The following is a 56,132-nucleotide window of genomic DNA, read 5'->3' on the forward strand; positions in this document are numbered from 1 at the left end:
GAGGATGTCGACAGCCCGCCGCGTCGGCTAGTGGATCAGGGGTTCGGGATCAACCAGCTGGTGTTGGGACCGAATGGCGATTGGCTGGCCTATGGGGCTGTGGATGGTGCCACCCGTGTTGTTGACAGTCAGAGCGGCGATCCGGTTGCGGATTTCACGCTGGAGCGGCGGCCCATTCTGGCAATGGCGCATCACGCGGAGACAGCGCGGCTCGCCGTAGGGGACGGGCAGGGCTATATCATGATGGTGGATACGGAGACCTGGCGCATCAGCGCCGATTTTCGCGCCACCCGTGCGGGGCCGGTCTGGGCATTGGATTTCGCGCCGGACGGGCGAACGATCTGGGCTGCGGGGCTGGATGATCTGGCCTATGGCTGGCCTGTTGCGCTGATGGGAGAGGCTGAAGCGCAGATCGCGGGCAACCGCGGGTTCCTGAAAGACCCGGCCACGATGCCCAACGGGGAGCGGCAATTTATGCGGAAATGTTCCATCTGCCACGCGCTTGACCCAGAAGACAGCCGTAAGGCGGGACCAAGTCTGCATGATGTCTTTGGCCGACGGGCGGGAACGCTGGCCGGGTATAGATATTCAGAGGTCCTTGATGGATCTGATATAACTTGGGGAGAGGCGACGATCGATGCCCTCTTCGATCTGGGGCCGGATCACTATATTCCGGGTTCCAAGATGCCGATGCAGCGGATTACGGACCCGCAGGACCGGCGCGATTTGATTGCGTTTCTGAAACGCGCAACCAAGGTGGAGAAGTGACCAAATGAAAGCCATGTTGACGGGATTTGCCGCCATCATCGTGATTGCTGCCGGTGCGAATTTCGCGCTGGATCAGGCAGGATTTGCCGCTGAAGAGGTGCATTCCGGCCCCTCTGTGCGACTGGACTGACCGTGCTGACAGCTGCGTCGCCGCCCCGCGATGAATATGGGGAAAACCTTGCGGGTGCGTCGATACTGGTGATCGACGACGAACCCGGTATGCGCAACTTCATGACGAAGATCCTGACCCCTCGTTGCAAGCGGGTGGAGCAGGCGGCCTCGGCCGCGGAGGCGTCGAATATTCTGGATCAGGCGCATTTCGATCTGATCATCCTCGACAATATCATGCCGGGCAAGACGGGTCTGGAATGGGTGCAGGAGCAGCATAAGGTCGGCCTGTTTGCGGACACGGTTCTGGTCACCGCCTATGCGGATCTGGAAACCGCCATTCAGGCCTTAAGGGTGGGCGTCGCGGATTTCGTTCTGAAGCCGTTCCGCGCCAATCAGATCCTGAACTCAGTCGCGCGCGCGCTGGATCGCAAGCATCTGCGGCAGGAGAATTATCTGCTGAAACATGCGCTCTCTGCCGAAGGCACGGCAACACGCGGGCGGCTGTTGGGGAAATCCCCGGCGATTCAGACCGCGCGCGACATGATCACCCGGCTGGCACCGCTGCCCACACCGGTTCTGTTCACGGGCGCCAGCGGTACGGGCAAGGAAATCGCCGCGCGGACGCTGCATTCGCTGTCGGACCGGGCGGAAAAACCCTTTGTTGCAGTCAACTGCGCTGCGATTGCGCCGGACCGGATCGCACATGAGCTGTTCGGCATGGTGGATGCGCAGGACCGCAGGCAGGACGGCTTGTTTCTCTATTCCGATGGGGGGACGCTGTTCCTGGATGAGGTCGCGCAGATGCCGGAGCAGGTGCAGGCGGCCCTCTTGCGGGTGCTAGAGGATCAGCGCATCCGCCCGGTCGGCGCCGAACGCGATATCCCGCTCAATCTGCGGTTCTTGTTCGCCACCAATGCCGATCTGGAACAGGCGGTGGCCGAGGGACGGTTCCGGGCGGATTTGTACCACAGGATCAATGTGGTGAATATCCAGATGCCGCCGCTGAGTGAGCGGGTTGAGGATATCGTGGAGCTGGCGGCACTCTTCATGGAGCAGTTTTCCACCACGCTGGCGATGCCCGCGCTTGAACTGGACGCTGAGACCCTGTTGAAATTCAGTCGCTATGACTGGCCGGGAAATGTGCGCGAGTTGCGCAATCTGATCGAACGCTCGGTCATTCTGGGTGCATTTCCAGAGGAATTTGCAGGCACGGGCGCGGTAACAGGGTCGGCCGCGATGGATACGCTGGATCTGGTGATGCAACGCCACATCATGCATGTTCTGGATGCTTGTGAGGGCAACCGGGCAGAGGCAGCCCGCAGGCTCGGCGTCTCGCGCAAGACCGTGGATCGCAAATGTGCCAGTTGGGGTCTTTGATCTGAGAGAGCTGCGGGCGATGCGCCTGCCGTTTTTGGTTGCCTGCGCCTAAGAGGTCGTCTCAACCGCGGGCAACCAGATTGAGAAAACCGCGCCGATGATTTTCCCGTCTTCAACAAGGTTCTCGGCTGAGATTACACCGCCTGCGCGTTGGATCAGGGTTTGGCTGATCGACAGGCCCAGGCCGGTGCCTTCGCCCAGTTTGGTGGTATAGAACGGGTTGAATACCGATGGCAGGTCTTTCGCCGCAATGCCTGACCCGGTATCTGCAACCTCCAGACAGGCACCGCTGACATCATTCCGATCCATTTCGCGCAAGGTCAGCACGAGCTGGCCTGAGCCCTCCATCGCCTGAACGGCGTTTAGGATCAGATTGATCACCACCTGCTGCAGCTCGCCGGGATCAATGCGAACCGCCGGTGTCTCGCTGAACTGTTTGATCACGGCGACGTCCTGTTTGGTCACGACGTGATCGACCAGCACCAAACAGTCCGACACCACCGGTGCCAGATCCAGGCTTTCCTCAAAGGTTCCGAACTCAGTCGGGCGGGCGAATTGCAGCAGCTTGCCGACGATGGCGCTGATCCGCAGGATTTGATCGTCGATTAGCGCCAGCTCCGTTTCCACGTCCTCGGTCGCAGTGCCGAGTGTCATCCGCATCACATCGACGTTGCCCTGAATGACCGCGATCGGATTGTTGATCTCATGGGCGACACCGGCGGTGATCTCACCAATTGAGGCAAGTTTCTCGCTCATCACCAATTGCTTATAAGTGGCTTCCAGTTTGTCATTGGCGGCGCGCAGTTCTGCGGTGCGTTGGTCAACGCGGTCGTTCAGCTCACCCGCCCAGTCGCGCAGTTTCTGGTCTCGGTCCTGGACCTGATCCAACAGACTATCAAGATGGGCTGCAACCTGGCCGATTTCATCACGCCGCCCCACATTCCCATTGCGCGCTGCCAAGTCGCCACGTTCCACACGAGCCATGGTCTGGCTCATCTGCTCCAACGGTGCAAAGATCCCCTTGGCCAGCCATAAAAACAAAGGTGCCGAGAGTAGCAGGACCGATAGGAAGGACAGGACAACGGTCCAATAGGCGGAGACTTTGGCTGCGGCAAACGGCGCCTCAAGAAAGCCCACATAGAGCATGCCGACTCGTTTTCCGAAACTGTCGGTCAGTGGCAGATAGCCTGAGATATACCAGTCATTCACCACGAAGGCGCGGTCGAGCCAGGTTTGCCCGTCCCCCAGAACAGCGTCTCGCACGGCTTGCGAGACGCGGGTTCCGAGGGCGCGGACATCCTCAAACAGGCGAACGTTGGTGGAAATGCGGGTGTCATCCAGAAACAGCGTCGCGGTGCCCTTGCGGCTGATCCGGTGACTGTCGCCGAGATAAACCAAGGCGTTGATCGTATCGATGAAGTCCAGATCCCGGTTCAGCAGCCTCCCCGCCACCAGCACGCCTTCGCTGCCCGGGTTGGACACCGGTGCAGCAGAGTGGATGACCATGCCGCGATCTTCGGCGGGGCGGGTGGTGGGGGCGGCAGCTTCGGTCTCAATCAGCGGAATGCGGGCGCGGTCGCGCAGATCGGCAGAGATCACATCGAGATCTGCGGCAGTGAAGATGTCGATTTCCGAGGCCAGATCCCCTTGGGCGGCGCGGTTTATGACCGGCCAGCGACGGGCATCCCGGTCAATGTTGCGCATCGGCAGATAGTAGAGGAAATCGAGCCTGAGCGCCTGTCTGCGTTGGTCCAGATACTTCAGTTGATCCTGTAGCGGCGCGCGCAGGACCTCGGCAAATTGGGTTGAACTGGCGATGGCCGCCAGATCATCGCCACTGTTTGCCTGCAGCTGTCGCAGGTATTGGTCAGCGATTTTCAGGTCGCTTTCTACGTTGACGATCAGGACGTTATCGTAGTCGGCGTTCCACCGGGCCATTGCCACGACCAGAAGCAGCGGCATCACCACGCTGAGCGGCAGGAGCGCGAGCAGAAGGAGGCGAAGCCGAACAGATTTCAAGGTGATGATTTCCTGTGGACAGCGGGCACATCAGAACCCGGGCAAGCCCAAATGTGCGGGATCGCCTGACTGTCGCATGATGCGGATTGGCGGGGCAAGCCCGGACAGGCTGATCCTGCCGAGCCGTCCCCAATCAGGCCGGGATTTCCTTGCCCGCCCAGTCAAACACCCGACCGCTGTCACCGGGGGACAGGCCGTCGATAACCTGAGCCAGATATGCTGCGGATTGGGACGGCTCGAACAACGCAGATTCAGGAACATTTTTGGAGAACGGACCCGAAAGCGGCGTTCGTACCGTGCCGGGATGCAGCCCGACGCAGATCATCTGATCATTGCTGCGGGCCGTCTCGATTGCGTAGTTGCGGATCAGCATGTTCAGCGCTGCTTTTGACGCGCGATAGGCATGCCAGCCGCCAAGGCCGTTGTCGCTGATTGAACCGACCCGCGCTGACAGCGCTGCAAAGACGGCACGCCCCTTGCGTGGCATGATCGGCAGCAGATGTTTGGCAACATTGGCGGGGGCAAAGGTATTTATTTCAAAGACTTTCCTGAAAGCCTCAGGATCCTGCTGGCGGTAGCTTTTTTCGGGTGTGAGGCCCGTCTCATCGGACAGGATACCGGTCGCGACAAGCACGAGATCCGGCGCGATATCCCGGCTACGCAGAGTGTTGGCCAGCTCGCTAAGCTGTGCGTCGTCAGTTATGTCCACTTGGTGCGTATCGACCTTGGGGCGCGATGGCAACGTGCTGCGGGCCACTGCGGTCAGACTGGCGGGGGACTGCGCCGCATAGTGATCCACCAATGCCGATCCGATACCGCCCGTGGCGCCAATAATCACGATATTTTGTGGCGCGCTCATTTACCCGCTCCCATCAGGCGCAGGAACAACTTGCGCGGCAGGTACTTTCCGACCGTGAATACCCAGGCAAATGGTGCCGGGAAACTGGTGCTGAAGCGTCCGCTTTTCATGGCTTTCATGCAGGCTTCCGCCGCCTCATCCGGGGTCTGGATCATGGGCATGTTGAAGTCATTTTTTTCGGTCAGCCGGGTCTTGATGAAACCGGGATTGATCACTTGGATCTTGATTGGTGTCTGGAATAGATCCGCCTGGAGGTTTTCCGCCATGTGCATAACGGCGGATTTGGATGCGCCATAGCCTGTGGCGCCTGGAAGACCCGTATGACCGGCGAGGGAGCCGATCAGGACGATATGCCCCTCATTGGCGGCCACCATCTGAGGCACGACACGGCCGACCACACGAATGGCCCCCATGAAGTTCACATCACAGATCAGCTCAACCTTGTCGGCGTCCCAGTCCTGCGCGGGCATCGGGTCGTAGGCGCCTGCGCAGTAGAGGATGCCATCCACCTTGCCGATTTGGGCAACAGCGGCGCTGATTGCATCACTGTCGGTCACATCCAGTGGGAGGGCGGTGGCGTTTCCCAATTCGCCCGCGAGATCCTGCAAGCGTTCTTCGCTGCGGGCCGAAAGCACCAGCCGCGCCCCGGCGGCGTCCAGTTTTTGGGCAATGGCGCGGCCCAACCCTTCGCTGGCGCCGACGATCCACCAAGTTTGTCCTGCAAACATCTTAGTTTCCTTTCGGACGTATGGTGGCCACCAGTTCGGCGACCTTGATGCCGAACTTGCGCATTTCAGAGCGGTTCATGATGGTGCCGTTCTCCATCAAATACATCCAATCGGTGACGTCCAGCACATGACCGCCCGCGCTTTCGGGGAGGCGGATGCGATAGGTCAGGCGCACGGTTGCACCTGTTTGCTGACCCTCGCCGGTGCCGATGATGTCGTCTGCGGTCGCCGTGAACGCGCCGTCCTCCCCCATGGTGAGAAACCACTTGCGTTGCTGCGTGCCGCTGCTGGCATAGGAAAAATCCTCGCTTAACGTACCGGTGTTGCCATCCCACGCCCCGTTCATCGTGGCAACAAAACGCGATACCACACGTCCCATTGGACCGTAGATCATACCTTCGGAGATCATTTCACCGCTTAGATGTGTGCGGATGTCGAAGTCGGGACCGGTGTCGGCGTAGTGCTGGGGGCGTTGGCTGCGAAACCCGAAACCGGGCCGGAGCAGTGCAAGCAGCAGCACCACGATGATCGCTACAAGCAGGAGTTTCATGGTGCGGTGACCTTTCTTGGAAGTCGCAGGAGCATCGCAATTGCGATGAGTTTGATACAGCAGGGAATGATGGCATAGGCCCATGTCAGGGTCTGGAGTGCGGCGGTACTGTTCTGGCCGCCGGGGGTAAAGCCGCTGAGTTGCAGCAGTGGCAAAAGCAGGACCGCAGCTGCCGCAAGCGCCAGTTTGGCGGCAAAGGACCAGAGCCCAAAGGCCTGCCCGCCCTGCAACCCGGCCCGTGCCAACATGCGCGAGAACAGCACGGGAAGGATAACCATATCCGCGCCAAGTGCGGCACCAGATCCGACGCAGATCAGGGCAAATCCGAGCGCGGCACCAGCAGGCAGAAACGCTGCGGAAACGAATGACAGGATCGCCAAAATCATGGCCGGAAACAGCACGTTGCGCGCCCCATAGCGGTCAGCGGCTCGAGTCCATAGCGGTACCGAAACTCCTGCGGAGAGGAAAAACAACACCAGAAAGGGGCTTAGCCATATCGGGCAGTGCCAGCTTGTCCTCGACAAAGAACAGAAACAGCGTTGAGGTCATGGCGACGGGCAGGCTGTTGACCAGAGCCAAGGCCAGAAGGCGAAAGCCACCAGCCTCACGCAGGGCGGTAATCGACAGGGGCTGCTCCGGGCGCGGGGTCGTGGTCCATAGACCGCGGGTCAGCCACCAGACCGCAATGCAAAGCCCTGCAAGCATCGCGCCAAAGGCAGGATAACCGCCCTGACCGGCCCCCAGTGCACCCAACAGGCTGGGGGCGAGGGCGGCCAGAATGATCCCGACCAATGTGCCACCCTCGCGAAATCCGGCAAGGCGGATCAGCGCCTCCGGACTGCCGCACGAGTGCGGTGCTTTGTCCATAAAACAGCACGGTGCCCAGACTGTAGGCTGTGAACAGCAACACCAATGCAATCACCAGCCAGGGCAACACGCCACCGGCAGTTGGGCGATACGTGTAGAGTAGGAGGAACCCCACAGCCATCCCAAAGGCCGCCAGTGCCGCAAAGGTCGCCCGCTCCTGTGGCCAGCGGTCGGTGATCCAGCCCAGCAGCGGGTCCTGCACGAAATCAAGCACCCGTATTCCGGCCAGCACTGCCGCCAAGGTGGCCAGGCTCACCCCAAGCTCCGCCGTCGCAAAACGTGGCAGATGAATGTAGAGCGGCAGGCCAGCAGCAGCCAGCATCATGGCAAACAGAGAAACACGGGTGGCTTGCATCAGTTGCCCCTGAGCCGACTGGACAGGCGTGCGGACCGGCTGTTGGGAGACAGCCAGATATTCAAAAACCGTTTGCGAGCCTCTGCATGGCGCACATCACAGGTCCGCCGACCATTGAGGTAAAGGGCCACCTGGTTCGGATTCTGTGTAGTGGCGACAAAACTGTCCCCGGCTGCCACATCGCGAAAGCAGGTTTCCAGCTTCGCAATCAGTCGCTCCTGATCTGCGCGTGGTCCCTCAAGCCGGGTCAGTTCAGCGGCAGTCGCCTTGGTCAGCTGCGCCCGCGTGAACCCGCGCCGATAGCTGAGCTTTAGCGCCATAGGTGTTTGCCAATCGAAGCGGTTTTGACCCTCTGCAAACAGGCTTGCATCATATAGCGGCAGGCCGAACCAGCGGAAGGTGACCTCACCCAGTTTGATCGGAGATTTAAGGCCGGTCTCCGCCGTTGCTGCGCTGCTGAAGCTGCTCAGGATCACAGCCAGCCCCAATGCAAAAGCTGCCATGACCGAGCGATGACGCATCCGGCGGATCTTGGTAACACGGGGCTGGCGCGGATCAGGCATGGGCCAGCTCCACCTGTACAACATCGGTTTGCCCGACCTCAAAGGACGCAGCACAGGTTTCCAGATAATACCGCCAGTTGCGCAGGAAGGCATCGCCATAACCCAGGGCCTGGATCTTTGCCGTCATCGCAGAAAGCCGGGCCGCCCACTCGCGGCAGGTGCGGGCGTAATCCTGACCAAAGGCAAAGTTATCCGTGACTTTCAGCCCGGCGGTGCGCGCCTGATGAGAAATGACGGCATCGGACAACAACATGCCACCGGGGAAGGTGTATTGGCGGATATAGTCCGAGGATTGTCGATAGATATCGAAATAGCTGTCCTGCACCGTGATCGCCTGCACCACGGCACGGCCATCATCCGCGAGGCGGTTTTTCAGGGTGGAGAAATAGCTGGGCCAGTATCGTTCGCCCACGGCCTCGACCATCTCAATGGAGACGATATTGTCGAATTTGCCTTCCGATTTACGATAGTCGCAGAGCCGGATGTCGGCCCGTCCATCCAGCCGTGCATCGGCATAGCCGAACTGGCTGGGCGAGATCGTCAGGCCGGTGACATGGCGGCCCTGTTCGGCGGCGCGATCGGCGAACCCGCCCCAACCGCAGCCGACCTCCAACACCCGGTCCCCCGCGTTCAGACGGCTGAGCACGCGGTCATATTTTCGAGTTTGGGCGCGAGCCAGATCATTGTCGCCGGGGGCAAACAGCGCCGATGAATAGGTCATGCTTTCGTCCAGCCACAGCTGGTAGAATTCATTGCCGACATCATAATGCGCCTTGATGTTGCGCGACGCGCCTTTGATTGAGTTGGCGCGCAACATCCGGTCCACAACACGGTATTTCAGCCCCGCCCAGAAGCTGGGGTAGGCATAGTCGGTGAGATGATCGAGGTTCAGCAACGCCACTTTGATCACATCTTCGATGCTGGGGCTGTCCCAAAGTCCTGAAACATAGGCCTCGCCGAGGCCGATATCCCCGCGGGCAGCCATAGCGGTGATTGCACTCCAGTCATGCAGCTGAATTTCCGCATGCGGGGCGCTAGCGCCGAAATCATGCACATCCCCTTCGGGCGTATGCAGGCGAAGGCTGCCGTTGCGGATGCGGGCGCAGCTGTCGAGAAAATCGTGTTTCACACGTTTGGTAAGAAAAATCATCAGCTGACCTCATGTTCCGGTGGGGTAGGGCGGGGGCGATAGCTCGCGCCCTTCAGTTTTAGTTTCAGCGCCTGCCAATAGATCAGCGCAACCGTGCGCAGGGTTCCGGCAGGTCGGCGCAGGCTGGCACCCAACACGGCGCTGTTGCTCAGCGGTTGGCGGGGGCCTGTCAGGGTCGCCACTACTCCCTGGTCACCATTTTTGTGATCGATGCGGATTGCGATCCGCCGTGGCCCGATGTCGAAATTGAACCAATAGTCTCCCGCGATCTGCTGAAAGGGAGAGACGTGGAATATCTTCTTTGCCTGCAATTTGTCCGACGGGGCAATCGCTGTGAATTTGGGTTTGTGACAGACATAGCTGTGCCGGTCGCCAAAGGTATTGCTGACCTCTGCTATCACGGCGTGCAGCGCGGTGCCCCGAAAGGCGAGCCAGAAACTGACGGGGTTGAATATGTGACCCAGATAGCTTGGTTGCGTCAGCAGCCGGATGGTGATCCCGTCCAGCTTCAAGCCGACGTCGGCAAAGACCCGTTCCGCCCAGGGCAGCCCCGTCCCCCGACGTGGCGGGCCACCGTGATTGCGATCATGCACCGAAAGCAAATTGAAGCGATTGCGCGAGAACAGCAGCGGGCCGTTTTTAGCACGCGGATCAATCAGCACATAGTCCACGCCGTAGCGGAAGCTGTTGGCGATAGCCCCATAGCGGGCATGGGTGGTCTGCCCGGCGATATGATCGGGCCACTGCGTCATCCCACCACCTTTGTGCGCGCGCCGATCCCCCGTGCGACGCGCACCGCGCTGGCAAAACCGTCTTCATGGAAGCCGTGGCGCAGGTAAGCACCTGCAAACCAAGTGTTGTTCCGACCTTGGATATCGCCGATCTGGCTCTGCGCGCGCAGGGCTGCCGTATCAAACACAGGGTGACGAAAGGTTTTCTGATCGTAGATCAGATCGCTTTGCACGTCTTTCACCGGGTTTAGGGAGACAAAAAGCGGGTCATTTTCGTCGATGTTCTGCAGCCGGTTCATCCAGTAGGTTACCCCAATGGCTGCCCGGTCATCGCGGGTGTCGGCCTTGTAGACCCAGGATGACCAGCAGGCGCGGCGGTGTGGCATCTGAGCGCTGTCATGATGCAGGATCATTTCATTGTCCTGATAACGCATGACCCCCAGCGTTGCCTGTTCAGCGCGCGTTGGCTGGCTCAGCAGGCGCAGGCTGTCGTCCGAGTGGCAGGCCATGACCACTTGATCAAAATTCTCGCTGGTGCCGTCAGGCAGATGGATAGACACGCCGTCTGCCGTGCGCTCGACACTGCGCACTGGGGTGCCCGGACGCAGCTGACAGCCCATCTGTTCCAGTCGACTGGTCAGACGGCGCACGTATTCGATGCTGCCACCTTTGACCGTCCACCACTGGTGTTGACCTGAGGCACTGAGCAGGGCGTGATTGCGAAAAAACCGCACCAGAGACTGGGCCGGAAAGCCACGGATCTCATCTGGCGGGGTGGACCAGATCGCGCCACAGATCGGCATCAGATAGTAGCGCTGGAACCAATCCCCCAATTTCAGATCATTGACCAACTCACCAATGGTGACGCTGTCGCTTTTGGCCACCTGTTCGGCATTGGCATTGAAGCGCAGGATATCCCTGACCATGCGGAAAAATGCGGGTCGCGCAATGTTGCGACGCTGCCCCAGCAGCGCTCCAAGATCTCGCAGCCCGTATTCCACGCGTCCATCACCGATGCTGGCGCCAAAGCTCATGTCGCTCTTGACGACGGGGACCTCCAAATCGCGAAACATCGACGTCAGATGTGGATAATTCACATAGTTGAAGACGATGAAGCCCGTATCAACCGGCTGATCCCCATTGCGCCCGGCCATCACCGTGCGGGCGTGACCCCCCAGCCGCGGGGCTGCCTCAAACAGGGTGACATTATGCGTCTTTGCCAGCAGCCAGGCTGTGGCCAGCCCGGAAATCCCGCCGCCTACGACGGCGATACGCTCGCGAGCGGATGATAATGCGTCAAAGGACATGCTGTCTCCATCTATGATTTCAAGTTGTTACGCGGCTTCTGCCCGAGCGGATCAAAAAAGGTGACAGCAGATTTTGATGAATTGGGGAAAATACGAAAAAAATTCGGCGCAGAGTGATCCAGCGCCGGAAAACCTGCGTAATGCATACATGTTGACCACGCTGAGCGATCCAACTCTTGCAGCCCCTGCGCCGCCCGTTACGGTAGACCGTGACACAAGTGCATTGCGCGAAAGGAAAAAAGTGGAACGGGAGAGCTTGTCTGATCAGACACTCTGGATGCTGGCCGTGCGCGATAACCGCTGCAAGGTGGCGTTTGGACGGCTGTTCGACTATTTTGCGCCGCGCCTTAAGGGGGTGATCTGCCGGTCCGGTATGCCGCCCAGTCAGGCCGAAGAGGTGGTGCAAGACGTCATGCTGACCGTGTGGCGCAAAGCGGCGATGTTTGATCCGGAGCGGGCACAGGTGTCGGCTTGGGTTTACCAGATCGCCCGCAACAGGCAGATCGACGTGATCCGCAAGGAGCGCCGACCAATCCCGGAAGAGCTGAAGCTTCCGGAAGAAACACAGGAAGATGCAGCGCAGATTCTGGCGCTGGATCAGGAAACATCAAAGCTGCGCGCCGCCCTTGCGCGGTTGAAACCTGCCCAGCGTGAGATGGTCGAAAAGGCCTATTTGGGCGAACTAACCCATGCGGACATTCGGGAACAAACCGGGCTGCCATTGGGAACAATCAAATCCCGCATCCGCCTCGGACTTGAGCGGTTGCGTCACGAGTTGAAGGAACAAGGACTATCATGACCGGCGTACGCCATCATATCCCTGACCCGTTGTTGGTGGCTTATGCCTCTGGCAACTTGCCCTATGCCTATTCGCTGGTCGTGGCGACCCATCTGTCGATGTGTGACAGTTGCCGCACCCGGCTGTCTGCGCATCAGGCTGTTGGAGGTTCCGTGTTGGAAGCCTGCGGCACCCGGGATCTTTCGAATGATCTGCGGGATCGCGTGTTCGCCGAGTTGGATGAGCCTTACGAGGAGGCGCCGCAGTTTACCCGTTCCGGTATTTTTCCGGCGCCGGTCATGCAGGCGCTCGGTGGCTTGCCGCCCAAGTGGAAGTCCCTTGGTATGGGGGTGCGTCAATCCATCCTGAGCCATGAAGACGGGGGCAGCGTTCGGCTGTTGTATATCCCGTCGGGGCAGGCGGTACCGGACCACGGCCACAATGGGCTGGAGCTAACATTGGTGCTGCAGGGCGCGTTTCGTGATGAGACAGGGCGCTTCGGCGTTGGCGATTTGGAAGTTGCCGACGATGATCTGGAACACACGCCGATCGCCGAGGAGGGTGAGACCTGCATTTGTCTGGCCGCAACCGACGCCGCGCTGCGGTTCCGGTCGCTGGTGCCGCGTCTGCTGCAACCAATCTTCCGCATCTGAACATAACAGCGGCTACATCGGGACAACGGTCGTTGTGCGACACCCCGGTTATGAGAAAGGGCTGCCCTAAGGCAGCCCTTTTTGCGTAGTCATCGACGGCAGGTCTGGCGTTCAGTCCTTCATCACCTTGCCCATGTGGCGGCCGGTGTCGACCATCCGGTTGGAGAACCCCCATTCATTGTCATACCAGCTGACAACCCGCACCAGCCCTTCGGCAGTGACAGCGGTCTGCGGCGCGGCAAAGCAGGAGGAATGCGGGTCGTGGTTGAAATCAATGGAGACCAACGGATCAGTCTCATAGGACAGGATACCAGCCAGAGCCCCTTCGGAGGCGGCCTTCATTGCGTCGTTGATCGCGTCGACTGTCGCAGCTTTCTCAGGAATGAAGCTGAGGTCCACCACGGATACATTTGGTGTCGGTACGCGGATTGCCGACCCCTCCAGACGACCTTTGAGATGCGGCAGCACTTCCGAGATCGCCCGTGCCGCACCGGTCGACGTGGGGATCATCGACAGGGCAGCCGCGCGGGCCCGGTAAAGATCCTTGTGGCTGGTGTCATGGGTCGGCTGATCACCGGTGTAGGCGTGGATGGTGGTCATATACCCGGTCTTGATGCCAAATGTGTCATCCAGAACCTTGGCGACGGGCGCCAGACAATTGGTGGTGCAGGAGGCGTTGGAGACGATCACGTCGTCCTTGGTCAGGTCATCATGGTTGACACCAAACACCACGGTACGGTCGACATCCTTGCCCGGTGCAGAAATCAGAACCCGCTTGGAGCCATTCTTCAAATGTTTGGCGGCGGTGTCACGGCTGGTAAACAGGCCAGTGCATTCATACGCAATATCGACGTCTTGCCAGGGCAGTTCTTCTGGATTGCGGATCGCGGTCAGGCGAATGCTGTGGTTGCCCACTTGCATGGTGTCGCCATCCACCTTCACGGGGGCGCGCAGCTCAGCCATGCACACTGTCGTATTTCAGCAGATGGGCCAGAGTTTCAGCCGGGGACAGATCATTGATGGCCACAACCGAGATATCGTCGGCGTTGCTCTCCAGCAGGGCACGCAAAACGCCGCGGCCAATGCGTCCAAATCCATTGATAGCAATTTTCAGGGTCATATGTGCAACTCCGGTGATGATGTGGGGCAGCCCTCAACGGGCGCACCCGGTGGTCTGACAGTTGCCGCATCGTTATCGCTAACAGTGACAAAAATCAAGCCCGTTCGCGGCGCAAGCTGCTGATGTCGAAATCGTCTCGGTGACGATGCGGCGACAGCCTGTTCTGCTCAGGCATGCAACACAGCCCCTGCGCGATCTCGACGCGCCGGGCGGTCGGCCAGCCGCAACCGCGTCTGGGCCAGGATCAGTCTGCTGCTGGCCGACCGTCAGCCTCTCACATGTACCTGCACTGCCAAGTATCAATGAATAGCGCATGTGGTGATTTGCCGTTAATGAATGCACGCTATAATTGTTTTACCGCTTGCAATCCGAGGGAGTTTTCATGCCACTTCGAACTATCGTGTTGCTGGTCATCGCACCGTTGTTTTTACTGGCGGGGTATTTTGCCTACAGCGAGATTTCCAAACAAAGAGAGCTGCATGTGCAGGCCGGGCGTACCGCCCAGACTGCCCGCGAAGACAGCGCAATCAGCGATGTGATCCATGAGCTGCAAAAGGAGCGGGGGTATTCGGTTGGCTATGTCTCATCTGACGGGCTGACCTTTCCAGAGGAGTTGATCAGGCAGCGTGGCCGAACAGATCAGGTCATTGCATCGGCATTATCCGATATAGATCTTATCGCGACAAACCACCGGGAGGAATTTGATCACGCGGTCAGACGGTTGCAGACCTTGGCGCAGATGCGGCGGCGCATCGACGGAGGGGACCGACACGGGAACGCCGCGATCCAGGAGGTGATCAGTTCTTATTCCGAGCTGATTGACACTCTGGTGGGGCTCGCGCGGGCGAGTACCGGATCTGACAGATCGACAGAATACCACGCGTTGCGGCAGGCGCGTTTTCTGATCAGTTCCGCGAAGGAGAAAGCAGGATTGGAGCGGGCCACCGGTGCGGCAGGTATCGTAAAGGTGTTTTCTCTCTCGCTGCAGGAGGAGCTGACCTCCCTGCGGCGCGGGCAGCTTACCATCCTGAACGAAGCCGAGCGCCGTGAAAGGCAGCGCAGCCTGGCTCCCTACACTGCAGAGAACGCGACAATATATGGCGCTGAACGAATTGCACGAGACCGTTGTCGCAACCGAAGCCACCATCGGCACGCCCCCCGTCACGCGCGCGCAGTGGATTACGGCGTCGACGGCCTGGATTGATCTTTTGCGGCAAGAAGAAAGTGTTATCACAGCCGAACTCGTTTTCCTCGCCAGTCAGCTTGAGCAGGAGACCGCATCGCAGCTAACAGAACTGATCTGGTTCTCCCTCTTCGCGGCGCTTTCGGCCGCAGCATTTGTGGTGGTGGCGCTGAAGTAGCGGTCGCTGATGATGGCGGCAGAAAACACCAGGATCCCGGCCCTAGCGCGAGCGTCAGCTTCTAAGTTCAGAAGACTAGTCAGAGGCGTGTATCAGCCCCCTGCGATGTACGCGGTTGGGTCAGGGGTAGGGCAAATGCAAGTATCAATCAGCCTTTCGTAGAGCGGCTCTCGAATGATGGCTCTGGGTGCGGACTCGTCTGAGGCACCGGCCGATCGCTCAGGTGCGCGCGGCCTCGAATGCACTCCAGGCGGTCTCGAAGGCCTCAAAATCAAACCCCTCTTCACGGGCGGGATCCAGCACCAGCTTTTCCGTCTCCAGTAGCTTGCGGATTGCGCCCTCAAGATGCGGCAGAACCGCAGGTGGAATAACCAACGCGCCGTGGCGATCGGCGTGAACCAGATCGCCGTCGCTGATCTGGAGGCCAAAAACCGTGACAGGTGTGCCGATTTCCTTCACGTGAACAAACCCATGCGATGGGCCGATAGATCCGGCAACGACCGGAAACCCCTCGGGCAGGTCACCCAGATCGCGCATCACCCCGTTGGTCAAGGCGCCGCTGAGACCGAAGCCTCTGTGAACGGTGGTGTTGATTTCACCCCAATAGGCGCCAATGCAGTTGGGAAAATCAACATCCTCAACCACTGTTACGGCGGGGCGGGGGCCGTTTGCCATGTGGCGATAGTAATCCATGCGCCGTGCCTTGATCACCTCGGGCGGCTCGGTGGGGGGCGCCAGCGCCGAGATCCTGGCGGTCCGCGCATAGCCGACCATGGCGCCTGTTTCGGGTGCTGAGGCCAGCATGGTGCCGCGGGTGAATGCGTTGAAGCCGCGTTTGCCTTCGGCGACCTCAATCGCGTTGCAAACAGTAGGGGTGTCGACGTGGCGCAGCAGGTCCAGAAGTGTCGGGGTCATAGGCTCTCCAGCCAGCGACGCAGGGCCGCTGTGGTTTGGTCAGGGGTTTCCAGCGTCGGCAGATGACCGGCACCATCGAGGATTTCCAGATGGCTCTGGGGGAGCAGCTCATGCATCAACTCATGACGGTGCGGCGGGCAGAGTGCATCATCGCGCCCGCAGAGCACCAGTGTAGGTCTGTCGAACTGGCGCAATGTTTCGCATTGATCGGGGCGATCGCGCAGCGCCTTGGACTGGCTGATGAACAGCTCCGGTCCCAGATCGAGCGCCATTGCCATACAGAGATCAAGGATCTGAGCCCGGTTGGGGCCTTCGGTCAGGTAATTGGGCTTCATCTCATCGCGCATCACCTGTTCCAGCCGTCCCGCGCGCGCCGCTGCCATCTGTGGCCCTCGGCGGGCTTGCACTTCGGGTGTTTCGGACAGCGGATTGGTGTCCATCAGGGCCGCGCCGAGAATGCGTTCGGGGGCCTGCCGGATCAGCTCCATCGCGAGAATGCCGCCCATGGACAGCCCGGCCACGGCAAATCGCAGGGGGGCAATCTGCAGTATCGACTGCGCAAGCGCGACCATGCTGTCGGCCTGGCCGATGGGGGCGGTCATCAACGGGACATGACCCGACAATGCTGCGACCTGTGGCTGAAACAGCCGCGCATCACACATCATGCCAGGGAGCAGCAGGAGCGGTGTCACGCCCGCCCCGCCGCGAGTCTTGCACCTTCGGACAGGGCTGAGAGTTTGGCATAGGCGATATCGGGATCAACCGCGCCAAACCCGGCAAATGTGCCAAAGCCACAGTCTGATCCGGCAATCACCCGGTCCTGACCCAGAATATCGGTAAATCGCTCAATACGCTGGGCGACGACCTCCGGGTGTTCGACAAAATTGGTGGTGGTATCAACCACGCCGGGCACCAGCACTTTGTCGTCGGGGATCTGCGCCTTGTGGTCACGGAACACCGTCCATTCGTGGGCGTGCCGGGGATTGGAGGTTTCAAACAGCACATACCGCGCCTTGGTCGCCATCAGCGGGGCAAAGACCTTCTCCATAGAGATATCGCAGCAATGTGGCCCCTCGTAGTTGCCCCAGCAGATATGCACGCGGACCTTCTCGGCGGGTACGTCGGACAGCGCGTGATTCAACGCTTCAACGTGCATCTGGGCGACTTTCACAAACTCATCATCGCTCAGATCCGTGAACAGCATGTGACGCGACAGCGCCAGATCCGGGCAATCCAGTTGCAGGTCAAGCCCGGCACCGACGATGGTTTCATATTCGGCCTTCATCGCATCGGCGAGCGCGGCCAGATAGGCTTCGCGCGTCGAATAGTAATCGTTCTGCAAAAACAGGGAGATGACACCGGGGGAGGCAGCATTCATGAACCCGCGATCTGCGCCATGCTCTGCTATCGCGGATTTCAGATTGACGATATCTTTTTCCAGCTCTCCCTGCCCCTTGGAGCGGACCTCTCCGGTGCACATGGGACGGGCATATTGCGGCGTGCCGCCATCGTCCGCGAGCCGTTTCAGAAACCCGGGAAACATCTTGAGATCGGCAGGCGCGTTGCGCGGGCTGTCACCGGAAAACCCGGTGTAGCGGTCCTTTACATAGGTGGCATAGGAAATTTTGGAGGTCTCGCCATCGCTGACAATATCAATCCCGGCCTCGACCTGTTTTTTGACCGTATCACTGACCGCAGCGCGCATGCAGGCATCGAACTCCGCCTGATCAAACGGCTGCTCCCGTTCGCGGGCAAAGATGAAATCGACCACCTCCTGTGATCGGGGAAGGGAGCCTACGTGGGTTGTCTTGACCATGTGCCTGGTGTCCTCAAATCAGATCGGTGACGCGGGGGCGCTGCCCTGAAATTGCCCCCGCGCTACGATTGTCATGCGCGGGGGCGGTTGTTTTAGCTGCCGGTCCAGGTGGCGCTAAGCCGGATCATCGGTGGCGGTGACCCGGTAGAGACTGGCCTCACCGGTCATGGAGGGTTCCAGGCTGTGGCTCTCACCTGCCTTGATCAATGCCGTGTCGCCGGGATTGAGGGTTGTTTCGCCCCCCTCCCAACGCAGCCGCCAGTGGCCGCGCACCGGCATCAACACAGTGTGCTGATCATGGCTGTGCATGTCAGCAGGCAAAGATCCGCGGGTCAGGAAATCGACGCAGAAACCGGGTTTGTCCTTAAGGAGCGCATCCGCACCAATCACCTTCGCCGGTTTGTCACGGGCCAGCGCCATCAGATCCCAGTATCGCGCGACATAGTCACGCACGACGGCTTCGACCGGGACCTCCGGGAATGCAGCCAGCTCGTCCTCACTCAGCAAGGGCATGGGGTTGATGCCGTCGGGCAGGGAAACCCCTTTCTTGCTGTCATAGAGCACGCCGTTTTCACCCAGGACCAGCCCGTGGTCGCGGGCGTCCTCGATCACCTGCGGTGCCCATGTGACACCGCCGCCGGCATCATCACCGCCGAGCACGGCCATGATCATTCCGTAGTCGGTGCCGATGTTCTCAAAACCACGGAAGATGCCCGTCGGAATGTTGAAGATATCACCTTCCTCGGCGACAAATTCACCGGCATCCCCATGGCGGCCCCAGAAAAAGCGCCAACGCCCCTTCAGCACGAAGAAAACTTCGGCAGTGGTGTGACTGTGCAGGGAGTTGCGGCATTTCGGCGGCTGGCCTGCAGCGCCAATGTTGAACCCGATCTGGTCGGTGATATGGACATGCTGGTCCGGGCTTTCGGAAACGCCGCCGCCGATGATGGTGAAGTTTTCCTTCTGGTCGGAACCGGGCGTATGCGCGTCGATGAAGGCGGTTTTGCAGGGGCGCAACTCGCCGTAGCGGACGATGCGGTCTTGAATAGTGCTCATGTGTTTTCTCCGGTTTGGGTATTGGGTTTGACAGGGTTCAAACCCGCACCCCGGGAGGGCGGTTGTTCAGGCGGCGCGCGCGCAGGGAAGCCCGGTGCGTATGATAGCGCCGCGCCGCCTGACTGGCATTCAGATATGAGGTCTGCGCGTTCACTCAGAGGTCGCCCGTCTGCAGCAGGATCTGTTTCCAGACCGATGTTTCGTCAAACAGCGTGTATTCCCGGCGCAGGCCCCAGGGACCGAATTCAGCATGGCTGGCCCCCAGTATGAACACTTCGGCGCCGGTTGGCTTGCCAAAGGCGCCCCAGCCGTCGTGTTTGCCATGCAGGGTCCAGCGCAATGCGGCGCGAGGGGGCATCATGGGATCGTCACGGCCAATCTGGTGCTCGATGGTGAACTTGGCGTTTGGGAAGGATGCACGCAGCCCCATCCAGAACCGATCCACAGGGCCAAAACTGTGGCCGGTGGCACCGCCGGGATATTCCGACTGAACCGCACGATCGTATTCGCTTTCGATCGTACGCATGTCGGCGTTCATGATCCGGGTTAGGATGTCCGCGTATTTCTGTCCCCATTCATTGTCGTTTCCCCGTCCCTTGTAGGGGCCAGGCTGATCGGTGGCTGGGGTATAGGGCTGTTGGCAAGCATCCGGCCCGCCCTCACGCGCGATCAGGTCGCGCGCATAATCTTTGGCGTCCCAGCCCATCTGCTGCACGATCGCGCTCTGGTCGCGGATCAACCATTCATCGTTGATCTGATTGTCGATGGCATGACAGTCGGCGATAATACGGTAGGTGAGCTTTTTGCCCGTTGCTTTGCCATAAACGCCGTCGCCCAGATGCGTCGCCGTGGACAACAGCCGGTGGGAGGACAACATGCCCTCCTCTGGGGTGCCGGACCAGATCACATCTTCACCCAGCAGGGTGCGGTCTGGGAATTCAGCCAGAGTGGCCATGGTAGCCGCAATGACCCCTTCGTTACCTGTGACCACCGACGCAGGCGAGCGCACAACGATGTCGGGCGCGTAGTAGTCGTGCAGGGTGGCAATACCCCGATCTTCCCAGATCTCTTTGGTGATACCGATAATGTAATCGGGGAAGTCTTTGAATTTGGGATCAAAACCCTTCATTTTTCCATCCTTCGGGAATGCGGGCAGAGCCGCGAACAATTAGTGGGCCATCAATGGCAATGCGGCGCGGCCTCTGCGGCGCACCGTTGATTTCGTCCAGCAGAATATCCACCGTAGCCGAGACCATGCGATTGGCGGGCTGACGAACTGTGGTCATGTCGTAGGCGGGCCAGGCGGCGGTAGGCACATCGTCATATCCCACCACAGAAACATCTCCCGGCACGCAAAGCCCCAGTTCGGAGCGCAGCACATCCATCACCGCAAAGGCCATGTGATCATTGCCCACAAACACAGCATCGGGGTGGTCGCCGGTGAACATTTGGCGGGTGGCTTCGGCGGCGGTTTCCATCTTGAAGTTACCTACGCCACGGGCATGCAGTGTCAGCCCGTCTTCGGCCAGACGCTCGCAGAACCCGGTTTCGCGGTCCCGCTGGGTCGAGGCGCCTTCCCAGCTCGGCGATATAGCCGATCTTGCGATGTCCGGCGGCCAGTAGAAACTCCGCGACCTTGCGCCCGCCTGCGTAGTTGTCCGAGGTGACGGCTGACATGCTCTGGTCATCTTGCGACCGGTTGAACAGCACCATCGGCACACCGGCGGCGCGGCAGCGATCTGACAGCTCCGACGACATCGCGACCGAGGCGGCGATAATGCCGTCAACTTGATAATCGAGGATTTCCTCAATCACATTGTCGATGCTGGGGGCCGTGTTGGGGGCCATGAACATCAACACGTGGTAGCCGCGTTCCTGAAGCGCGTTGGACAGTTTCTCCAGTGCCTCCGGATAGAAATGGTTCTCCAAATAGGCCACCACCAACCCGATGATACGCGACCGGCCCGAGACCATGGCGCGCGCCAAAGAGTTGGGCCTGTAGCCCAGGGATTCCGCTGCTGCGCGAACCTTGTCCACGGTTTTTTTCGACGCGGAGGCTCCGGGGGTGAAGACCCGGCTGACAGCGGATTGTGAGACACCCGCAAGCCGCGCCACATCGGCAGAGGTGACTTTCGCGGCGGTCATTCTGCGGTCCACCCGCCATCGATCATCATCGCGGTGCCGGTGATCAGGGCAGAGGCGTCAGAGGCCAGGTAAACCACGCCGCCCATGATATCCTCCACCTCACCGATACGACCCAGCTGGATCTTGCTCTCGATCCAGGCGCGGCGTTCGGGGCGGTCAAAGGTGGACTGCGTGAGCGGCGTCACAATAAAGGTTGGGCAGATGGTATTCACCCGGATACCCGATTTCCCCCATTCGATGGCCATGGATTTCGTGAAACCCTCAACCGCGTGTTTGGTTGCAGAATACACGGCCCGGTCCAGGCCGCCGACCTTGGCCATCTGGCTGCTGATGTTGATGAGGGATCCCGGCTTACCGGCGGCCATCAGCCCCTTGGCCACCGCCTGGGTCAGGAAATAGGCGCCCTTGATATTCAGGTCGATCACCGCGTCGAAATCATCCTCAGTGGTGTCGCTGGCAGGGCTATGGCGCGCCAGTCCGGCGGAGTTCACCAGAATGTCAAAGGCACCGTTTTGGGCGACACACTCATCAATGCTGACCTGAGTGGCGGCGATGTCAGCAACGTCAAGAACCATCGCCTCTGCCTGCATATCGGCGGCCTGCATCTCCGCAACCAGAGCCTCCAGCGGCTCAATCCGGCGGGCAGCAATGGTGACATGGGCCCCGGCCTCGGCCAGGGCCACGGCGCAGGCGCGGCCAATACCGGAGCTGGCCCCGGTCACCAGCGCGCGTTTGCCATCAAGACGGAAAGAAGGGGTGCGGGGCAGGGTCACAGGCGATCTCCGAGTTGTGGGATGGGGCCCGGATTGCGGGCTTTGTTGAACTCGCGCAGTCGGGCCATCACGTCAACGCCAAGCTGCGCATAGAGGTCAAGCAGGTCGACCAAAACCCAGTTTTCCCGGATCAACCCATTCTCCATCCGCCAGAAATCAAGACTGCGTAGATCAATCATCTGGCCGGTGGGGGGAAGCCCCAGCCAGCCATCCGCGGACAGGCTCTGGCGCATGTTTGGCCAGCCGGTAACAGCGGCATAATCGCCATCGCCAAAGAAATGAAAATCCAGCGTCTCATCCTTGGCACCACGATCCGGCATCGCGTTGAGAAAGGGGATCTGATGCCAGTTGCGAAAGCCTGAAACACCGCGCGCAGTCCCAATCCCGGCGGGGCCGTACCAGTTGAAACGCGGATGCCAGAAACGCTCCATCTCCATGACCTCCGGGCCACCCTGCGCCGGGTGGCGCGTCAGATGGGCCAGCATATCCACGATATGGTCGCAGGACGCTGTCGCCCGATCCCGGTCCCATGGTCCGGGGACAAACCCGTCCTGCGTCGCGGGGCCGGGGACAAAAAATTCCCGCCCGAGTGAGGGCGCCATGGGCCAAGCACCGGCCTGCATCATCAGCTCCGGGATGTCCCAGATCGCCTGCATCTCGACGATTTTTCCATCTGAGATGCGATAGAATTCATGGTACCGCATATGGGCGATGTGGCCGGTTGGAGGAATATCCAGCCAAGGTGCCACGAAGGTTCCGATATAATGCCCGCCAGCCCCCAGCCATTGCTCTCCTTTGGCGGTTTCGCTTAGCCATAACGATCCAGTCGCGCCGTTCCAGATCCGGCATGGCGCGCAACAAGGGGGCGTAAGCTGTCCGATAAAGCGCATCCGGGCCGGTCATATCACCAATGGGGTGGCAGAGATGGATCTCAGCTTCGGCAGAAAAATGCGCTGTCATCGCGCTCTGCACCGGGTCCGCCGAAAAATCGCGCATCGCCGAGAATAGTTGAGATAACAGAGCCTTATGGGCGCTAGGATGGTCCATCATTGGTCCGAATGAGTAGGAGGCATTTTGATGCCGGGCAGGATTCCCCCGCCCGGCAGATCGTGGATATTTATTCAGCAGCGTCGCGGTAAGGGGCACCCTCACCATAAGGCACGTTGATCCCGCCATAGCGACGGACTCGGATGTTGCATTGCTCGGCGTGGCCCACGAAGCCTTCCAGCATACACAGCCGCGATCCGTATTCGCCGATCAGCGTTGCAGCCTCATCGCTGGTAACCTTCTGATAGGAGTGGGTTTTCAGGAATTTACCTACCCAGAGACCACCGGTGTAGCGCCCGGCCTTCTTTGTCGGCAGCGTGTGGTTGGTGCCGATCACCTTGTCACCATTGGCAACATTGGTGCGCGGGCCGAGGAACAGCGCGCCGTAACAGGTCATGTTGTCGAGGAACCAATCATCGCGGTCGGTCATGACCTGAACATGTTCCGATGCAATTTCATCGGCCACCGCTAGCATTTCGTCATAGGTATCGCACAGGATCACCTCACCGTAGTCCTCCCAGCTGACGCGGGCGGTCCCTGCGGTGGGCAGGATGGTAAGGATCCGGTCAATCTCTTTCAGCGTGTCCTCGGCAAGGGTTCGGCTGTTGGTGACCAGAACGGCAGGGCTATTGTAGCCATGTTCGGCCTGACCCAGAAGGTCGGTCGCGCAGAGTTCGGCGTCAACCGTGTCATCGGCGATGACCATGGTTTCGGTCGGACCCGCAAAGAGGTCAATGCCCACGCGGCCAAACAGCTGTCGTTTGGCTTCGGCAACAAACGCATTGCCGGGCCCCACCAGCAGATGCACCGGGGCAATGCTCTCGGTGCCGATGGCCATGGCGCCCACCGCCTGAATACCGCCAAGCACATAGATTTCATGTGCGCCGCCGAGGTGCATCGCTGCGATTACGGCGGGGTTCGGCTCACCGTTGAAGGGCGGGGTGCAGGCCACGATGCGGGGCACACCGGCGACCTTTGCGGTGGCGACCGACATATGCGCGGAGGCGACCATCGGGAATTTGCCACCGGGCACATAGCAGCCGACGGATTGAACCGGGATATTCTTGTGGCCGAGGATCACGCCGGGCATCGGCTCCACCTCGATATCGAGCATCGAGTCGCGCTGCGCCTGCGCGAATTTGGTCACCTGGTCCTGGGCGAACTTGATGTCTGCCATTTCGCGGGGGGAGACCTTGGCGATGATCGCCTCAATCTCCGCCTCGCTCAGCCGGTAGCTGTCGCGGTCGTAGTTGTCGAACTTGCAGGCCAACTCACGCACAGCTGCATCGCCACGCGCCTCGATATCCTTCAGCGTTGAGGCCACTACAGAGGCGGTCTTGGCGTCATCCTCGGCCCGGTCTGCTTCGGGTTTGCCGCGTTTGAGATAGTCAATCGCCATCGTATTTATCCTTTGTTGTCGGGTCGCGGCGGTTGCTTTTCGCCACGATCAAATGCTTCCCAGCCTTCGCCGTTGAACAGATCGACGCCAAGCTGGGCGGCGACATGGGCGAAATCGACATTGACCCAATTGTCCACGATCTTGCCGTCAACGACTTTCCAGAAATCCATGTAGCGGATCTCCACCCGTTTGCCGGTGGGGGCGATGCCCAGGAAGGTGCCGCTGTGGGTGGCTTCCTGCTAGGCCAAAGGCCGCAGCCCATTCGCCCATGTAGAGGCGGGCCTCGTCGATGCAGACCTTGTCGGAGAAGGCCGCCTGAAACGGGCGCTGCCAGTTGTCCTGGAATTCCTTCAACCCGGTCTTGGTGCCGCACCCCTGATTGCCCATCCAGCGAAAGCCATCGGAGAAAAACTCGCCGATATCGCCGATGCGGTGGTCGTTCAGCCCATCCACCATCTCTTCGATGACGCGGCGGGTGTCGTCTGTCTTGCTCATATCCGTGTCTTTGGTCAGCACGGCTTGTTCTGGGCGAGAGCCTTTCATGGCCTTATCCTTTTCAGTCTACCAAGGGAAAATCTGTGATGGGGGGAGGAGATCCCGCACACAGAAAATCCCTTGGCATCCTGTTCAGCGCCGGATGGCGGCCGAGGGCGTTATGACGGAAAGATGCGCTCATCCTTTGACCGCACCTGCGGTCAGGCCGCTGACGATCTGGCGCTGGAAGAACATCACCAGCACAAACAGCGGGGCGGTAGCGGAGACCACGGCGGCCACGGCAAACATCACGTTGCCTTCGGTCTGGGTGGTGCCCATGAAGCTGGCGATCTTGGGGATCATGGTCTGATTGTCCTTGCTCAGCAGCATCGAGGTGACTGCAAAATCGTTGTAGGCCAGCAGGAAGGAGAACAGGCCGGTGGTGATGACGCCGGGCCACATCACCGGGATGATCACATGGCGGAAGGCCTGAAACTGTGTGCAGCCATCAACCTTGGCACTTTCGTCCAGTTCCTTGGGGATCGACTGGAAGAAAGAGTGCAGCATCCACAGGGTGAAGGGCTGGTTGATCGCCACCAGAACGATGACTGTCGTTGCAAGATGCCCCCAAAGGTTCCATTCAAAAAACGGCAAGAGGTAGCCCGCAACCAAGGTGATCGGCGGCATCGCGCGGAAGATCAGCGCGGTGATCAGCAGCCAGAAGGTATAGCGATAGCCGGAGCGGGACAGGGCATATCCACCCAGCGTCCCGATCGTCAGCGAGGTCATCACCACAAAGATACAGACCAATGTGGTGTTGATGCCTGCTTTCCAGAATTCCTCCTGGATCCACGCCCCTTCGTAACCAGCGCCGGTCAACGACGAGCCGTGGGTTGCCTTGGTCAGCGTGCCGGTCAGCGCGTTTGTCCAATCCGCGATGGAGAAGAAGTCCAACTCAACCTTGAAGGAGCCCCAGAAGGTCCAGAGGAAAGGGAAGGCAGCCAGGATCAACCAGAACAGGATGAAACCATTGACCAGCAGGCGCAGGCCCAGTGGGCGGCGGGTGGCGGCGGAACTGCTCATGTTAAGTCTTCCCCTTGAAATCTTGCCAGGTCCGGATCAGCACCGGGGTCAGCAGTACGGCAACGCCGAGAATGGTCAGGACGGATGTGGTCGCGGCGGAGGACAGCAGCCGGGTTTCACCGCCCATATCGTTGAAGATGATCCAGCTGAAAGAGGTCGCATGCGCCTCAGCGTTGAAGCCGACGATTGGTTCGAAGACGCGGAAGTTGTCCATCAGCTGAATAAGCGCCACAAAGGTCACCAGCGGCATCAAATGCGGCACCACCACGTAGCGGACACGTTGCCAGCGGGTGGCGCCGTCGATCTGCGCGCTTTCCAGCTGGTCCTGCGGCAGGGTTTGCAGGCCTGCATAGAACACCACGAAGGCAAAGGGAGCGGAGTGCCAGACCCCATAGACAATCAACATGATCCAGGTCAGCCCGGTGGAGGCTTTGAGCGATAGGGTTGGATCATCGGTCAGATATTGCAGCGCGGACCCAAGCACGCCGCGGCTGTCGATCATCCAGAACAGGATGAGAGAGCCAATCAGCGGTGTCACGATCATGGGCAGCAGTGAGAAGAAGATCACCAGCCCCTTCAGATGTCGGTTGAGCGAGTTCACGGCAAGCGCGATCATCAGCCCCAGCACGATCAACAGCGGCGTCACGGTAAAGGTGTAGGTCAGCGTAAAACCCATCGCGCGGTAAAAAGGCAGGTCGCTGATTTCGCCAAGGAAATCGCCGATGCTGTCGGTGCTGCGCCAGGCTTCTGCCACCTCGGCCACAGCCAGGTGACCACGATCAAGATAGATCTGCAGGCCGACAAATTTTCCCAGAGGCTCCGCATCGCGCAGGGCGCGGGTGGCCTCCTGGTCGATGGTGGTTTCCTCTTTGCAGCCGAAGGGGCCGCAGTTTTCAACCGTCACCAGAACGGCGTCATGGGGGGTGTGAACGGACTGGAACAACACCGACACGATGGGCAGGGCGATGAACAAAAGCATCGCAAGCCCGGTGGGCAGAAAGAACCAGAAAAAGGTGCGGTGTTTCATGACAAACCGATGTCCAGAGTTCAGGTGGTGGTGGCAGAGGGGAGACTCCCCTCTGCCGGTTGGGCCTCAACTTAGTTGAGGAACCCTTTTTCCTTGGCCGCAGCGGTATAGGCTGCTTCTGCATCAGCAAGAGCCTGTTCGGCGCTTTCCTTGCCCTGCATGAAATCGCTCAGCTCAGCACCCAGCGCGGTGTGCAGCAACCCCATGTAGGGCAGCATCGGGTAGGGGCTGGTGCTCATCTGCACGGCCTCAAAGACACCTTGAGCGGCATCGGTGGGCTCATAACCGTCGATCAACCAGACTGCCTGAGGGGCGGTTTCTTCGTTCAGCATCTCGGGGCGGATGCCATGGGTCAGGGCGACAAAAGTCGCTTCGGCTTCGGCATCAGGAATGTTCTTGGCAACAGTCCAGCCATCCCACCACAGGGTCGAGGCCGCGTCAGAGCCACCCGCCACGGTCAGTGGGCCGGAGATCGCCATGTGATCCTTCACCTCCTGCACAACACCATCGGCTTCGGCCAGAGTTGCAGCGCGGCTGCCCCACATGTTCATCAGCGCGACATTGCCGGCACGGAATTCGGCGTTGGTGGCGTTGGAGTCATGGGTCAGGAAGTCGGGGTTCATATAGTCCGACAGTGACTTCATCATTTCCAGAGCGGCCACGCCCTGTTCATTGTTGATCGACACCTTGGCGCTGCCCGGCTCAAAGAAGCTGCCGCCATGGCCCAGATACATGTTGTTGAATTCCTGCGCGAGGTTCCAGCCCGCCTTGTAGGAGCCGCCAACCGGGTTTTCCATAATGCCCTTTTCGCGGATCATCTTGGCGGCGGCCAGCAGGTCCTCGTAGCTCTTGGGTGGCTCCACACCGATCTCTTCCAGCACGTCTGCGCGATAGACCAGATGCTGGGCATTTGCCATGAAGGCCACGGCCATGATCTTGCCATCGATGGTGATCAGCTGGGTTTTCTGCAACCCGTCGCCGTGTTTGGCAACCAGGTCATCCAGCGGGCGGATGACGTCTTCGTTCATCAGGGCCACGATGGAGGAATTGGCGATGATGGCAGAGGTGTATTCCGCTGGATTGCCGGTCATGCCCGCAACATTGATCTTCTGATGGTCTGCGGTCAGGTTGGCCTTGACCTCACCACCGGTGCATTCTTTGGCCGCATCGGCGACGGAATGAATGGCCGGGAATTCATTGCCGACGATATTGACCCGTGCCGAAATCTCGCAGGCAGAACCTGCGCTTGCGGCAAAGGCCAGAACCGAGCTGGCAAGTGCGATATGTGTGAATTTCATGGTAGTCTCCCTGTTATAGGGGGAAGCCGTCCGGACAGCATCCCCGTCGTTGCCCCCGTCGCATGCACGAAGGCGGCGGTGGTGGGGGATTACCCCCCCAGCCGCGCACCTGTTTGTGTGTCAAACAGGTGGCAGTGATCTGTGGGCACATGGATCGACACCATATCGTCGATCTCTGCGCGGAAGGTCTTGTCTGCCTTGACCGAAACCAGGACGCCGCCAATGCGGACCGTGACCATGGTGGCATCGCCCAAGAGTTCCATCGTGTAGATCGGGGCGTTGATCTGGCCGCCGCTCTCTACAACGCTGGCATCCTCTGCCCGAAAACCCAGCGTGACCGGACCATCCGGACCGGACAGCCCGGCGATATCCGTGTGCTGTGCGGTGAACCGTCCGCCGGAGAGGCCACCCTCCATGAGGTTCATCGCCGGTGAGCCGATGAAACTCGCGACAAAGGCATTGGCGGGACGGTCGTAGATCTCTGTCGGGCTGCCGACCTGCTGCACGACGCCTTTGTTCATGACCACCACGCGGTCGGCGAGGGTCATCGCTTCGATCTGGTCATGGGTCACATAGATCGTTGTCACGGCCAGTTCATGGCTGAGGTTTTTGATCTGCGCGCGGGTAGAGACCCGCAGTTTGGCATCCAGGTTCGACAGTGGCTCGTCCATCAAAAACACGTTTGGTTCGCGTACGATGGCCCGGGCCAAAGCCACCCGCTGGCGCTGACCACCGGAGAGCTCTGCCGGTTTGCGGTGCAGGAACTCGTCCAATTCAACCATGGCGCTGGCCCGTCGGACCTTCTCGTCATGGGTCTTGGCGTCAACACCGCGCACCTTCAGTGGGAAGCGGATGTTCTCGTAGACATTCATATTTGGATAAAGTGCGTAGCTCTGGAACACCATGGCGACGTCCCGGTCCTTCGGCTCCAGTTCGTTGACCCGATTGCCATCCACCAGAATGTCGCCCTCGCTGGCGCTCTCCAGCCCGGCAATCATCCGCATTGTCGTGGTCTTGCCGCAGCCCGACGGCCCCAAGAGAACCAGAAACTCCTTATCGGCGATGGTCAGGTCGAAATTATCAACCCCGACAAAGCTGCCCCAACGCTTGCTGATATTACGCAGCTCTATCTGTGCCATGCGGGTCCGCCTCCCAGCGAAATCTATTTTGCATACGATTGCAAAAAGGTTAGTCTTTGCTGCGTTAATTTGGCAAGATAATTTTGCAATCGTATGCAATATGGCGTGAAGCGCCTGTAAAATAGGGAAAGAAATGAACGATCTTCAGGCAGCAAAAGCCGTCGTGCGCGCCTTCTACGCCGATCTGGACGCTCCGGATACAGAATCTTGAAGCGGCTCTGATTCGACATACATCAGCCGATTACCTGTGGCGCGGGTTCCACCCATTTAACGAGATGACTGAGGCTGCTGAGGTCGCCCGCCAGTTCTGGACGCCACTGCGCAAAAGCCTCACATCGTTGCAGCGGCGTGAGGATATTTTCTTTGCCGGGCGCAATCAGATGGACGATTTTCAGGGCATCTGGGTGGTGTCCATGGGCCATCTGATGGGGCTGTTTGACGCGCCCTTTGTTGGCATTCCGCCCACGGGCAAGATTGCGATGCTGCGCTATTGCGAGTTTCACCGGGTTGAAGGCGGCAAGATTGCCCAGACCGCGATGTATTTTGATCTTCCGCATCTGATGGCACAGGCTGGTGTCACAGCTTTTCCCGGTCAGACTGCCGCGCAGTTGGTCCAGCCGGGGCCAATGACGCATGACGGCCTGCTGTTTGACGCCCAACCAGACCACGAAGGTGAGGCGACGCTGGCTGTGATCAACCGCATGATCGGCGAACTGGGGCAGTGGGACAACAAACTCAGTCTTGAGGATGAGTTGCGCCAGACGTGGTGTGAAGACATGTTGTGGTGGGGGCCGACCGGCATCGGCGCGACCTATACGATCGCGCGTTATGCCCAGCAGCATTCCGGCCCGTTTCGCGCGGCCTTCTCGGACAGATCCAAGACCGGTCATACGGCGCGTCTCGCCGAAGGCACCTACGGCGGCTTTGCCAGCTGGCCAAATTTCACCGCGCGCCTAAGCGGCGACTTCATGGGCCGCAATGCGACCAATGAACGGGGCGAATTCCGAGTGATTGATATTTACCGGCGTAGCGGTGACAAACTTGCAGAAAACTGGATCTTTATCGATTTGCTGCATTTCTGGAAAGGGCAGGGATATGATGTCCTGCAACAGCTCAGCGACGGGACCCTGACATGATTGACGCGCATCATCATCTTTGGGACCTCACGGCGGTGCACTACCCTTGGCTGGCCGCCAAGGGGGTGTCGCGGTTCTTTGGTGATCCAAGTCCGATCCAGCGCGACTATCTGTTGCCGGAATTTCGCGCAGAGGCCGCTGCCTTGGGGATCACCGGATCTGTTCACATTCAGGTCGGCGCCGAAGATCCGCTGGCGGAGGCGCAGTGGGTGCAAACCATCATTGATGCGAACCGGGATTGGCCGATGGTGCAGGTGGTTCATTGCGACCTGACAGCGCCGGATCTGGCGCAGCAACTCGACATTTTTCAGGCGTTGCCCTCGGTCCGGGGCGTGCGCCAGATCGTCGGTCGCGCCCCAGGCGAGGACGCGCAGACCGGCACCAATGCGCTTTTGGATGATCCGCGTTTTCTGGAGGGGCTTATGCTCATTGGAGACCGCGGGCTGTCCTTTGATCTGCAGCTTATCCCTGAGCTGATGGAGAAGACCGCGGGCGTTCTGGCACAGGCTCCGCGTACAAATGTAGCCCTATGCCATGCGGGCAGCCCCCATGACCGAAGCCCCGAGGGATTAACAGCGTGGAGGCAGCAGCTCATGTTGCTGTCTGACCTTCCACATGTGCGGTGCAAACTCTCAGGTTTGGGTATGTTTCAGCACCGCTGGACCGTTGAGGATTTCAGGCCGATCATTGAGACGTGCCTTGATCAATTTGGCGCTGACCGCTGTATGTTTGGCTCCAACTTTCCGGTGGATAGCCTTTACTCAGACTATGAAACGCTGCTGCGTGCACATGAGAGTTTGGTTCCGGATCGCCTGAGATCACAGGTCTTTGGTGAGACTGCGGCACGTTTTTACCGGTTCTGAGATCCTTTGCTGATGGGCTGGGCAAGACTGGCCAGCGCAAAGAAGGCTATTCATGTCGACCCTGACCCTGAGGCAGGGGGCGGTCAAAGTCTCAGGTTGATGGCGCCGATCAGTCCTATCTTCCTTGTTGTATAACGGAGCCTAGAACGCGCGTCTCCCGACACGCGGGAGGCGCAGCGACCGGTGCAGCGTTTTGCGGCGACGCCCGCAACAAACCTCACTTCAATTTGTTTTCCAACGATACGATCTCGACGTAGGCACCCAGCATCTCGACCGCAGATTTCACCGCATCATAGGCGTTCTCTTTAACGATATAGCCTGCAATCTTATGCTCGTAAGCAACGGCAATATCCGAGGGCGCATCAGAGGTTGTCAGAACAAAAATCACCGAGTTCGCCAGCTCTTTATCCTCGCGCACCTCTGCGAGGAATTCCAACCCGCCCATGCGCGGCATATTCAGATCCAGAAGGATGATATACGGACGCTCAAGCGCAGCAGAGTTCACCCCCCGCAGCAGGTCCAGCGCTTCCTGCCCGTCGCCGACAACTTCAATCGGGTTCACAAGGCGGAGTTTTTTTAACGCGCGTTTGATTGCCATCACGGCAACCTCGTCATCGTCTACAATCAGAAACGTAACGGATTCTCTATCGGTCATGCGGCCAGTCCTTGGATGTCATTCGGTGTTTTTGCTGAGGGTGTATTGAGTGGGACACGGACCGTAAACACAGTGCCACGGGCCACATCCGGGTTGGAGACGACGGACACGCTGCCGCCCAGTGATCGGGCGAGTTTTTGTACCAGTGCCAAGCCCAGGCCGGATCCCTCTACTTCGTCACGGGATTTTAGTGTCTGAAATAGAACAAATATCTGATCCTGATATTGTTTCGGTATCCCGGGCCCGTCGTCGGCCACTGTGATCTCGACGTAATTGGGATAACGCTCGCTGCTGATGCGGATCGTGCCTGAGGATCTGTCGTGGTGCTTGCTCGCGTTGCTGACAAGATTGATCAGAATGGTCTTCAGCGGTGTCAGATAGGCGCCAAAGGAGCCACAATCCTGCTCTACCCTGATTTCGAAAGCGGAGTTTGAATTGAAGTAGAGCCTCAGCTCATCCGCAAATGTCGTCAGGTTGAAGGATCCGTGTTCGCCATCAATCTGGCTAAGCACGCGCGTAGTCCAGCAGGGCAGACAGGTGGCCTGACAACCTGTCCGTACGATTGCGGATCAATCCGATATTTTTTTGCGCGTCAGCGGGCATCTCATCGGCGAAATCTTCTTCTGTCCATTCGATCAGATTTGAGATGGCGCGCAGCGGCGCACGCAAGTCATGGGCCGCCACATAGGCGAAGCGTTCCAGTTCCTCATTTGAGCGTTTCAGGGCGGCCGCAGTGAGCCGGGATTTCTCCACGGCCTTGGCGATTTCGGCAATCTCATCTGACCCGTTGGTGTCGATCGGATCATCAAGATGGCCGCGCGACATACGCTGAATGTGGCGGGTCAGGCGGTGGATCCGCGAAATCATTCTCACCTCAATCATGAACCACAAAAGGGCAAGAGAAATCAGAAGCATGCACATATTGAAAGCGACATCGACGAACCGAATACGCTCCACAATACGGCTCGTTTCCGCAGCGCTTTGGCGAAACTCCATCGCGGCACGCTGGGTGCTGGACCGGGTCCAGGCGCCGATGTTGTTGAGCACGGCCTCCGCCTCACCGTAAAGCTGTTCCTGATCTGCTTGGCGCGTGTGCAGATCCGACAATGCGGCGACCACCCCGTTTGGGCCCAGCATGGTGTTGCGATAATCGACCAAAACACCGGCGATGTCGTGGCGCGCGTCCAGATTTTTCAGCCGGGCAAGACGAGAGGCAAGGATGTTGATCTCTGCCACCAGTCTCTGGCGCGCGGCTGTCTGTCCGGCACCGGTTTCGAGGGAGAAATCTTTGGTCAGAATGGCAAGCGAGGCAACGCTGCCAGATATTTCTCCCAAGGTCTTGGCAGTATCGATTGCCCCGGTGACTGCTCTGGCCCCGTCCTGTCTGGATTGCGCATCGCGCTGTTGATTGCCGAATTCGATCTGCGCAACAACGATGGATTTTTCCAGCGCCAGGATCTTGTCAACAGCCTGTGACACAAGGGTGTTGATCCGGATGTTCTGAGCGACGATATCCTGACGACCCTTCACCACGTTCTGAAAAACATCCGCATCTGCTGATGACAGTTCTTCGGCGATTGTATCTTCTCGGTCGCTGAAATTCTCGCGAAACAACTGCGAAAGATTGTCGACGCGTCGACTCAGCCCCGTAAGCCCGTCCAGATCGTCGATCAGCCTGACCCGAGCCAGCGTCACCTCCAGCCCGTGTTGCAGGTCGCCGAGGTCGGCAATCCTGTCGAGCAACGGGATCGTCCGATCAGACAGGTTCTCGGTCTTGCGCTCAATGCGGCTTAGGTCGTTCCATTCCGCATACATCGCGACACAAATCGACGCGAGGCATATAACGACACAAGATCTGAGGCGTGCGGTTAGCGACACTGCTGGACCCTTCTGCTGCTGGTTTGCTCAACATAGGGTTGAGAGGTTTACTAGTCCTTAACTGGGCGTGGATAGGCTTAAAGATACTGACCACACGCGAGGATCCCCATGTTCACGAGACGCGCCTTTACGACGCATGCCCTTGCGCTTGGCGGGGTTGGCGGCCTGCCTGCTGCTGGGCGTGCGGGACTTGATCACCAGCATCCTAATTTGCTCCGAATTCTGACGCCTCAGGGGGCGGAGGCCAACCTGGCGCCGGTGGCCAAGAGTTTCGAGGCGATGTGCGGGTGCCGGACAGAGTTGGTTGTTGTCGGCGTCGGCGAGGTGAACGCGGTTCTGACACTGGAAGCGATGCTGAACGATGTCGGCGTTGATGTGGCGCTGCTTACCACTTTTGGCATTCCTGACCTTGTCGAGGCTGAGGCTATTTTGCCCTTGGATGCGCTTGCACAGCAATATGCGCCGCAGGGGCTGACTGACGCGATGATGTACACCAGCGGCGATTTTTTTGACGAGCAGCTGTGGGGGTATCAGACCGACGGTGACGTCTTTTTAATGTTCTATAACAAGAAGTTCATGAAGGATCGGGGCCTCGCCAATAGATACGCGGACCAGACCGGTACCGCGTTGTCGACGCCGCAAACCTGGGATGAGCTGGACCGACAGATGGCGTTTTTTCACGATCCGGACGCGGGTCGGTATGGCGGCTGCCTGTTTCGCACGGCCGATAAGGTGGCCTGGGAGTGGTGGGCACGGTTTCATGCCAAGGGCGCCTGGCCGTTTTCACCCACGATGGAACCGCAGATCGCAGGAGCGCGTGGGGTTGCTGCGTTGGAGGATATGATGGCCTCCAGCGCGCATCTTGTCGGGGCCGATCTGGATCTGTTTTCCAACTGGGCGCGCTACCAGGAGGGCGATATCTACGCCAACATTGGCTGGGGCGGTACGCAGAAGAGCCTCTATGCGCCCGGTTCGGCGATGCGCGACAATATGATCAATGCGTCGTTGCCCGGCGGGCGTATCGATGAGGCAGTGGTGCCGCTTTCCTATTTCAACTGGGGGTGGAGTTACGTTGTTGCCAAGAACTCAAAACAACCAGAGCTGGCCTATCAGTTTTGCCTCAATGCGGTCTCGCAGCAGGTTGGCGCTGCGGCGATCGCCCAGACCGACGGGTTCTTTGATCCGTTCAGAACCGACCAGTATCAGGATCCGGCCATCATCAAAGCCTACGGAACGCAGTTTCTGACGGTTCATGAGCAGGCGATGCGTGCCTCGATGCCGGATCTGTATCTGGCGCGGCGTGGAGAGTATTTTGAGGCGTTGTCCTATTGGCTGCTGGCCGCACTGGCTGGGGATGTGACCGCTGAGGTCGCGTTGAACAACGTTGCCCAGTCCTGGCGGGCGACGACAGATCGTGTTGGCGTTGAGGTGCAATCGCGCCGCTGGATGGCGTTGCGCGATACCTATCCTGCCGACCTGCGAAAGGTGCTTACCGATGAAACATGATACACCCGATCCGGCCCTGAGCCAGACCATGCGCGATCAGGCCATGATGGAAGTCGTCTATAAGATTGTGCACGACCTGCGCGGATCGGTGCGGGCCATCGCTGAATTGCCGAATTGGATTGAGGAGGACCTGCAGGATAGCGGTATTGCGCTGCCTGAGGGGCCTGCGCAGTCGTTTGATCTGATGCGGCGCCATGCGGAAAAGCTGAACATGATGCTTGATCAGCTGTCGCAGTATTCCAAAACCGGATACCGTGAGACGGAGCGGGTTTCAGTCAGAACCTGCCTGGAACGGGCTATTGCGGCACTGAACCTGCCGAGTGATGTGCGGGTGCGGGCACGATTTGATCCGGCGGAGATCGAAATGAATCCAGATGCGCTGATGTCGGTATTTCTGATTCTGCTGGGAAATGCTGCCGAGCACAACGCGGGACCGGTGCGCATTGCGGTGACCGGGCGTTTGCGCGACGGGCATTGGGACATGATGCTGCGCGACAACGGTGTCGGGTTTCCGGATGGAAAATTGGAACGGGCTTTTGACCCGATGAGCAAGTTTTCGGTCGTGGAGACCGGTGGGGCCGGGATGGGCCTTGCGATCTTGCGCCGTCTTGCTGACAGCTACGGCGGTGTTGTGGAGGCACTCGCGCCCCGAACCAAGCGGGACGGGGCGACCATTCGTTTGCGGCTGAAGCAACCTTGCTTGGACTAGGTGGCGATGATGTGGTCCACCCTAATGGTGGACCACATTGAAACTGTTGCTGTAATTCTCGATCTCGTCGAAGAAGCGCCAGATGTTCAGGCAATGTGTTTCAATCTCATCAAGCGCTTCAGGGGATGGTGTCAGCCCCTGATTATGGCAGCCGCGAATAAAGGAGATCTGGCGATACATGCGCCGCAGTTTTGGCTGCAATTCGCTGATGCAGCCCTCCGCCATGCCCCGGATCACGTTGCGTGTGGCGTCTTGCACTTCAGATTTCATCGCCGGGTTTGAGAATGTCTCGGCGATGGAGTTGTAGATCACACCATGCAGTTTTTCTGCGGTCAGATTGCCCTTGCCGACATAATCCACGCAGCCAGCGCGCATGGAGCTGACCACCGCTTCGGTATCCTCGCGGCCAGAGATCATCACCACCGGTACCTCTTCCGTCTCCAGCTGTTTTTTGACCACAGCCACCGCATCAAGGCCAGAGGCATCGCGCAGCTGGTGATCAATCAGGCAGAGATCAACAACGTTTTCATCCAATGCCCTTTCGAGGTCCTGAATGTCCGAACATGTAATCACCTCGACCGTGCGATCAGCCTGCGCAATGAGCCGCCGCATCCGCGTCCGGTCAAATTCACTGTCATCCAGCACCAAGACGCACAGGTTGCCGGAGGGCAGTGTCGGGTGGCTGGTCTCCATTGTAACCTCAGTACCATTCATGATGACGCCCTTTCCAAAGACTGTAGCCAGAAACTGACATTTCAGCCCTAACGAAAGATTAATATGCCTGCCTTCTGTCGTTAAGACTTTAACCAGGCGGTATAGAGCTGCGCATCGGCAGACCCCGATCCCCCCTTGTTCATAAGCTGTTAAGGCTGTTTTCCCCCTTTTTGCCTTGGGTGGCCGCATGAGAGGCCTCAGTATTTCTGAGGTTTTCCTGAATATATTTTATCTATGAAATTGTTTGAGGTCGATGGTATTTCCCGGATATCACCGGCCGTAATTTTCCCGCAAAATCGTTTCTGCCTGGGTCTCGGACGGCGACGTGCTGCTAGAGCGTGAGGCTGAGCGATTCCCAAAATCGTCACCGGCACGAACAAAAAACCCTGCGGAATGTCCTTGTAGCGCTGACCATTCAGAACCGGCAGGGCGAGCCCCCAAATGGCGTAGGCCGCGGCCAGACCAGTGGCGAGGATCGCAGCGATTTCGGCCTCGCCCGACCATGCAGGCCAGAGGAAGAGCGCCGCCACAGCCGCCAGATTTATGCTCACGAGATGCCAGCAGTAATAATTGACGTAGCGCACCTCCGCCGACAGGTCGCGGGCGTCCAGCAGGGGGCGGGCGACGCTGGGGCCGCCAGCGAAAATGTGCAACAGAGTGTTGATGACAGACAGGCCACCAGCGGCCAAGAGCCAGATATTCATGCGCGTTCGTACTCCAAAGGGTTCGATAGTCTTTAGAGCGCAGAAAATGTCGGGCCATTCGCAGCGGGGCAATGGGGCAGGCTGCCATCGCGACAATACGCGCCTGACCCTAGAGGCACATCGTCAGACCATAACCCGGGCCAACTCGGTCCATTGAGTGCGGCTGACCGCATCCTGCCCAGCGATCATCCAATAGGTGGCGTGATGGTCAAGCTGATCCTGACCCATCCGCACCAGCCGCCCGGCTGCCAGATCCTGATGGCAGAGCGGCAGGGATCCCAGCACCACGCCAGTGCCGGCACGGGCCGCCCCCAGAGCGGACAGAAACGTATCAAATCGCAGATGTGGGACCGGCGTTGATCCACCACCATGGCAGGCCACCCAGTCCGGCCACCCCGGCCGAGGTCCAGAGCAGGCGATCCGGGGCCACTCGCTCCAGTGGCCGTCTCTGCGACCAATCAACTCCGGGGAAACCATGGGGGCGATCCCTTCGGAATAGAGCGGCAGCTTGTAGGGATGCGGCCAGTCGCCAACGCCGTAGCGGATGCGGACCACCTCGTCCTCTACCGCATCATGGGCGCCCAGGACCATGGTCCGTACCGCCAACTGACCGCCTGCGATGTCGCTCAGGGCGGCCAGCCGCGGGGTAAGCCACAAATCAATGACCGATTGGCTTGCGGAAATCGTCAGCTGTCGTCGTCCGGTGCCAAACAGCGCTTCGGAGCTGTCGCGCATCGTATCCAGGGCCGATTGGATGTGTGGCAACCAGGCTTCGCCCTCCACGGTCAGGGTGATGGCGCGGGGGTGGCGGTGAAACAGCGCGGTGCCCAGCCGTTTCTCCAGCTGGGCGATCCGCTGTGAAATGGCAGATTGAGTGATCCCGGTTTCCGCAGCCGCCGCGGTAAAGCTGCCGCAGCGTGCCGCCGCCTCAAAGGCGCGGATCCATTCCAGGGGTGGCAGGGTGGGGCGCTGCTGTTGCATTAGCTGACCTTGGCCTTAGTGCGGAAATTCCTAATTTGAGATTATGTAGGGGCAATGGCAACATGCGCGCAAGAGTCATCTTCCGCGTTGCGGACCATCATTGAGGATACCATGCCGACAGTCACGATCGCCCCGGCGGGCGACTACCTTACCCTATCTCTTGGAACGTCGGAGCTGCGCTTTCACGCGATCTGGTTGCGCGACAATGCCAGCGACCCGGAAACCCGCGCCGAAGCCAACGGTCAGCGCCTGATTGCGTTGCGGGATATCCCGGCAGACACCACGATTGCGGAGGCCACGCTGGAGGGTGGCAGCCTCAAGGTACAATTTGCGCCCGAAAACAAGAACGTGGCCTATGATCTTTCGTGGCTGGAGGCCCACGCCTACGACCGCGCCGCCTGTGATGACGCTGGGTGGCTCGCCGACGGGGTCGAGACCTGGGACGCAGGGTTGATGGACGGCGTGCCCACTGGCGACTTTGCGGCGCTGGAAGCCGGCGGTGCAGCGCTGGGCGACTGGCTGGGCGCTGTGACGCGCTATGGCTTTGGCAAGGTCGTCAACGGGCCGATCGAAGAAGGCGCGTTGTTCCGCGTGGTCGACCTCTTCGGGCACGTCCGTGAGACCAACTACGGACGCCATTTTGAGGTGCGCACCGAAGTGAACCCGACCAACCTGGCCTTCACCGGTCTGGGCTTGCAGGCGCATACCGACAATCCATATCGCGATCCGGTGCCGACCATTCAGGTGCTCTACTGCCTCGAAAGCTCGGCTGCCGGTGGTGAAAATATGGTCGTGGACGGTTTTGCCGCCGCGCTGCGCCTCAAGGCCGAGAATGAGGCCTATTTCAATGTGCTGGCAGAACATTGTGCGCGATTTGAATACGCAGGCGAGGCCGGCGTCTGCCTGACCTCTCGTCGCCCGATGATCGAGCTGGCCCCCGATGGGGAGCTGATCGGGGTGCGTTTCAACAATCGATCACTGGCCGCGGTGCAGGATGTCCCGTTCGAGAAGATGGCGCTCTATTATGCGGCCTATCGCCGATTGGGCGAGATCATCGACGATACGGCGATGGAGGTCACGTTCCGTCTTAATCCCGGCGAGGCCTTTGTGGTCGACAACACCCGCGTCTTGCACGCACGCAAGGGTTACTCGGGTGAGGGGACGCGGTGGTTGCAGGGCTGTTATGCTGACAAGGACGGGCTACGGTCGGCTCATGAGGCGCGCCGACGTCAGGCGCTGGCGGAGGCAGCCGAATGACCAGCAGCCAGCCACAGCCAGCAACCACGCATGTCCCACCAGCGACGTTGGATCGGGACACAATCGTCGCCTTCCTCGGCTCCATCTTCGACCGGCGCGGCGGGGAGGAATATCTGGGTGAGCCGGTGACCATGGGCGAACATATGCTGCAGGGCGCCACCATCGCCGAGCAGAATGGCCAGCCTGAGGAGATCATCGTCGGCGCGCTGTTGCATGACATCGGGCATTTCACCTCGGAGTTTGGCACCTATCATCCCGATGATACCGAGGATCGCCATCATGAGGACGCGGGCGCAGAGGTGTTGGAGCGGTTCTTTCCCAGTGTGATCACGGATTGCTGCCGCTACCACGTTGCGGCCAAACGGTATCTCTGCGCAACGAAGCCTGAGTATTTCAAACGGCTGTCCCCGGCGTCCGTTCATACGCTTGAGCTGCAGGGCGGGCCGATGAACGCTGAGGAGGTTGCAGCGTTTGAGGCCAATCCAAACCTGAAAGAGATTATCGCGGTGCGCTATCTCGATGAGGCAGGCAAACGGGCAGGCATGGAAACCCCTGATTTCTGGCATTTCGCGCCAATGGTGCAGCGGATGGTGGACCGTCACTGCGGTGTGTCTGACTAAGTTTTGAGCCGACGATAGCACTGCAAGAAACTGCGGCCCCTCTCAGCTTTGAGAGGGGCCGCAGTCTTAAGGTACCCTATGCTGCGTCAAAGACGCGCCGGGTCATCTATGTGCTGCGCTGCGCCGGGGGCAGAACAGGCGCAGCCGCAGGATCATTGCAGATATGATCTGCGTGGGTCACATGGCATCCTTGAACAGCTGGGTGAGATTGGCCTCGTCAAGAACGACAGGGTTGCCACCGCAGGAGGGATCAATCAGCGCGCCCTTTACCAGTTCGGGGATGGCCGCCTCCGTGACGCCCAGTTCAGACAATCCGCGCGGGATGCCGAGGCTGTCGTTCAGGCCCTGCACATAGGTGCAGAAGCCTTCAAAGCCGCCTTCGATGCCCAGATAGGCCGCCGCCATATTGAACCGCTCCCGGATTTCCGGCGCGTTGAAGGTCAGCACCGCAGGCATGCAGACCGCATTGGTGGTGCCGTGGTGGGTGTTGAAATGCGCACCGATGGGGTGGCTCATGGCGTGGATCGCGCCCAACCCCTTCTGGAAGGCGGTGGCGCCCATTGCGGCGGCGGACATCATCTGCGCGCGGGCCTCAATGTCGGTGCCATCCGCATAGGCGCGTGGCAGGCAGTCCTTCACCAGGCGCATGCCTTCCAGCGCGATGCCCTGGGACATCGGGTGATAATGGGGGGAGGAGAACGCCTCGACACAATGGGCAAAGGCATCCAGACCGGTGCCTGCGGTGATGAACTTGGGCATGCCGACGGTCAGTTCAGGGTCGCAGATCACCACGGTTGGCAGCACCTTGGGGTGGAAGATGATCTTTTTCTGATGGGTCACGCTGTCGGTGATCACGGAGGCGCGACCCACTTCGGAACCGGTACCAGCCGTGGTCGGCACCGCGATGATCGGCGCGATGGCATCGGCATCGGCGCGGGTCCACCAGTCGCCGATATCTTCAAAATCCCAGACCGGCCGGGTCTGGCCGCACATGAAGGCGACCATCTTGCCCAGATCCAGACCGGAACCGCCGCCAAAGGCGATCACCCCGTCATGATCGCCTGCCTTATAGGCGGCCACACCGGCCTCAAGGTTCTTCTCATTCGGGTTGGGATCAACTTCTGAGAACATCGCCCGGCCGAGGCCCGCAGTCTCCAGGATATCGAGCGTGGATTGGGTGACCGGCAGATCGGCCAGGCCTTTGTCGGTGACCAGCAGCGGCTTTTTCATGCCCGCTGCCGCGCAGGCCTCGGCCAGCTCCTTGATCCGGCCAGCGCCAAACTTGATTGCGGTCGGGTAGGACCAGTTTCCAACAAGAGTCATAGGTGTGTTCCTGTGATGAAGCCGGGGAGGGGGCGCTGCCCCCGCTTGCCCTGCGGCAAGCTCCCCGGAGTATTTTTCGGAAAGATGACGGGGCTCAGCCCGTGACCTTTTTCAGATGATAAGATTTCGGGCGGGTGAGGTTGTGATAGCCGATGACAGAGAGGCCGCCCCCACGCCCGGTGTTTTTGCAGCCGGTCCAGCACAGACCGGGGTCCAGATAATCGGCGCGGTTCATGAAGACGGTGCCGGTTTCGATCTGATCACCAACACGGGTCGCACGCTCGACATCGCGCGTCCACAGCGAGGCCGTAAGGCCAAATTCGCTGTCATTCATCAGCTCGATGGCCTCCGCGTCGGAGGAGACTTTCATGATGCCCACCACTGGGCCAAAGCTCTCGTCGCGCATCACCCGCATGTCATGGGTCACATTTGTCAGGATCTGTGGTGTCAGATAGGCGCCACCGTCGTCTTCGGCAAATGTTTCGATATGAGCCACGGCGCCTGCCTCAACGGCCTCAGCAATCTGGCTGCGAACCTCAGCTGCAAAGCGCACATTGGCCATCGGACCGATGGTGGTCTCCTGCTCCAACGGATTACCCAGTTTGTAGCCCTTGACTATGGCAACAGCCTTTTCGACGAAGGCGTCGTAAAGGCTTTCATGCACGTAGATCCGCTCGATCCCGCAGCAGCACTGACCGGAATTGAACATGGCGCCATCGATCAGCGTATCCACTGCCGCATCAAGATCGGCGTCTTCCATCACATAGCCCGGATCCTTGCCGCCCAGCTCGGTGCCGACACCGGTAAAGGTGCCCGCTGCCGCGCGCTCCATCGCCTGACCGCCACCAACAGAGCCGGTGAAGTTGACGAAGTCGAAGGCCTTGTCTGCAATCAGTGCCGATGTGGTGTCATGATCGAGGAAGATATTCTGGAACACATCCGCCGGAATGCCAGCCGACTGGAAGGCCTGCGCCATGCGCTCGCCCACCAGAAGCGTCTGGGTGGCGTGTTTCAGCACCACGGTATTGCCCGCAATCAGGGCAGGCGCGACGGTGTTGATCGCAGTCATATAGGGGTAGTTCCAAGGCGCGACCACCAGCACCACGCCATGGGGAACATGTTTGATGTAGCGCTTGAAGGTTGCGTCCTCGCCGATCTCGATATCGGCCAGCGCGTCTTCGGCGATCTGCGCCATATGGCTGGCGCGCTCGTTGAAGCCGCCAAATTCACCGCCATAGCGCACCGGGCGCCCCATCATATGGGCCAGTTCCGGTACGATTTCATCGTGCATCGCGCCTACAGCCGCCACACCGGCCATCACCAGATCAACCCGCTCTTGCAGGGGGCGGGCAGCCCAGGCCGTCTGGGCCGTGCGGGCTGCGGTCACGCGCTCCGCTGCGGTCTCCGGTGACAGCGTCTCACGCTCGGCATAGACCGATCCGTCGATCGGTGAGATACATTTCAGGGTCTGGCCCATGGTCTTCCTCATGTGGTTTGACGGGGGCACGCCCCCATCGTCATCTTTCCAAAAATACTCTCGCCGAAGGCTCTGCGCGCCTCAGGCGCGCTCGAACCCGCGGGCAATCTCGTAATCGGTCACGATCCGCTCGAAATCCTCGATTTCCACTTCGGCGGCGCGCACGTAGTGATCCACCACGTCATCGCCCATTGCAGCCCGCAACATGGCCGAGCCTTTGAGTGCCACAGCCGCATCCCGCAGCGTGCCTGGGATCATGCCGGTGTCGCCCTGATAGACATCGCCCTTGGTGGGGGCTTGCAGCTCCAAACCTTCCTCGATGCCCGCAATACCCGCGGCCAGCATGCCTGCGATCGCCAGATAGGGGTTCATGTCCGAGCCCGGAATGCGACATTCGACGCGGATGGCCTTGCTGCCGACACCGCACAGACGATAGCCCGCTGTGCGGTTGTCCACCGACCAGATGATCCGGGTCGGGGCAAAGGTGCCCTTCATGAAGCGTTTGTAGCTGTTGATATAAGGCGCCATGAAGGCGGTGTAATCGGGTGCGTATTTCAGCAATCCCGCCATGTAATTCTTCATCAGCGCCGACATGCCCAGCTCATCGCTCTCGTCAAAGAAGGCGGGTTTGCCGTACTGCCACAGCGACTGATGCACATGGGAGGAGGAGCCGACCTTGTCGTGGCTCCATTTCGGCAGGAAGGTCACCGCATGACCCTGTTGCTGGGCGATTTCCTTCACCGCATGTTTGGCGATGGTGTGATAGGCGGCGGTGTCCATCGCCGCGGCGTATTTGATGTTCAGCTCTTCCTGACCGGTCTCTGCCTCGCCTTTGGAGTTTTCGATTGGCAGGCCCGCGTCCCACAGATGGTTGCGGATCGGGCGCAGCACATGCTCCTCGCGGGAGGTCTGCAGGATGCTGTAGTCCTCATTGTAGCCCGAGATCGGCTCCAGATCGCGGAAGCCTGATTTGCGGATCGCATCGAAGCTCTTCTCGAAGAGGAAGAACTCCAGCTCGGTGGCGCACATCGCATCAAACCCCATCTCCTTGAGACGGCTCACCTGACGCTTCAGGATCGCGCGGGGGGAATGCGGCACCTCTTCGTGAGTGTGGTGATCCAGCACATCGCAGAGCACCATCACGGTGCCTTCGAGCCAAGGCACCGGGCGCAAGGTTGCCAGATCCGGCTTCATGACGTAGTCGCCATAGCCGTTTTCCCAGCTGGTCGACGCATATCCATCCGGTGTCGCCATCGCCAGATCGGTGGCCAGAAGATAGTTGCAGCAATGGGTCTCTTCCCAGGCGCCATTCACAAAATGCTTGGCGTGGAAACGCTTGCCCATCAGCCGCCCCTGCATGTCCACGAGGCAGACCAGAACAGTGTCAACGCTGCCAGCAGAAACTTGGTCAGCAAGAGTGTCGAAGGAGAGCATGAGCAGCCCTTTGCGTTTTGAGGCCAGAACTTTTTGACAAAAAAGTTTGGCAAATTCCATTGAAAGGAGTTTGGCCCACCGCATGCGGGCCAAACTCCGGTTTTTGGACGGTAGACTTAGCCGTAGCGGTAGGGGCGTCCGGCTTTCTGCATGTCTGCGTTGTACTTCTTGATGATTTCGACAACACGCGCCTTGGTCGGGCTTTCGGCGGCGATCTCATCCCAGAACTTGTAGGCGGCTTCCTCAACCGTTGCCCATTCTTCATCTGGGATTGAGGTCAGCTCCATCTTCGGGCCGTTGACGCGCAGGTCTGCTTCGCCGCCCCAATACCACCACTGGCGGTAATAATGCGACTGGTCACAGCAGACGCGGAACAGAGTCTGCAGATCTTCCGGCAGCTCGTTCCAGCGGCCCTGATTGGCAAAGAAGGACCCAGCCCAGGCACCGGAGATGTTGTTGGTCAGGAAGTAGTTGGTCACATCTGCCCAGCCGACGGTGTAATCCTCGGTGATGCCGGACCATGCGATCCCATCGAGTTCACCGGTCTGCATGGCGACTTCGATGTCTTCCCACGGCAGGGTGACAGGCACCACGCCGAACTGGCTGAGGAAGCGGCCAGCGGTCGGGAAGGTAAAGACGCGCTTGCCTTTCAGATCGGCCAGGCTGCGGATCGGATCCTTGGTGGCAAAGTGGCAGGGATCCCAGGCGCCGAGCGGAGATATGCTTGACGCCGACCTTGGAATATTCTTCGTCCCAGATCTCATTCAGCCCATATTTGTTGAACAGGACCGGCACGTCGAGCGAGTAGCGCGAGGCGAAGGGGAAATAACCGCCAAAGACCGTCACATCGGTCGGGGAGGCCATCGAGTCATCATCGGACTGCACCGCATCGATGGTGCCACGCTGCATGGCGCGGAACAATTCGCCGGTGGGGACCAGCTGATCGGCATAATAAAGCTCGATCTGCATACGGTCGCCTGCGATTTTGTTGAACATGTCGATGGCGGGTTTCACCACATGTTCGGCCAGCGCCGCACCGGCGTAGGTCTGCATGCGCCATGTGATTTTGGACTGGGCCAGCGCGGGGGTGGCCAGCGGAGCCGCGAGGGCACCGACACCGGCAGTCTGAATAAACTTACGTCTTGTCGTCATATCTCTTCTCCATGTTGAAATTCCGGCCCCCTTGCGGGGCTCTTCTGAGGGTTATTTTCCGTAAACATATTCCGGCAGCCACAGGGCGATCTGTGGGAAGATCATCACCAAAGCCAGGGCCACGACCATCACCGCCGCAAAGGGGATGATTGAGACATAGATATCTTTCAGCCCGATTTCCGGTGGCGCCATTGCCCGCATCAGGAACAGGTTATAGCCGAAGGGCGGCGTCATATAGGCGATCTGGGTGGTGATGGTATAGAGCACGCCATACCAGATCAGATCGAACCCCAGCGCGCCCACCAGCGGCACGTAAAGCGGCGCCACAATCACGAGCATCGCGGTGTCATCAAGGAATGTACCCATCACAATGAAGCTCAGCTGCATCAGGATCAGGATCATCCAGGGCGACAGCCCCAGCTGCGTGGTGAACAGATCCTCGATCGCCTTCACCGCACCCAGACCATCAAAGATCGCGCCAAAGCCAAGGGCGGCCAGGATGATCCACATGAACATGCAGGAGATGCCGAGTGTGGAGCGCACAGAGGTTTCAAACACCTCCTTGTTCATGCGCCCCTTGAGGATCGCGGCGATAAAGGCGGTCATGGCTCCGATGGCAGAGCTTTCGACCAGGGAGGTCCAGCCATTGACAAAGGGCACCATCATAGCGGCAAAAATCGCCAGCGGCAGCACGCCGGAGAACAGCAGGCGATATTTTTCACGCATGAAGACATCGTGATAGAAGGCAGGAATGCTGCGGGTCACAAAGGCCAGAACAGACCCGACCAGCGCCACGCCGATTGCGGGCTTTGCCTCGAGTATACCCAGTTTGACCACCAGTGGCACCAGCACCAGCAGTGCCAGTACGACATAGTTCAGCCGCAGCGGATGATCGCTGATGCGTTCGTATTCGGCGAGATCTACTGGGCTCATCGCCGGGCCAAGCGCGGGCTGCATGCGGGCGCGCAGGTAGATATAGATGATGAACATCGTCGCCATCAGAAGCCCCGGCACCACACCGGCAAGCCAGAGCTGCCCGACAGGCTGGCGCGCGATCATCGCATAAAGAACCAGCACTACCGAAGGAGGCACCAGAATGCCCAAGGAAGATCCGGCCTGAATGGTGCCGGTCACAAGGGTCTTGTCATAGCCCCGGCGCAACAACTCGGGCAGCGCGATGGTGGCACCGATTGCCATACCCGCCACCGACAGGCCATTCATCGCAGAAATCAGGACCATCAGGCCGATGGTGCCAATGGCAAGCCCGCCTTTGACCGGTCCCATCCACACGTGGAACATCCGGTAGAGATCATCGGCAATCTTGGATTCCGACAGCACATAGCCCATGAAAATGAACATCGGCAGTGTCAGCAGCGGATACCATTTCATCAGTTTCATGGCTGCTGAAAACGGAATCTCGCTGCCGCCTGTGCCCCAGAGTAGGAGACCCGCAACGGCGCCGACAAATCCGATGGCACCAAACACGCGCTGACCGGTCATCAGCATCAGCATCATGCCGGCAAACATCATAATGGCGATGAGTTCATAGGACATTAGAAGTCGTCTCCGCGAAGGCGTCCGAGATCACGGAACAATTCAGCAAGGCATTGCAGCAGCATCAGAAAGACGCCGAAACAGAGGATGGTTTTGATGGGCCACATGAAGGGGCGCCAGGCGGTAGAGCTGCGTTCCAGATAGCCGAGCTTGGCACTGGCAGCATCCAGACCTTCGGTCACAAGGGTTATCAGAAGGTCGCCAAAGAATTGAAATGGCTCCAGCCCGAAATAGCCCAGCGAATAGGCGGTGGAGCTGATGGCCCCATAAAAGAGCACGCTCAGATAGACCATCAGGAACAGCACGGTGAAGGCGTCCACCCATGCTTTGGTCTTCAGCGACCAGGACCCGTAGAATAGGTCCATGCGGACGTTGCTGCCCATCTGGATCGAGTAAGGCCCGCCCAGAATATAATAGGCAACCATGACAAACTGCGCGGTCTCTAACGTCCAGAGCGAGGGGTTGAAGAATGTCTTGGAGATCGAAGACCACAGCAAAACGCCCACCAGCACAAAGATCAGATACATGGCAAAGCGGCCAATCAGCCGGTTCATCGCATCAATGGCGTGCACGTAGCTTTTAATGGCTCTAGGCATTGGTGGCCCCCTCGGTGATGAGGCTCGCTAGAGCCGGGCGCAGCAGGCACAGCAACTCTTCGGTCATGGTGGTTTCCTGTTCAGGGGTGCGCAGCAGATCGTTGCGGATCTCAATCATCACATTGGCCAGACCGTTGTTCTGTCCATGCAGCACCAGGGAATGGGTGACGCCGTCCTGCGGACCATAAGGCGCATTGCGCTCAACCTGGCGGTGCGGCAGCGCAGGTGCCGCGTCCAGCATCGCGTCGGCCAGACGGGTATCATCATCATGCAGAATGCCGATTTCGACACTGCGTGGGCTGCCGTAGTAGACCGGCGTGAAGCTGTGAATGGTGACCAGCATCGTCTCACGACCAGCAGACTTGCGATCTGCGATCACCTTGGCCACAGCCGCGCAGAAGGGGTCGTAGACGGTTGCCACCCGTTCTGCCCGCGCCGCTGCATCCAGATCGCGGTTGCCCGGCACCTCGATCAGTTCCGATTTGGCGGGCATGGCGCTTGGGGCTTCGGGGGGGCGGTTGCAGTCATAGACCAGTCGCGACACGCAGCTTGCAACCAATGGCGCGTCCAGCGCCGCCGACAGGCCCTTGGCTACTGCCAATGCACCGGGATCCCAGGCCGCGTGACTGCTGCGATCTTCCTCTGACAGGCCAAGCCCCTCGTATCGGGTCGGGATGTGGTTGCTGGCATGTTCGCACAGCACCAGCACCGCGCCGGTTCCAGTCGCATTCCAGACCTCCACCGCCCGGTTGGGCAGATCTGGCGAGGCGGCAGATGGAGCGTTGGAATCGCTCAGTGACATTGGGTACTCCCTGATTTTGGAAAAATGTTTTCACGTACGACTTTTTGTGTCAATATCTTTTCAGCACCAGTTTGAGGGCCTGCGATTTGAATGGCTCTTGTTTCGGAGCTGTGCTTAAATTGCAGGCAAAGCAGAGGGATAGCCGGACTGTGACAAAACCGCCCGCCACCGTGCGCGAACTCATCCGGGAGCAATATGCGAGCCTGACGCAGGCGGAACGCAAATTTGCCAACGCCTTGCTGGCGAATTACCCAGCCGCCGGTCTGGCCTCCATCACCATTGTTGCGGCCAATGCTGACGTCTCGACGCCGACCGTGGCGCGGATGGTGCAAAAGCTTGGTTTCAAAGGATATCCGCAGTTTCACCAGGCCTTGCTGAAGGAGTTGGAGGCCAAAGGATCCGGGCCAACCCAACGCCGGGCGAATTGGGCGTCTGAGGCGCCGGAAGGGCATCTGCTGAACAGATTTGCACAGGCGGTGACAGACAACCTCAGTCAGACGTTTTCCAATGTCGACTCAGAGCAATTTGACGCCGCCGTCCGCCAGTTGGCCGATACCGAGGGCTTAGCTGTATGTGGTTGGTGGTCGGATCACGCGGGCGCTTGCGGATTATGCGTTCACCCATTTTCAGGCGATCCGACAGCGGGTCACGCATATGACGTCCTCATCGGCAACCTGGCCCCATTATGTTCTGGATATGGTCGAAGGCGACACGCTGCTGATGTTCGATGTGCGCCGCTATGAGACCAATCTGCAACGGTTGGCTGAACTGGCTTCGGAACGGGGCGTGCAGGTGATCTTGATCACCGATCAATGGTCGAGCCCCATCGGATCGGTGGCGGCACAGACGTTCAACTGCTGGGTGGAAATCCCGTCAGCCTGGGATTCCAACATCTCGACAATGATGCTGCTGGAGGCGATGATCTCTGCCGCGCAGGAGGAGCGCTGGGACGAGACCCGCGCCCGTTACGAGAAACTGGACACAATTTTCGACACCACGCGGCTGTTCCGTAAATTCACCTGACGGCTGCCGCTGGGCGGTTCATCATGCCCTAAGGTTCCTTGACGTAGAAAAAGGGAGGCCGACAGGCCCCCCTTTCCATCCGTTCGTCGCGAACTGGATTAGTAGCGGTTGCGCACCGCCAAACCAATCAGCACGCCGACGCCCAGTGCGCCTGCCACAGCCAGGGCAGGGTTCTTTTTCACGAAATCCTCGCTCTGGCCCGCCAGATCACTGACGGCTTCAGATGCGGACTTGGCGCCGTCGCTGGCAATCTCGCGGACGGCCTGTGCGTTGCGCACTGCCATGTCCTCAAGCTGCTCACCAACCTCTTTCACCTTCTCGGCGATCGGTTGTGTCTCCTCGGCTTCGTTCCCCCCGGCGCGGCGCGCTGCGGGTGATTTTTTAGTCTCAGTCTGTGTCTGGGTCGCGGCCATGATGAAATCTCCTTTCCCCATCTCAACGTGCAGAATGCGGCGAAGGTTCCATGGAACTATCGCCGCGCGACCTGAGTTGGGCAGGTATCACAGCGCAACACGATATGAAGGAGGCGGCCATGCTTTATTGGGCATTGTTATTCTTTGTCGTCGCAGTCATCGCTGGCCTGTTTGGCTTTGGCGGGGTTGCGTCGGCCTCTGCGGGGATCGCCCAGATCCTGTTCTTTGTATTCCTCATCCTGTTTGCCATCGCGATGGTGGTTCGGGTGATCAAGGGCAGGTGACATGCAGAGATCAGATCCTGACCTGATACGGGCGGAGGAGCTGACTTCCGCCCGTTTCCCATGCTGAGGTCCACGCGGCGCGGCGTATGGATGCGGCGTCCTGGCGGATCCGTACCGCAGTTAGAAAAGATGGAACCTCCGCCAGCTGCACACGTTGGGTCAGCGATAACAACACAGACAAAGGAGACGATAAGATGAGCGAAGCGCTCTCAGTTGTGCCCAGCCGTGATGATGTTGCCACTGGTGTCCGCGACACATCCGTGATCGCCAGCGGCATTGCCGATGTGCTGGCTGACACCTACCGCCTGGTCTTCAAGACCCACGCCTATCACTGGAACGTCGAAGGTCCGGCGTTTTACTCGGTCCATAAGCTGACCGAAGAGCAATACGAGAACATGTTTGCCGCCGCTGACGATCTGGCTGAGCGGATTCGGGCCTTGGGCCATCTGGCGCCGTCCAGCCTTGCCGATATCGTGAGCCGCTCGAAGCTGGAGGACAAACCCGGCGGGTTGACGGCAGCGGAAATGGTCGAAGATCTTGCGCACAGCCACGAACGTGTGGCGCACCGGCTGCACGCACTGGCTGAGCTGGCTGGCGATCGCAAAGACATCGTGACCGAAGATCTGGCCACCGCGCGTTCAGCATTTCATGAACAGGCGGCTTGGATGCTGCGTGCCATTGCAAAAGGGTAACACCGCCCGGACTGGCCGCTGACAGCCTGTCACCTTTCCGTAAATACTCAAAAAAATAGCCGCCTGATTTCAGGCGGCTATCACAAATAAAGCGTTGGTCGTTGATTAGGCTTTGAGCGTCTCAGTCGAAGAGAAGAACATCGCCTGGCTGACAGCTGAACGGACCTGATCCTCAGTATAGGGCTTGGAGATCAGGAACGCAGGCTCTGGTCCCTCACCGGTCAGCAGCCGTTCGGGGAAGGCGGTGATGAAGATGACCGGACAGTCGAAATGCGCCGCCAGGATCTTGTTCACTGCGTCGATGCCGCTGGAGTTATCCGCTAGCTGGATGTCTGACAGGATCAGATCGGGGGTTTCCTGCTGCGCGAGTTTCAGCGCGGCATCCTCGGTGCGGGCGATGCCCGTGACGCGATGACCCATGTCCGACACGATCCCTTCAAGATCCATGGAGATGATGGCCTCATCCTCAATGATCATGATCCGGCCGGAGGTGGATTTTGACATTTCCTGATAGGCAATCTTGACCAGCTCTCCCGCTTCTGCGGCGCTGATGTCCATGATTTGTCCCACTTCGGCACTGCTGAAATCTTCAATTGTGTGCAGCAGCAACGCTTCGCGGGTGTTGGGGGTGAGCCTGCGCAAATGCTTCTGCGCTTGGGTCTCCAGCCCGCTGTCCGGCTCATCCAGTTCCACCGGGGCGCCGCTGGAGCTCCAGATGACGTGGAAGGCGCGAAAGAGGGCCACCTTGGCTTTCAGCTCCGGCTCAAAACGATCAGGCTCGGCCAAGATCGCCTCCAGAGTGGCAAGGGCATAGGTGTCACCGCTGGTCTGGCTGCCTGTCAGTGCACGGGCGTAACGACGCAAAAATGGCAGGTTAGACCCAATCTGATTAGCAAGAACTTCTCCCGTCGGGGCGGTCATTTGATATGTCCCTTTTTTTCTGAATACATATGGAACCATACGCTCGGTACCTGCGTTTGGTTCCAGAGCCTACGTAAAAAATTATAGTTGGATCGTATGGAAAAGCACAAGGCAACAGACAAACGCAGCGATGCGGTCGAACAAGAGATTGATAGCAATCTCAAGAGGGCCTTTGAAACACTGGCCTCGGAACCCATTCCGGATCGTTTCGCCAATCTGCTGGATCAGCTGAAGGCAAAAGGTGTGGATCAGGAAAAAAAATCAGGTAACAACGCGGGTGACATCAATGAGTGACCCGAGAGACGAGCTGGTCGACCACCTCGGTGCCATGCGCGCCTTTGCCATCAGCCTAACCCGCAACACGGCGATGGCCGATGATCTGGTACAGGACACATTGGTCAAGGCTTGGACCAATATCGAGAAATTCGAGGAAGGCTCCAACATGCGGGCCTGGCTCTTCACGATCCTGCGCAACACCTATTATTCCCTGCGCCGCAAGCGTCGCCGTGAGGTTGAGGACGCCGATGGTGCCCTTTCTGAACAGCTGTCACAGAAACCCGACCACGACGGTCGCCTCAACATGCGCGATTTCAACGCGGCCTTTGAACAGCTGAACGATGAGCAGCGCGAGGCACTGGTGCTGGTTGGTGCAGGCGGTTTCTCCTATGAGGAAGCGGCGGAAACCTGCGGCGTCAAGGTCGGCACGATCAAGAGCCGCGTCAATCGCGGGCGTGCGCGTCTGGCAGAGCTGATGAACCTTGACGAAGATGAGCCGATGGAGCTGACGGATACCGTCACTGCTGGCATCGTATCGCAGCAAAGCGTGGCGTAACATGACGTTGGGGCGGGCACTGGTCGCACGGCCTGTTTGTCAGGCTCGCTGCTCTCATGACCTTGGCCTTGTTGCCGCTGGGCATGATTGCCATCTATCAGACCTATTCGGTGATAGAGGAGGCGGCCAGATTGTCGCGCGTCGCCATTCTGGCGCGCGCGGAACATGCAGCCCTGGCAGAGCGTGAATTTCTGCAGCGCACCAATGGCGCTGCGGAGGCGCTTAGCGCGGTCGCCCTCCCTCTCAGCGACCGACCCGAGGCCTGTAATGCGGTGATGGCGTCGTTTGTGGCGGAGACTGCGGCTTATTCCTTCGCGGGCCTATTTCGACCTGATGGGCAGCCAGTCTGCAGTTCGGGCGGGAGGCAGGCCAGCATCGCCGACACACCGATCTTTCAACGCGCGCTGTCCCGTCGCGCGCCATCTTATGGCGTTGGCCGTAATCTTGACGGCAGCGATGGGTTTGAGCTGTCCCTCACTCGCCCGATCGAAAAGGCGGGCCGGGTGATTGGCTATCTTGTTCTGGCGATTCCAAACCGGCTGACCAGCAGTTTCTTCACCGATGACTGGAAACTGGAGGGGATCCGCTTCGCCACGATCAATGAGGAGGGCGACGTTCTGTCTGCGTCTGAACCTCTGTCCGAGGCCGGGTGGATCTTGCCACAAACATCGCTGCGCAAGGATCTTATGGCGCGATCCGGTGAGACTTTTTTCGCGGTGTCAAACGCGGGGGAAGAACGTTTCTTTGCAGTGAGTGATATTATTCCGGGGCAGATCGCGGTTGTGGGCAGCTGGTCGGCTGCGCAGGCCAAGATGGCCACCGGCGCGGGCGGATGGGTCTTCACGCTGGCCTTTCCGGTGTTGATGTGGCTGGCGGGTATGGTTGTCGGGGTTTTTGGCCTGCACCGTCTGGTCATCCGTCACCTCAGCGATCTGCGAACGGCAATGCGGCGCTATGCCTTGGGTGAGCGTGAACAGGCGCAACTGGAATTGACCAACCCACCACGTGAATTCGCCGAGGCGCAACAGTCCTTCAACCGGATGGTGCTGATCCTCAGCAAGGCGGAGGAGCGCCGTGAAATCGATCTGCGCGAGAAAACAATTCTCCTGCGCGAGATCCATCACCGGGTGAAGAACAATCTCCAACTGATCGCCTCCATCATGAATATGCAGGCCCGCTCTGCGCGTTCAGATGAGGCACGTACAGTGCTGGCGCAGCTCCAGCGTCGGGTGCGTGGACTGGCGGCGATCCACCGCTCCCTGAACACAAACCCAGACGTCACAACCGTCGATGCGGCTGAACTGGTCACCGCCTTGGCAAAGGAAGTCGCGGCCATGTCGCTTGGGTCTGACGCAGCTGTGTCTATTGAAACCAAACTGGAGACGGTTCCCCTCAATCAGGATGATGCGGTAAACCTCTCCATGCTGGTTGCTGAGGCGCTAACCAATGCGGTCAGATATGCGGGTGAGGCTGAGGACGGACGGCGCGTGGTTCAGGTCTTTTTCACAGGGCAAGAAGACGGTATGTGCCGTCTTGCAATCCACAATACGTTGGATCCGCGATCCAGAGTGGCACACGAAGATCGCCATTTTACCAGTGGGCTCGGCGCGCGGCTAATCAAGGCCTTTGTCGCCCAGTTGAACGGTGATGCGAAGGTTACGGAAACTGAGACCGAGTTTACTTACGAGGTTGTCTTCCCGCGTAGTGATGATACCGCAGCAGCGGCGATTGCGGAACAAAAGGGTGCTAATGACAATGCGGACCTCCGACATACCGGATGACGCGGGCGATCCAGAGGTTTTTGAGGTTCTGGTGACGGCGGCGCAGGCGTGGCCTGCGTTTGAGCGCGCAGTACTGGGCGCGAAAAAAGAAGTGCGTGCCAGTTTTCGTATTTTCGATTTCTCAACCGCTTTGCTCAGCCCCGAAGCCTGTGCCATTGGCGAGACCTGGGCCGACCTGGTTGAACACGTGGTGGCACGGGGTGTCGATTTTCATCTGGTGATCAGCGATTTTGATCCGGTCATGGGACCGGAGCTGCATCAGAAGACCAAGCGCAGTGTGGCTCAAGCGCAGTCTATCGCCGCGCGGCTGGCCCGTCGTGCCACCGATATTCCGGTCGGAGATCTCCAGGTCGAGGGGGCGATGCATCCTGCGCGTGCGGGCCTTCTGCCGCGCCTTGCCTTTGGTCCTTTCGTCAAGATGAAGAAGATGCAGGACTCCAGCCACGGCCAGTCCTCCCCGTCGGAGGATGCCCCAGGCGATGAGGTCCTCCCGGAGGTCCGCCCTGTCACCCATCACCAGAAACTGGCGGTGATTGATGAGCGTCTTCTGTATGTCGGTGGGCTGGATCTGAATGACCGGCGCCGCGACACGCTGAAACATGATCTGCCATCGCAGGAGACCTGGGCGGATGTACAACTTCTGGTCAGCGGTCCCGAGGCGCGGGAGGCTGCACATTACCTGCGTCATTTCCAGCGCTATGTCGCCGGAAAAGAAACACCGCCAGAAGGACAGCTCATTCGGCGTACGATCTCCGCGCCGCGCCGCTTTGGGTTCTGGGCGGTATCCCCCCGTACGGTCTTGCGCGAGATCGAAGAGGATTATCTGGCCGCTTTCGAACGGGCAGAACGTCTGATCTATCTGGAGACCCAGTTCCTGCGGTCCAGCGTGCTGGCTGATGGGCTGGCCGCTGCCGCCAAACGCAACCCGGATCTCTCGCTGATATTGGTTCTGCCAGCGCTGCCAGATGATGTGGCGTTTGAGGGCAATCGCGATCTGGATGCGCGTTATGGCATGGCGTTGCAGGGGCAGGCTCTGGAGACGGTGCAGACGGCCTTTGGCGCGCGTGCCACAATCGCAAGCCCGGTGCAGCCATTTTTGGCGGAGCGTGAAGCGCCATCGGTTCTGGCAGGTTCACCCGTGATCTATGTGCACAGCAAGGTTTTGATTGCAGATGACAACTTTGCGATGATCGGGTCCGCCAACATGAATGGGCGATCCATGCGCTGGGACACGGAGGTGGCGCTTCGGATCACGGAAAAGCAGCGCGTCGCCAAAGCCTGGCAGGCGATGTGTGCCCATTGGTGGCACCAAGGCCAGATGCCTCCGGAGGCGCGCGCGGTTGAGACTGCGGCGGA

General features: G+C 59.4%; 50 protein-coding genes and 9 pseudogenes (2 of these 59 only partly in view). 20 read left to right on the plus strand and 39 right to left on the minus strand.

What is annotated here, in order from left to right; translation table 11 throughout:
- The 3 genes in view from L0Z65_RS00530 to L0Z65_RS00540 are tightly spaced (at most 4 nt apart) and all read left to right on the plus strand, a layout consistent with a single transcriptional unit that may run on beyond the window.
- Positions 1 to 768, plus strand: partial view of a c-type cytochrome gene (locus L0Z65_RS00530; protein ID WP_405109773.1) — the 3' portion only. 555 nt of this gene lie to the left of the window's left edge; only the last 768 of its 1,323 coding nucleotides appear in the window; its start codon lies off the left edge, out of view; the stop codon is at positions 766 to 768.
- A gap of 4 nt (positions 769 to 772) precedes the next feature.
- Positions 773 to 898 (plus strand): hypothetical protein, encoded by a 126-nt coding sequence (locus L0Z65_RS00535; RefSeq protein ID WP_255352594.1) that lies wholly within the window; start codon positions 773 to 775, stop codon positions 896 to 898.
- Positions 895 to 2,256: a sigma-54-dependent transcriptional regulator gene (locus L0Z65_RS00540; RefSeq protein WP_405112415.1), complete on the plus strand. Its 1,362-nt coding sequence runs from the start codon at positions 895 to 897 to the stop codon at positions 2,254 to 2,256. Before L0Z65_RS00535 ends, L0Z65_RS00540 begins: the two co-directional genes overlap by 4 nt.
- A 48-nt stretch (positions 2,257 to 2,304) precedes the next feature.
- On the opposite strand, the gene L0Z65_RS00545 is transcribed toward L0Z65_RS00540, so the two are convergent.
- The 9 genes and pseudogenes from L0Z65_RS00545 to L0Z65_RS00585 all read right to left on the minus strand — a co-directional run bounded on the left by L0Z65_RS00545 (position 2,305) and on the right by L0Z65_RS00585 (position 11,385).
- Positions 2,305 to 4,275 carry a cache domain-containing protein gene (locus L0Z65_RS00545; RefSeq protein ID WP_405109776.1) on the minus strand — a complete coding sequence of 657 codons (1,971 nt, stop codon included), beginning with the start codon at positions 4,273 to 4,275 and terminating at the stop codon, positions 2,305 to 2,307.
- 133 nt (positions 4,276 to 4,408) lie between these two features.
- Complete coding sequence (locus L0Z65_RS00550; RefSeq protein WP_405109779.1) at positions 4,409 to 5,134, minus strand: SDR family NAD(P)-dependent oxidoreductase; 726 nt, start codon at positions 5,132 to 5,134, stop codon at positions 4,409 to 4,411.
- Positions 5,131 to 5,862 carry an SDR family NAD(P)-dependent oxidoreductase gene (locus L0Z65_RS00555; protein WP_405109782.1) on the minus strand — a complete coding sequence of 244 codons (732 nt, stop codon included), beginning with the start codon at positions 5,860 to 5,862 and terminating at the stop codon, positions 5,131 to 5,133. The genes L0Z65_RS00550 and L0Z65_RS00555 overlap by 4 nt, the downstream gene beginning before the upstream one ends.
- Position 5,863: 1 nt before the next feature.
- Positions 5,864 to 6,412, minus strand: a complete 549-nt coding sequence (locus tag L0Z65_RS00560; protein ID WP_102896404.1) for a DUF3833 domain-containing protein — start codon at positions 6,410 to 6,412, stop codon at positions 5,864 to 5,866.
- Positions 6,409 to 7,634 (minus strand): annotated as a pseudogene (locus L0Z65_RS00565) (MFS transporter). The gene L0Z65_RS00560 and the pseudogene L0Z65_RS00565 overlap by 4 nt, the downstream one beginning before the upstream one ends.
- The gene (locus L0Z65_RS00570) at positions 7,634 to 8,197 is read right to left on the minus strand and encodes a chalcone isomerase family protein (protein ID WP_405109785.1); all 564 of its coding nucleotides are present in this window, start codon (positions 8,195 to 8,197) and stop codon (positions 7,634 to 7,636) included. Before L0Z65_RS00570 ends, L0Z65_RS00565 begins: the two are co-directional and overlap by 1 nt.
- Entirely contained in the window at positions 8,190 to 9,347 is a 1,158-nt protein-coding gene (locus L0Z65_RS00575; protein ID WP_405109788.1) for a class I SAM-dependent methyltransferase, read from the minus strand. Before L0Z65_RS00575 ends, L0Z65_RS00570 begins: the two co-directional genes overlap by 8 nt.
- A complete protein-coding gene (locus tag L0Z65_RS00580; RefSeq protein ID WP_405109791.1) occupies positions 9,347 to 10,099 on the minus strand; it encodes a DUF1365 domain-containing protein in 753 nt (250 codons plus the stop codon). Before L0Z65_RS00580 ends, L0Z65_RS00575 begins: the two co-directional genes overlap by 1 nt.
- On the minus strand, positions 10,096 to 11,385 hold the full coding sequence (locus L0Z65_RS00585) for an NAD(P)/FAD-dependent oxidoreductase (protein WP_405109794.1): 1,290 nt from the start codon (positions 11,383 to 11,385) through the stop codon (positions 10,096 to 10,098). Before L0Z65_RS00585 ends, L0Z65_RS00580 begins: the two co-directional genes overlap by 4 nt.
- A gap of 148 nt (positions 11,386 to 11,533) precedes the next feature.
- Here L0Z65_RS00585 and L0Z65_RS00590 point away from each other — a divergent pair, with 148 nt between their 5' ends.
- Together L0Z65_RS00590 and L0Z65_RS00595 are read left to right on the plus strand one after the other, a co-directional pair.
- Positions 11,534 to 12,184 carry a sigma-70 family RNA polymerase sigma factor gene (locus L0Z65_RS00590; protein ID WP_096873193.1) on the plus strand — a complete coding sequence of 217 codons (651 nt, stop codon included), beginning with the start codon at positions 11,534 to 11,536 and terminating at the stop codon, positions 12,182 to 12,184.
- Positions 12,181 to 12,816, plus strand: a complete 636-nt coding sequence (locus tag L0Z65_RS00595) for a ChrR family anti-sigma-E factor (protein ID WP_405109798.1) — start codon at positions 12,181 to 12,183, stop codon at positions 12,814 to 12,816. The genes L0Z65_RS00590 and L0Z65_RS00595 overlap by 4 nt, the downstream gene beginning before the upstream one ends.
- 111 nt (positions 12,817 to 12,927) lie before the next feature.
- On the opposite strand, the pseudogene gap reads toward L0Z65_RS00595, so the two are convergent.
- Positions 12,928 to 13,936 (minus strand): annotated as a pseudogene (gene gap / locus L0Z65_RS00600) (type I glyceraldehyde-3-phosphate dehydrogenase).
- A gap of 382 nt (positions 13,937 to 14,318) precedes the next feature.
- On the opposite strand from gap, the gene L0Z65_RS00605 reads away from it, so the two are divergent.
- Positions 14,319 to 15,140: a nitrate- and nitrite sensing domain-containing protein gene (locus L0Z65_RS00605; RefSeq protein WP_405109800.1), complete on the plus strand. Its 822-nt coding sequence runs from the start codon at positions 14,319 to 14,321 to the stop codon at positions 15,138 to 15,140.
- A 4-nt stretch (positions 15,141 to 15,144) separates the two neighbouring features.
- Positions 15,145 to 15,297, plus strand: coding sequence for a hypothetical protein (locus tag L0Z65_RS00610; protein ID WP_405109802.1), 153 nt, complete (start codon positions 15,145 to 15,147; stop codon positions 15,295 to 15,297).
- 219 nt (positions 15,298 to 15,516) lie between these two features.
- Here the strand turns inward: L0Z65_RS00610 and L0Z65_RS00615 are convergent, their stop codons facing one another.
- The 14 genes and pseudogenes from L0Z65_RS00615 to L0Z65_RS00680 all read right to left on the minus strand — a co-directional run bounded on the left by L0Z65_RS00615 (position 15,517) and on the right by L0Z65_RS00680 (position 29,469).
- Positions 15,517 to 16,212 carry an RraA family protein gene (locus tag L0Z65_RS00615; protein WP_405109805.1) on the minus strand — a complete coding sequence of 232 codons (696 nt, stop codon included), beginning with the start codon at positions 16,210 to 16,212 and terminating at the stop codon, positions 15,517 to 15,519.
- A complete protein-coding gene (locus L0Z65_RS00620; RefSeq protein WP_405109808.1) occupies positions 16,209 to 16,904 on the minus strand; it encodes an alpha/beta fold hydrolase in 696 nt (231 codons plus the stop codon). Before L0Z65_RS00620 ends, L0Z65_RS00615 begins: the two co-directional genes overlap by 4 nt.
- Complete coding sequence (locus L0Z65_RS00625) at positions 16,901 to 18,028, minus strand: cobalamin-independent methionine synthase II family protein (protein WP_102896413.1); 1,128 nt, start codon at positions 18,026 to 18,028, stop codon at positions 16,901 to 16,903. Before L0Z65_RS00625 ends, L0Z65_RS00620 begins: the two co-directional genes overlap by 4 nt.
- Positions 18,029 to 18,120: 92 nt before the next feature.
- Positions 18,121 to 19,084: pseudogene (locus L0Z65_RS00630) on the minus strand (cupin domain-containing protein).
- 154 nt (positions 19,085 to 19,238) lie between these two features.
- On the minus strand, positions 19,239 to 20,213 hold the full coding sequence (locus tag L0Z65_RS00635; RefSeq protein WP_096789696.1) for an ester cyclase: 975 nt from the start codon (positions 20,211 to 20,213) through the stop codon (positions 19,239 to 19,241).
- Positions 20,200 to 21,229, minus strand: a pseudogene (locus L0Z65_RS00640) (LacI family DNA-binding transcriptional regulator). The gene L0Z65_RS00635 and the pseudogene L0Z65_RS00640 overlap by 14 nt, the downstream one beginning before the upstream one ends.
- The gene (locus L0Z65_RS00645; protein ID WP_405109812.1) at positions 21,226 to 22,002 is read right to left on the minus strand and encodes an SDR family NAD(P)-dependent oxidoreductase; all 777 of its coding nucleotides are present in this window, start codon (positions 22,000 to 22,002) and stop codon (positions 21,226 to 21,228) included. Before L0Z65_RS00645 ends, L0Z65_RS00640 begins: the two are co-directional and overlap by 4 nt.
- Positions 21,999 to 22,998 (minus strand): annotated as a pseudogene (locus tag L0Z65_RS00650) (ester cyclase). The gene L0Z65_RS00645 and the pseudogene L0Z65_RS00650 overlap by 4 nt, the downstream one beginning before the upstream one ends.
- Before the next feature lie 121 nt (positions 22,999 to 23,119).
- Entirely contained in the window at positions 23,120 to 24,448 is a 1,329-nt protein-coding gene (gene hisD, locus L0Z65_RS00655; protein ID WP_405109815.1) for a histidinol dehydrogenase, read from the minus strand.
- Positions 24,449 to 24,453: 5 nt separating this feature from the next.
- Positions 24,454 to 24,991: pseudogene (locus L0Z65_RS00660) on the minus strand (ester cyclase).
- 129 nt (positions 24,992 to 25,120) lie between these two features.
- Positions 25,121 to 26,005 carry a carbohydrate ABC transporter permease gene (locus tag L0Z65_RS00665; protein ID WP_096705988.1) on the minus strand — a complete coding sequence of 295 codons (885 nt, stop codon included), beginning with the start codon at positions 26,003 to 26,005 and terminating at the stop codon, positions 25,121 to 25,123.
- 1 nt (position 26,006) lies between these two features.
- Complete coding sequence (locus L0Z65_RS00670; protein WP_096872300.1) at positions 26,007 to 27,032, minus strand: carbohydrate ABC transporter permease; 1,026 nt, start codon at positions 27,030 to 27,032, stop codon at positions 26,007 to 26,009.
- A 71-nt stretch (positions 27,033 to 27,103) separates the two neighbouring features.
- Entirely contained in the window at positions 27,104 to 28,330 is a 1,227-nt protein-coding gene (locus L0Z65_RS00675) for an ABC transporter substrate-binding protein (RefSeq protein WP_405109820.1), read from the minus strand.
- 89 nt (positions 28,331 to 28,419) lie between these two features.
- Positions 28,420 to 29,469 (minus strand): ABC transporter ATP-binding protein, encoded by a 1,050-nt coding sequence (locus L0Z65_RS00680; protein WP_096872297.1) that lies wholly within the window; start codon positions 29,467 to 29,469, stop codon positions 28,420 to 28,422.
- Positions 29,470 to 29,602: 133 nt separating this feature from the next.
- Between L0Z65_RS00680 and L0Z65_RS00685 the strand changes: the two are divergent.
- Both L0Z65_RS00685 and L0Z65_RS00690 read left to right on the plus strand, forming a co-directional pair.
- Positions 29,603 to 30,605, plus strand: a pseudogene (locus L0Z65_RS00685) (ester cyclase).
- A complete protein-coding gene (locus L0Z65_RS00690; RefSeq protein WP_405109823.1) occupies positions 30,602 to 31,468 on the plus strand; it encodes an amidohydrolase family protein in 867 nt (288 codons plus the stop codon). Before L0Z65_RS00685 ends, L0Z65_RS00690 begins: the two are co-directional and overlap by 4 nt.
- A gap of 217 nt (positions 31,469 to 31,685) precedes the next feature.
- On the opposite strand, the gene L0Z65_RS00695 is transcribed toward L0Z65_RS00690, so the two are convergent.
- The 3 genes from L0Z65_RS00695 to L0Z65_RS00705 are packed head-to-tail and all read right to left on the minus strand — an operon-like array spanning position 31,686 to position 33,938.
- Positions 31,686 to 32,123 (minus strand): response regulator, encoded by a 438-nt coding sequence (locus tag L0Z65_RS00695; protein ID WP_096872291.1) that lies wholly within the window; start codon positions 32,121 to 32,123, stop codon positions 31,686 to 31,688.
- Positions 32,120 to 32,635, minus strand: a complete 516-nt coding sequence (locus tag L0Z65_RS00700; RefSeq protein WP_405109827.1) for an ATP-binding protein — start codon at positions 32,633 to 32,635, stop codon at positions 32,120 to 32,122. Before L0Z65_RS00700 ends, L0Z65_RS00695 begins: the two co-directional genes overlap by 4 nt.
- Positions 32,628 to 33,938: a HAMP domain-containing protein gene (locus L0Z65_RS00705; protein ID WP_405109831.1), complete on the minus strand. Its 1,311-nt coding sequence runs from the start codon at positions 33,936 to 33,938 to the stop codon at positions 32,628 to 32,630. The genes L0Z65_RS00700 and L0Z65_RS00705 overlap by 8 nt, the downstream gene beginning before the upstream one ends.
- A 273-nt stretch (positions 33,939 to 34,211) precedes the next feature.
- Between L0Z65_RS00705 and L0Z65_RS00710 the strand changes: the two genes are divergently transcribed.
- Together L0Z65_RS00710 and L0Z65_RS00715 are read left to right on the plus strand one after the other, a co-directional pair.
- On the plus strand, positions 34,212 to 35,507 hold the full coding sequence (locus tag L0Z65_RS00710; protein WP_405109834.1) for an extracellular solute-binding protein: 1,296 nt from the start codon (positions 34,212 to 34,214) through the stop codon (positions 35,505 to 35,507).
- A complete protein-coding gene (locus tag L0Z65_RS00715) occupies positions 35,497 to 36,216 on the plus strand; it encodes an ATP-binding protein (RefSeq protein ID WP_405109837.1) in 720 nt (239 codons plus the stop codon). Before L0Z65_RS00710 ends, L0Z65_RS00715 begins: the two co-directional genes overlap by 11 nt.
- Positions 36,217 to 36,237: 21 nt before the next feature.
- Here L0Z65_RS00715 and L0Z65_RS00720 read toward each other — a convergent pair whose 3' ends face one another.
- The 3 genes from L0Z65_RS00720 to L0Z65_RS00730 all read right to left on the minus strand — a co-directional run bounded on the left by L0Z65_RS00720 (position 36,238) and on the right by L0Z65_RS00730 (position 38,615).
- Positions 36,238 to 36,930, minus strand: a complete 693-nt coding sequence (locus L0Z65_RS00720) for a PleD family two-component system response regulator (protein WP_102896422.1) — start codon at positions 36,928 to 36,930, stop codon at positions 36,238 to 36,240.
- Positions 36,931 to 37,127: 197 nt separating this feature from the next.
- A complete protein-coding gene (locus L0Z65_RS00725; protein ID WP_405109840.1) occupies positions 37,128 to 37,634 on the minus strand; it encodes a hypothetical protein in 507 nt (168 codons plus the stop codon).
- Positions 37,635 to 37,757: 123 nt separating this feature from the next.
- On the minus strand, positions 37,758 to 38,615 hold the full coding sequence (locus tag L0Z65_RS00730) for a LysR family transcriptional regulator (RefSeq protein WP_405109843.1): 858 nt from the start codon (positions 38,613 to 38,615) through the stop codon (positions 37,758 to 37,760).
- 111 nt (positions 38,616 to 38,726) lie between these two features.
- Between L0Z65_RS00730 and L0Z65_RS00735 the strand changes: the two genes are divergently transcribed.
- Both L0Z65_RS00735 and L0Z65_RS00740 read left to right on the plus strand, forming a co-directional pair.
- Positions 38,727 to 39,872: a TauD/TfdA family dioxygenase gene (locus L0Z65_RS00735; protein ID WP_040175633.1), complete on the plus strand. Its 1,146-nt coding sequence runs from the start codon at positions 38,727 to 38,729 to the stop codon at positions 39,870 to 39,872.
- Positions 39,869 to 40,492 (plus strand): HD domain-containing protein, encoded by a 624-nt coding sequence (locus L0Z65_RS00740; RefSeq protein WP_118068508.1) that lies wholly within the window; start codon positions 39,869 to 39,871, stop codon positions 40,490 to 40,492. Before L0Z65_RS00735 ends, L0Z65_RS00740 begins: the two co-directional genes overlap by 4 nt.
- Positions 40,493 to 40,669: 177 nt before the next feature.
- Here the strand turns inward: L0Z65_RS00740 and L0Z65_RS00745 are convergent, their stop codons facing one another.
- The 7 genes and pseudogenes from L0Z65_RS00745 to L0Z65_RS00775 all read right to left on the minus strand — a co-directional run bounded on the left by L0Z65_RS00745 (position 40,670) and on the right by L0Z65_RS00775 (position 48,830).
- Positions 40,670 to 41,815, minus strand: coding sequence for an iron-containing alcohol dehydrogenase (locus L0Z65_RS00745; protein WP_405109847.1), 1,146 nt, complete (start codon positions 41,813 to 41,815; stop codon positions 40,670 to 40,672).
- Between the two features lie 94 nt (positions 41,816 to 41,909).
- A complete protein-coding gene (locus tag L0Z65_RS00750) occupies positions 41,910 to 43,292 on the minus strand; it encodes an aldehyde dehydrogenase family protein (RefSeq protein WP_405109850.1) in 1,383 nt (460 codons plus the stop codon).
- 81 nt (positions 43,293 to 43,373) lie between these two features.
- Entirely contained in the window at positions 43,374 to 44,726 is a 1,353-nt protein-coding gene (locus L0Z65_RS00755; protein WP_405109853.1) for a glutamine synthetase family protein, read from the minus strand.
- A 116-nt stretch (positions 44,727 to 44,842) separates the two neighbouring features.
- A pseudogene (locus L0Z65_RS00760) lies at positions 44,843 to 45,878 on the minus strand (TRAP transporter substrate-binding protein).
- A 51-nt stretch (positions 45,879 to 45,929) separates the two neighbouring features.
- Complete coding sequence (locus L0Z65_RS00765) at positions 45,930 to 47,432, minus strand: TRAP transporter large permease subunit (RefSeq protein WP_405109856.1); 1,503 nt, start codon at positions 47,430 to 47,432, stop codon at positions 45,930 to 45,932.
- A complete protein-coding gene (locus L0Z65_RS00770; RefSeq protein WP_405109859.1) occupies positions 47,432 to 48,028 on the minus strand; it encodes a TRAP transporter small permease subunit in 597 nt (198 codons plus the stop codon). The genes L0Z65_RS00765 and L0Z65_RS00770 overlap by 1 nt, the downstream gene beginning before the upstream one ends.
- Complete coding sequence (locus L0Z65_RS00775; RefSeq protein WP_405109862.1) at positions 48,021 to 48,830, minus strand: N-formylglutamate amidohydrolase; 810 nt, start codon at positions 48,828 to 48,830, stop codon at positions 48,021 to 48,023. Before L0Z65_RS00775 ends, L0Z65_RS00770 begins: the two co-directional genes overlap by 8 nt.
- Before the next feature lie 149 nt (positions 48,831 to 48,979).
- On the opposite strand from L0Z65_RS00775, the pseudogene L0Z65_RS00780 reads away from it, so the two are divergent.
- A pseudogene (locus L0Z65_RS00780) lies at positions 48,980 to 49,853 on the plus strand (MurR/RpiR family transcriptional regulator).
- A gap of 98 nt (positions 49,854 to 49,951) precedes the next feature.
- Here the strand turns inward: L0Z65_RS00780 and L0Z65_RS00785 are convergent.
- Entirely contained in the window at positions 49,952 to 50,266 is a 315-nt protein-coding gene (locus L0Z65_RS00785) for a hypothetical protein (RefSeq protein ID WP_405109865.1), read from the minus strand.
- A 119-nt stretch (positions 50,267 to 50,385) separates the two neighbouring features.
- On the opposite strand from L0Z65_RS00785, the gene L0Z65_RS00790 reads away from it, so the two are divergent.
- Positions 50,386 to 50,550 carry a DUF1328 domain-containing protein gene (locus tag L0Z65_RS00790; protein ID WP_014875610.1) on the plus strand — a complete coding sequence of 55 codons (165 nt, stop codon included), beginning with the start codon at positions 50,386 to 50,388 and terminating at the stop codon, positions 50,548 to 50,550.
- A gap of 194 nt (positions 50,551 to 50,744) precedes the next feature.
- Positions 50,745 to 51,242, plus strand: coding sequence for a Dps family protein (locus L0Z65_RS00795; RefSeq protein WP_014875609.1), 498 nt, complete (start codon positions 50,745 to 50,747; stop codon positions 51,240 to 51,242).
- 105 nt (positions 51,243 to 51,347) lie between these two features.
- Here L0Z65_RS00795 and L0Z65_RS00800 read toward each other — a convergent pair whose 3' ends face one another.
- Positions 51,348 to 52,163, minus strand: a complete 816-nt coding sequence (locus L0Z65_RS00800) for a response regulator (RefSeq protein ID WP_014880914.1) — start codon at positions 52,161 to 52,163, stop codon at positions 51,348 to 51,350.
- Positions 52,164 to 52,259: 96 nt separating this feature from the next.
- Between L0Z65_RS00800 and L0Z65_RS00805 the strand changes: the two genes are divergently transcribed.
- The 4 genes in view from L0Z65_RS00805 to L0Z65_RS00820 are tightly spaced (at most 56 nt apart) and all read left to right on the plus strand, a layout consistent with a single transcriptional unit that may run on beyond the window.
- A complete protein-coding gene (locus L0Z65_RS00805; RefSeq protein WP_405109870.1) occupies positions 52,260 to 52,457 on the plus strand; it encodes a NepR family anti-sigma factor in 198 nt (65 codons plus the stop codon).
- Positions 52,450 to 52,995, plus strand: a complete 546-nt coding sequence (locus L0Z65_RS00810) for an RNA polymerase sigma factor (protein WP_405109873.1) — start codon at positions 52,450 to 52,452, stop codon at positions 52,993 to 52,995. The genes L0Z65_RS00805 and L0Z65_RS00810 overlap by 8 nt, the downstream gene beginning before the upstream one ends.
- 56 nt (positions 52,996 to 53,051) lie before the next feature.
- Entirely contained in the window at positions 53,052 to 54,776 is a 1,725-nt protein-coding gene (locus L0Z65_RS00815; RefSeq protein ID WP_405109876.1) for a sensor histidine kinase, read from the plus strand.
- Positions 54,751 to 56,132 carry the 5' portion of a phospholipase D-like domain-containing protein gene (locus L0Z65_RS00820; protein WP_102896434.1) on the plus strand. The gene runs 136 nt beyond the window's last position, so only the first 1,382 of its 1,518 coding nucleotides appear in the window; the start codon lies at positions 54,751 to 54,753; its stop codon lies beyond the right edge, outside the window. Before L0Z65_RS00815 ends, L0Z65_RS00820 begins: the two co-directional genes overlap by 26 nt.

The sequence above is a fragment of the Phaeobacter sp. BS52 genome, assembly GCF_045040595.1.
GTDB lineage: Bacteria > Pseudomonadota > Alphaproteobacteria > Rhodobacterales > Rhodobacteraceae > Phaeobacter > Phaeobacter piscinae.

Bases quoted from the DNA above. Each gene is read 5' to 3' on its own strand.
- L0Z65_RS00535 (WP_255352594.1), top strand. From the start codon at position 773: ATGAAAGCCATGTTGACGGGATTTGCCGCCATCATCGTGATTGCTGCC.
- L0Z65_RS00550 (WP_405109779.1), bottom strand. From the start codon at position 5,134: ATGAGCGCGCCACAAAATATCGTGATTATTGGCGCCACGGGCGGTATC.
- L0Z65_RS00555 (WP_405109782.1), bottom strand. From the start codon at position 5,862: ATGTTTGCAGGACAAACTTGGTGGATCGTCGGCGCCAGCGAAGGGTTG.
- L0Z65_RS00560 (WP_102896404.1), bottom strand. From the start codon at position 6,412: ATGAAACTCCTGCTTGTAGCGATCATCGTGGTGCTGCTGCTTGCACTG.
- L0Z65_RS00570 (WP_405109785.1), bottom strand. From the start codon at position 8,197: ATGCCTGATCCGCGCCAGCCCCGTGTTACCAAGATCCGCCGGATGCGT.
- L0Z65_RS00575 (WP_405109788.1), bottom strand. From the start codon at position 9,347: ATGATTTTTCTTACCAAACGTGTGAAACACGATTTTCTCGACAGCTGC.
- L0Z65_RS00580 (WP_405109791.1), bottom strand. From the start codon at position 10,099: ATGACGCAGTGGCCCGATCATATCGCCGGGCAGACCACCCATGCCCGC.
- L0Z65_RS00585 (WP_405109794.1), bottom strand. From the start codon at position 11,385: ATGTCCTTTGACGCATTATCATCCGCTCGCGAGCGTATCGCCGTCGTA.
- L0Z65_RS00590 (WP_096873193.1), top strand. From the start codon at position 11,534: ATGTTGACCACGCTGAGCGATCCAACTCTTGCAGCCCCTGCGCCGCCC.
- L0Z65_RS00595 (WP_405109798.1), top strand. From the start codon at position 12,181: ATGACCGGCGTACGCCATCATATCCCTGACCCGTTGTTGGTGGCTTAT.
- L0Z65_RS00605 (WP_405109800.1), top strand. From the start codon at position 14,319: ATGCCACTTCGAACTATCGTGTTGCTGGTCATCGCACCGTTGTTTTTA.
- L0Z65_RS00615 (WP_405109805.1), bottom strand. From the start codon at position 16,212: ATGACCCCGACACTTCTGGACCTGCTGCGCCACGTCGACACCCCTACT.
- L0Z65_RS00625 (WP_102896413.1), bottom strand. From the start codon at position 18,028: ATGGTCAAGACAACCCACGTAGGCTCCCTTCCCCGATCACAGGAGGTG.
- L0Z65_RS00635 (WP_096789696.1), bottom strand. From the start codon at position 20,213: ATGAAGGGTTTTGATCCCAAATTCAAAGACTTCCCCGATTACATTATC.
- hisD (WP_405109815.1), bottom strand. From the start codon at position 24,448: ATGGCGATTGACTATCTCAAACGCGGCAAACCCGAAGCAGACCGGGCC.
- L0Z65_RS00665 (WP_096705988.1), bottom strand. From the start codon at position 26,005: ATGAGCAGTTCCGCCGCCACCCGCCGCCCACTGGGCCTGCGCCTGCTG.
- L0Z65_RS00670 (WP_096872300.1), bottom strand. From the start codon at position 27,032: ATGAAACACCGCACCTTTTTCTGGTTCTTTCTGCCCACCGGGCTTGCG.
- L0Z65_RS00675 (WP_405109820.1), bottom strand. From the start codon at position 28,330: ATGAAATTCACACATATCGCACTTGCCAGCTCGGTTCTGGCCTTTGCC.
- L0Z65_RS00680 (WP_096872297.1), bottom strand. From the start codon at position 29,469: ATGGCACAGATAGAGCTGCGTAATATCAGCAAGCGTTGGGGCAGCTTT.
- L0Z65_RS00690 (WP_405109823.1), top strand. From the start codon at position 30,602: ATGATTGACGCGCATCATCATCTTTGGGACCTCACGGCGGTGCACTAC.
- L0Z65_RS00695 (WP_096872291.1), bottom strand. From the start codon at position 32,123: ATGACCGATAGAGAATCCGTTACGTTTCTGATTGTAGACGATGACGAG.
- L0Z65_RS00705 (WP_405109831.1), bottom strand. From the start codon at position 33,938: ATGTATGCGGAATGGAACGACCTAAGCCGCATTGAGCGCAAGACCGAG.
- L0Z65_RS00715 (WP_405109837.1), top strand. From the start codon at position 35,497: ATGAAACATGATACACCCGATCCGGCCCTGAGCCAGACCATGCGCGAT.
- L0Z65_RS00720 (WP_102896422.1), bottom strand. From the start codon at position 36,930: ATGAATGGTACTGAGGTTACAATGGAGACCAGCCACCCGACACTGCCC.
- L0Z65_RS00725 (WP_405109840.1), bottom strand. From the start codon at position 37,634: ATGAATATCTGGCTCTTGGCCGCTGGTGGCCTGTCTGTCATCAACACT.
- L0Z65_RS00730 (WP_405109843.1), bottom strand. From the start codon at position 38,615: ATGCAACAGCAGCGCCCCACCCTGCCACCCCTGGAATGGATCCGCGCC.
- L0Z65_RS00735 (WP_040175633.1), top strand. From the start codon at position 38,727: ATGCCGACAGTCACGATCGCCCCGGCGGGCGACTACCTTACCCTATCT.
- L0Z65_RS00740 (WP_118068508.1), top strand. From the start codon at position 39,869: ATGACCAGCAGCCAGCCACAGCCAGCAACCACGCATGTCCCACCAGCG.
- L0Z65_RS00745 (WP_405109847.1), bottom strand. From the start codon at position 41,815: ATGACTCTTGTTGGAAACTGGTCCTACCCGACCGCAATCAAGTTTGGC.
- L0Z65_RS00750 (WP_405109850.1), bottom strand. From the start codon at position 43,292: ATGGGCCAGACCCTGAAATGTATCTCACCGATCGACGGATCGGTCTAT.
- L0Z65_RS00755 (WP_405109853.1), bottom strand. From the start codon at position 44,726: ATGCTCTCCTTCGACACTCTTGCTGACCAAGTTTCTGCTGGCAGCGTT.
- L0Z65_RS00765 (WP_405109856.1), bottom strand. From the start codon at position 47,432: ATGTCCTATGAACTCATCGCCATTATGATGTTTGCCGGCATGATGCTG.
- L0Z65_RS00770 (WP_405109859.1), bottom strand. From the start codon at position 48,028: ATGCCTAGAGCCATTAAAAGCTACGTGCACGCCATTGATGCGATGAAC.
- L0Z65_RS00775 (WP_405109862.1), bottom strand. From the start codon at position 48,830: ATGTCACTGAGCGATTCCAACGCTCCATCTGCCGCCTCGCCAGATCTG.
- L0Z65_RS00785 (WP_405109865.1), bottom strand. From the start codon at position 50,266: ATGGCCGCGACCCAGACACAGACTGAGACTAAAAAATCACCCGCAGCG.
- L0Z65_RS00790 (WP_014875610.1), top strand. From the start codon at position 50,386: ATGCTTTATTGGGCATTGTTATTCTTTGTCGTCGCAGTCATCGCTGGC.
- L0Z65_RS00795 (WP_014875609.1), top strand. From the start codon at position 50,745: ATGAGCGAAGCGCTCTCAGTTGTGCCCAGCCGTGATGATGTTGCCACT.
- L0Z65_RS00800 (WP_014880914.1), bottom strand. From the start codon at position 52,163: ATGACCGCCCCGACGGGAGAAGTTCTTGCTAATCAGATTGGGTCTAAC.
- L0Z65_RS00805 (WP_405109870.1), top strand. From the start codon at position 52,260: ATGGAAAAGCACAAGGCAACAGACAAACGCAGCGATGCGGTCGAACAA.
- L0Z65_RS00810 (WP_405109873.1), top strand. From the start codon at position 52,450: ATGAGTGACCCGAGAGACGAGCTGGTCGACCACCTCGGTGCCATGCGC.
- L0Z65_RS00815 (WP_405109876.1), top strand. From the start codon at position 53,052: ATGACCTTGGCCTTGTTGCCGCTGGGCATGATTGCCATCTATCAGACC.